At 68.2% G+C, this 57671-nt stretch carries 52 protein-coding genes and 1 pseudogene (1 of these 53 running past the window's edge); 32 read left to right on the top strand and 21 right to left on the bottom strand.

Annotation, left to right across the window (positions count from 1 at the left end; genetic code table 11):
- From H074_RS39020 to H074_RS00630, 3 genes and pseudogenes are all read right to left on the bottom strand, one after another.
- Nucleotides 1–101, bottom strand: a pseudogene (locus H074_RS39020) (MBL fold metallo-hydrolase); its annotated part reaches 94 nt to the left of the window's first position; the annotation flags it as partial.
- A 359-nt stretch (nucleotides 102–460) separates the two neighbouring features.
- Nucleotides 461–1426, bottom strand: a complete 966-nt coding sequence (locus H074_RS39015; RefSeq protein ID WP_007028073.1) for a DUF3800 domain-containing protein — start codon at nucleotides 1424–1426, stop codon at nucleotides 461–463.
- A gap of 871 nt (nucleotides 1427–2297) precedes the next feature.
- The gene (locus H074_RS00630; RefSeq protein WP_007028072.1) at nucleotides 2298–2975 is read right to left on the bottom strand and encodes an MBL fold metallo-hydrolase; all 678 of its coding nucleotides are present in this window, start codon (nucleotides 2973–2975) and stop codon (nucleotides 2298–2300) included.
- Nucleotides 2976–3083: 108 nt separating this feature from the next.
- Here H074_RS00630 and H074_RS00625 point away from each other — a divergent pair, with 108 nt between their 5' ends.
- Both H074_RS00625 and uvrA read left to right on the top strand, forming a co-directional pair.
- A complete protein-coding gene (locus tag H074_RS00625) occupies nucleotides 3084–4319 on the top strand; it encodes an acyltransferase family protein (RefSeq protein ID WP_007028071.1) in 1236 nt (411 codons plus the stop codon).
- Between the two features lie 77 nt (nucleotides 4320–4396).
- Nucleotides 4397–7252: an excinuclease ABC subunit UvrA gene (gene uvrA / locus H074_RS00620; protein ID WP_007028070.1), complete on the top strand. Its 2856-nt coding sequence runs from the start codon at nucleotides 4397–4399 to the stop codon at nucleotides 7250–7252.
- A 24-nt stretch (nucleotides 7253–7276) separates the two neighbouring features.
- Here the strand turns inward: uvrA and H074_RS00615 are convergent, their stop codons facing one another.
- A complete protein-coding gene (locus tag H074_RS00615) occupies nucleotides 7277–7915 on the bottom strand; it encodes a fibronectin type III domain-containing protein (RefSeq protein WP_039921106.1) in 639 nt (212 codons plus the stop codon).
- 260 nt (nucleotides 7916–8175) lie between these two features.
- Here H074_RS00615 and H074_RS00610 point away from each other — a divergent pair, with 260 nt between their 5' ends.
- The 3 genes from H074_RS00610 to H074_RS00600 are packed head-to-tail and all read left to right on the top strand — an operon-like array spanning nucleotide 8176 to nucleotide 9904.
- Nucleotides 8176–8727 (top strand): sigma-70 family RNA polymerase sigma factor, encoded by a 552-nt coding sequence (locus H074_RS00610; RefSeq protein ID WP_161630663.1) that lies wholly within the window; start codon nucleotides 8176–8178, stop codon nucleotides 8725–8727.
- Complete coding sequence (locus tag H074_RS00605) at nucleotides 8724–9434, top strand: anti-sigma factor family protein (protein WP_007028067.1); 711 nt, start codon at nucleotides 8724–8726, stop codon at nucleotides 9432–9434. The genes H074_RS00610 and H074_RS00605 overlap by 4 nt, the downstream gene beginning before the upstream one ends.
- Nucleotides 9431–9904 (top strand): SRPBCC family protein, encoded by a 474-nt coding sequence (locus H074_RS00600; RefSeq protein ID WP_007028066.1) that lies wholly within the window; start codon nucleotides 9431–9433, stop codon nucleotides 9902–9904. Before H074_RS00605 ends, H074_RS00600 begins: the two co-directional genes overlap by 4 nt.
- Before the next feature lie 188 nt (nucleotides 9905–10092).
- Here H074_RS00600 and H074_RS00595 read toward each other — a convergent pair whose 3' ends face one another.
- Nucleotides 10093–11502: an MFS transporter gene (locus H074_RS00595; RefSeq protein WP_007028065.1), complete on the bottom strand. Its 1410-nt coding sequence runs from the start codon at nucleotides 11500–11502 to the stop codon at nucleotides 10093–10095.
- Nucleotides 11503–11648: 146 nt separating this feature from the next.
- Here H074_RS00595 and H074_RS00590 point away from each other — a divergent pair, with 146 nt between their 5' ends.
- A complete protein-coding gene (locus H074_RS00590) occupies nucleotides 11649–12050 on the top strand; it encodes a winged helix-turn-helix transcriptional regulator (protein ID WP_007028064.1) in 402 nt (133 codons plus the stop codon).
- Here H074_RS00590 and H074_RS00585 read toward each other — a convergent pair.
- Nucleotides 12040–12621 (bottom strand): DUF6000 family protein, encoded by a 582-nt coding sequence (locus H074_RS00585; RefSeq protein ID WP_007028063.1) that lies wholly within the window; start codon nucleotides 12619–12621, stop codon nucleotides 12040–12042. The two genes, H074_RS00590 and H074_RS00585, sit on opposite strands and share 11 nt — an antisense overlap.
- Nucleotides 12622–12700: 79 nt before the next feature.
- Entirely contained in the window at nucleotides 12701–14023 is a 1323-nt protein-coding gene (locus H074_RS00580) for a C4-dicarboxylate transporter DctA (protein ID WP_007028062.1), read from the bottom strand.
- A 205-nt stretch (nucleotides 14024–14228) separates the two neighbouring features.
- On the opposite strand from H074_RS00580, the gene H074_RS00575 reads away from it, so the two are divergent.
- The 3 genes from H074_RS00575 to H074_RS00565 all read left to right on the top strand — a co-directional run bounded on the left by H074_RS00575 (nucleotide 14229) and on the right by H074_RS00565 (nucleotide 17312).
- A complete protein-coding gene (locus H074_RS00575) occupies nucleotides 14229–15842 on the top strand; it encodes an ATP-binding protein (RefSeq protein ID WP_007028061.1) in 1614 nt (537 codons plus the stop codon).
- The gene (locus H074_RS00570) at nucleotides 15839–16507 is read left to right on the top strand and encodes a response regulator (protein ID WP_007028060.1); all 669 of its coding nucleotides are present in this window, start codon (nucleotides 15839–15841) and stop codon (nucleotides 16505–16507) included. The genes H074_RS00575 and H074_RS00570 overlap by 4 nt, the downstream gene beginning before the upstream one ends.
- A gap of 256 nt (nucleotides 16508–16763) precedes the next feature.
- Nucleotides 16764–17312: a snapalysin family zinc-dependent metalloprotease gene (locus tag H074_RS00565; RefSeq protein ID WP_007028059.1), complete on the top strand. Its 549-nt coding sequence runs from the start codon at nucleotides 16764–16766 to the stop codon at nucleotides 17310–17312.
- Between the two features lie 106 nt (nucleotides 17313–17418).
- On the opposite strand, the gene H074_RS00560 is transcribed toward H074_RS00565, so the two are convergent.
- The 9 genes from H074_RS00560 to H074_RS00520 form a co-directional block, all read right to left on the bottom strand.
- A complete protein-coding gene (locus H074_RS00560) occupies nucleotides 17419–18000 on the bottom strand; it encodes a response regulator (RefSeq protein WP_007028058.1) in 582 nt (193 codons plus the stop codon).
- A 57-nt stretch (nucleotides 18001–18057) separates the two neighbouring features.
- The gene (locus tag H074_RS00555; protein WP_007028057.1) at nucleotides 18058–19470 is read right to left on the bottom strand and encodes a beta-N-acetylhexosaminidase; all 1413 of its coding nucleotides are present in this window, start codon (nucleotides 19468–19470) and stop codon (nucleotides 18058–18060) included.
- Between the two features lies 1 nt (nucleotide 19471).
- The gene (locus H074_RS00550) at nucleotides 19472–20338 is read right to left on the bottom strand and encodes a carbohydrate ABC transporter permease (RefSeq protein ID WP_007028056.1); all 867 of its coding nucleotides are present in this window, start codon (nucleotides 20336–20338) and stop codon (nucleotides 19472–19474) included.
- Nucleotides 20329–21288, bottom strand: a complete 960-nt coding sequence (locus tag H074_RS00545; RefSeq protein ID WP_007028055.1) for a carbohydrate ABC transporter permease — start codon at nucleotides 21286–21288, stop codon at nucleotides 20329–20331. The genes H074_RS00550 and H074_RS00545 overlap by 10 nt, the downstream gene beginning before the upstream one ends.
- Complete coding sequence (locus H074_RS00540) at nucleotides 21289–22572, bottom strand: extracellular solute-binding protein (RefSeq protein WP_007028054.1); 1284 nt, start codon at nucleotides 22570–22572, stop codon at nucleotides 21289–21291.
- A gap of 12 nt (nucleotides 22573–22584) precedes the next feature.
- Nucleotides 22585–23715, bottom strand: coding sequence for a lactonase family protein (locus H074_RS00535; RefSeq protein ID WP_007028053.1), 1131 nt, complete (start codon nucleotides 23713–23715; stop codon nucleotides 22585–22587).
- Nucleotides 23716–23741: 26 nt separating this feature from the next.
- A complete protein-coding gene (locus H074_RS00530) occupies nucleotides 23742–25130 on the bottom strand; it encodes a GntP family permease (protein WP_007028052.1) in 1389 nt (462 codons plus the stop codon).
- Nucleotides 25127–26722, bottom strand: a complete 1596-nt coding sequence (locus H074_RS00525; RefSeq protein WP_007028051.1) for an N-acyl-D-amino-acid deacylase family protein — start codon at nucleotides 26720–26722, stop codon at nucleotides 25127–25129. The genes H074_RS00530 and H074_RS00525 overlap by 4 nt, the downstream gene beginning before the upstream one ends.
- 208 nt (nucleotides 26723–26930) lie before the next feature.
- Nucleotides 26931–28235, bottom strand: a complete 1305-nt coding sequence (locus tag H074_RS00520) for an amino acid deaminase (protein WP_007028050.1) — start codon at nucleotides 28233–28235, stop codon at nucleotides 26931–26933.
- Nucleotides 28236–28504: 269 nt separating this feature from the next.
- On the opposite strand from H074_RS00520, the gene H074_RS00515 reads away from it, so the two are divergent.
- From H074_RS00515 to H074_RS00505, 3 genes are read left to right on the top strand one after another with little or no spacing between them, the layout of a single operon-like run.
- The gene (locus H074_RS00515; RefSeq protein ID WP_083920358.1) at nucleotides 28505–29482 is read left to right on the top strand and encodes a sugar kinase; all 978 of its coding nucleotides are present in this window, start codon (nucleotides 28505–28507) and stop codon (nucleotides 29480–29482) included.
- Complete coding sequence (locus tag H074_RS00510) at nucleotides 29479–30243, top strand: IclR family transcriptional regulator (protein WP_007028048.1); 765 nt, start codon at nucleotides 29479–29481, stop codon at nucleotides 30241–30243. The genes H074_RS00515 and H074_RS00510 overlap by 4 nt, the downstream gene beginning before the upstream one ends.
- Nucleotides 30240–30623 (top strand): RidA family protein, encoded by a 384-nt coding sequence (locus H074_RS00505; protein WP_007028047.1) that lies wholly within the window; start codon nucleotides 30240–30242, stop codon nucleotides 30621–30623. Before H074_RS00510 ends, H074_RS00505 begins: the two co-directional genes overlap by 4 nt.
- Nucleotides 30624–30679: 56 nt before the next feature.
- Here the strand turns inward: H074_RS00505 and H074_RS00500 are convergent, their stop codons facing one another.
- From H074_RS00500 to H074_RS00490, 3 genes are all read right to left on the bottom strand, one after another.
- Nucleotides 30680–31675 carry a 1-aminocyclopropane-1-carboxylate deaminase gene (locus H074_RS00500; protein WP_007028046.1) on the bottom strand — a complete coding sequence of 332 codons (996 nt, stop codon included), beginning with the start codon at nucleotides 31673–31675 and terminating at the stop codon, nucleotides 30680–30682.
- Nucleotides 31672–32310 carry a GntR family transcriptional regulator gene (locus H074_RS00495; RefSeq protein ID WP_007028045.1) on the bottom strand — a complete coding sequence of 213 codons (639 nt, stop codon included), beginning with the start codon at nucleotides 32308–32310 and terminating at the stop codon, nucleotides 31672–31674. The genes H074_RS00500 and H074_RS00495 overlap by 4 nt, the downstream gene beginning before the upstream one ends.
- 112 nt (nucleotides 32311–32422) lie before the next feature.
- Complete coding sequence (locus tag H074_RS00490) at nucleotides 32423–32782, bottom strand: DUF1844 domain-containing protein (RefSeq protein ID WP_005163289.1); 360 nt, start codon at nucleotides 32780–32782, stop codon at nucleotides 32423–32425.
- 267 nt (nucleotides 32783–33049) lie between these two features.
- Here H074_RS00490 and infC point away from each other — a divergent pair, with 267 nt between their 5' ends.
- The 8 genes from infC to H074_RS00450 all read left to right on the top strand — a co-directional run bounded on the left by infC (nucleotide 33050) and on the right by H074_RS00450 (nucleotide 43401).
- A complete protein-coding gene (infC, locus tag H074_RS00485; RefSeq protein WP_051071860.1) occupies nucleotides 33050–33625 on the top strand; it encodes a translation initiation factor IF-3 in 576 nt (191 codons plus the stop codon).
- A gap of 70 nt (nucleotides 33626–33695) precedes the next feature.
- Nucleotides 33696–33890 (top strand): 50S ribosomal protein L35, encoded by a 195-nt coding sequence (gene rpmI / locus H074_RS00480; protein WP_007028043.1) that lies wholly within the window; start codon nucleotides 33696–33698, stop codon nucleotides 33888–33890.
- Between the two features lie 62 nt (nucleotides 33891–33952).
- Nucleotides 33953–34330, top strand: a complete 378-nt coding sequence (gene rplT / locus H074_RS00475; protein ID WP_005163284.1) for a 50S ribosomal protein L20 — start codon at nucleotides 33953–33955, stop codon at nucleotides 34328–34330.
- Nucleotides 34327–35157 carry a TrmH family RNA methyltransferase gene (locus H074_RS00470; protein WP_083920357.1) on the top strand — a complete coding sequence of 277 codons (831 nt, stop codon included), beginning with the start codon at nucleotides 34327–34329 and terminating at the stop codon, nucleotides 35155–35157. The genes rplT and H074_RS00470 overlap by 4 nt, the downstream gene beginning before the upstream one ends.
- A 112-nt stretch (nucleotides 35158–35269) precedes the next feature.
- The gene (locus tag H074_RS00465; RefSeq protein ID WP_007028041.1) at nucleotides 35270–36028 is read left to right on the top strand and encodes a DUF6159 family protein; all 759 of its coding nucleotides are present in this window, start codon (nucleotides 35270–35272) and stop codon (nucleotides 36026–36028) included.
- A 274-nt stretch (nucleotides 36029–36302) separates the two neighbouring features.
- Complete coding sequence (pheS, locus tag H074_RS00460; protein ID WP_007028040.1) at nucleotides 36303–37367, top strand: phenylalanine--tRNA ligase subunit alpha; 1065 nt, start codon at nucleotides 36303–36305, stop codon at nucleotides 37365–37367.
- Nucleotides 37368–39926: a phenylalanine--tRNA ligase subunit beta gene (pheT, locus tag H074_RS00455; RefSeq protein ID WP_007028039.1), complete on the top strand. Its 2559-nt coding sequence runs from the start codon at nucleotides 37368–37370 to the stop codon at nucleotides 39924–39926. It abuts the gene before it with no gap.
- An 88-nt stretch (nucleotides 39927–40014) separates the two neighbouring features.
- Nucleotides 40015–43401, top strand: coding sequence for a tetratricopeptide repeat protein (locus tag H074_RS00450; RefSeq protein WP_007028038.1), 3387 nt, complete (start codon nucleotides 40015–40017; stop codon nucleotides 43399–43401).
- Here the strand turns inward: H074_RS00450 and H074_RS00445 are convergent.
- The gene (locus H074_RS00445) at nucleotides 43382–44074 is read right to left on the bottom strand and encodes a DNA alkylation repair protein (protein WP_007028037.1); all 693 of its coding nucleotides are present in this window, start codon (nucleotides 44072–44074) and stop codon (nucleotides 43382–43384) included. The genes H074_RS00450 and H074_RS00445 overlap by 20 nt on opposite strands.
- A gap of 196 nt (nucleotides 44075–44270) precedes the next feature.
- Here H074_RS00445 and H074_RS00440 point away from each other — a divergent pair, with 196 nt between their 5' ends.
- Nucleotides 44271–45857: an alpha/beta hydrolase gene (locus H074_RS00440; RefSeq protein ID WP_007028036.1), complete on the top strand. Its 1587-nt coding sequence runs from the start codon at nucleotides 44271–44273 to the stop codon at nucleotides 45855–45857.
- A 224-nt stretch (nucleotides 45858–46081) separates the two neighbouring features.
- Nucleotides 46082–46576: a hypothetical protein gene (locus H074_RS00435; protein ID WP_007028035.1), complete on the top strand. Its 495-nt coding sequence runs from the start codon at nucleotides 46082–46084 to the stop codon at nucleotides 46574–46576.
- Nucleotides 46577–46618: 42 nt separating this feature from the next.
- On the opposite strand, the gene H074_RS00430 is transcribed toward H074_RS00435, so the two are convergent.
- On the bottom strand, nucleotides 46619–47584 hold the full coding sequence (locus tag H074_RS00430) for a helix-turn-helix transcriptional regulator (RefSeq protein WP_007028034.1): 966 nt from the start codon (nucleotides 47582–47584) through the stop codon (nucleotides 46619–46621).
- A 90-nt stretch (nucleotides 47585–47674) separates the two neighbouring features.
- Between H074_RS00430 and argC the strand changes: the two genes are divergently transcribed.
- The 10 genes from argC to tyrS all read left to right on the top strand — a co-directional run bounded on the left by argC (nucleotide 47675) and on the right by tyrS (nucleotide 57295).
- Nucleotides 47675–48703, top strand: a complete 1029-nt coding sequence (gene argC, locus H074_RS00425; RefSeq protein ID WP_007028033.1) for an N-acetyl-gamma-glutamyl-phosphate reductase — start codon at nucleotides 47675–47677, stop codon at nucleotides 48701–48703.
- Nucleotides 48700–49860, top strand: a complete 1161-nt coding sequence (gene argJ, locus H074_RS00420) for a bifunctional glutamate N-acetyltransferase/amino-acid acetyltransferase ArgJ (protein ID WP_007028032.1) — start codon at nucleotides 48700–48702, stop codon at nucleotides 49858–49860. Before argC ends, argJ begins: the two co-directional genes overlap by 4 nt.
- A complete protein-coding gene (gene argB, locus H074_RS00415; RefSeq protein WP_007028031.1) occupies nucleotides 49857–50777 on the top strand; it encodes an acetylglutamate kinase in 921 nt (306 codons plus the stop codon). Before argJ ends, argB begins: the two co-directional genes overlap by 4 nt.
- On the top strand, nucleotides 50774–51967 hold the full coding sequence (locus H074_RS00410) for an acetylornithine transaminase (RefSeq protein ID WP_039921094.1): 1194 nt from the start codon (nucleotides 50774–50776) through the stop codon (nucleotides 51965–51967). The genes argB and H074_RS00410 overlap by 4 nt, the downstream gene beginning before the upstream one ends.
- A gap of 16 nt (nucleotides 51968–51983) precedes the next feature.
- The gene (gene argF, locus H074_RS00405; protein ID WP_007028029.1) at nucleotides 51984–52910 is read left to right on the top strand and encodes an ornithine carbamoyltransferase; all 927 of its coding nucleotides are present in this window, start codon (nucleotides 51984–51986) and stop codon (nucleotides 52908–52910) included.
- Nucleotides 52907–53428, top strand: a complete 522-nt coding sequence (locus tag H074_RS00400) for an arginine repressor (protein WP_007028028.1) — start codon at nucleotides 52907–52909, stop codon at nucleotides 53426–53428. The genes argF and H074_RS00400 overlap by 4 nt, the downstream gene beginning before the upstream one ends.
- Nucleotides 53418–53771: an adenine nucleotide alpha hydrolase family protein gene (locus H074_RS00395; RefSeq protein WP_007028027.1), complete on the top strand. Its 354-nt coding sequence runs from the start codon at nucleotides 53418–53420 to the stop codon at nucleotides 53769–53771. The genes H074_RS00400 and H074_RS00395 overlap by 11 nt, the downstream gene beginning before the upstream one ends.
- 28 nt (nucleotides 53772–53799) lie before the next feature.
- Nucleotides 53800–55215 (top strand): argininosuccinate lyase, encoded by a 1416-nt coding sequence (gene argH, locus H074_RS00390; protein WP_007028026.1) that lies wholly within the window; start codon nucleotides 53800–53802, stop codon nucleotides 55213–55215.
- Nucleotides 55216–55352: 137 nt separating this feature from the next.
- Complete coding sequence (locus H074_RS00385; RefSeq protein ID WP_007028025.1) at nucleotides 55353–55988, top strand: DNA-3-methyladenine glycosylase; 636 nt, start codon at nucleotides 55353–55355, stop codon at nucleotides 55986–55988.
- A gap of 32 nt (nucleotides 55989–56020) precedes the next feature.
- Nucleotides 56021–57295 (top strand): tyrosine--tRNA ligase, encoded by a 1275-nt coding sequence (tyrS, locus tag H074_RS00380; protein WP_007028024.1) that lies wholly within the window; start codon nucleotides 56021–56023, stop codon nucleotides 57293–57295.
- Nucleotides 57296–57671 lie beyond the last annotated feature (376 nt).

Raw genomic sequence — 57671 nt, 5'->3', positions numbered from 1 at the left:
GGCAGTTCCCCGAAGATCCGCGACTCGACGTCGTCCAGCAGCGACTTGAAGTCCTCCGGCGAGTTCGTTTTCCCGACCCCGCCTGGGAACAGTGTATCGCCTCAGCGGTGAACAAACTAGCCATCCGTAGCTCGCTGAGCTACGGATGGCTATCTTTGCCCCAGGAAGGTGTGATCCCCCAGTGCGAGTTCGTAACAACTCCCCTGCCGGCATGGACGCCGTCGAGCCGGCGAGATCTACCTCGCGACGGCGTCGAAGTGGCTGAGCTGCGGACGATACCGCGTCGGCAGTGTCTGACTACCGAGAAGCTGGCCCGACGGCATCGAGGGGTTGCCCGAGGTCGAGGCGGTTCAGATGGGACAAGAGGCCGACGACATCTTTGATGGTGGTCGAAGTGCTGTTCCTGCAGTGAGCGTTGGTTGTTGTAGGCTCGCATTGAGGCGTGCCGTGTCTGACGCTGCTACAGGTAGTCCAGTTCCTCCAACCTGCGGCGTAGGGATTGAGATGCCGGGTCCTCGTCGGTCGTCAGATCTTCGAAAGCTTCCGGCGGTGCCGCACTCCAAACGTCCTCTTGTTCCTCGGGCTCGTCTTCGTTCATCCATGGATCGAAGGAGTCTTCCCATGAGAAACGGGGCGTGTTGAGGCTGGTGCCCTCGGATTCGTCAGCCTTGACTGGAGGAGCTTCGCCCGGGAAACTGGTGGCAGGGCGGTCAGCGATAAGGGAGCCAGGGGCTCGCTTCTCGGGTTTTACCGAGATAGCTGGCCGCTCCTTATATCCCTCCCACGGGCGGAAGCACGTTTTTAGCAACGGATATACAGTCTCGTAGTGAGCGCACTCGCCCTTCACAAGCCGACGTTGAACGGTCCAGAGCGCGTAGTCGGCGACCTGTAGTCCCCATGAGCTTGCGCTGTCCCAGGTGCACAAGGTCAGATCCAGCCACGGAAACTGAGCGCACACCTCCTCGATAGCTTCCCGGACGGCTTTCTTCTTCTTCCCGGTACCCAGTGTTGCAGCGACGACGTACACCTTGTCCGTCCGGTTCAGCACATACTTAGCTTGGTAATGGAAATGCAGAAACCAAGCCAAACGGTAGAGGTAAGTATCGTTATCGACGATCTTGCGCCTTACGCCTGGGTAGGCCCTCTCTTTAAGGAGGAGAGTGACGTCGACACGCGGAGCATGCTTCTGAATCAGCTGGAACACTCGCTCGCGTGTTTTGTGGTGATCGTTTTTGGCATGTAGGCCACTGGGCAGGCGCACCCCCTCTGACTCCAGTGCAAACCGGAGCTGCATGCCTTCCCAGACCTGCCGTCCGTGGTCACCACGAAACGTTGCTTGGCCTAGGCCAAAGTAGGAGCTTGCAGCCGCCTTGCCCGACATGTCGAAATCGCCGGTCTCGTCTAGGTACAGGTAAACGTGGCCCACGAGTCACCCCTCAGTGCTTATCCGCTCGGCGTACCGTAGACACTAAAGTGTCACCGTCAGTTCTTGAATCCGGGGCAAGAGCCAGCTGGTGTGCTTGTGCCGACACAGCACAGCTTCGCTGCTTTAGGCCGCGTGGGTCGCACTCCCATGGAGGCGGTCGCTTTGTGCCAGTCACGCGTTGGGCAGACCCTCATGTCAATTGCCGGTCGTTCCGGTCCTGACTCAAATTCCGTGATGGTCGTGCCAGCGGACAGGCGGTCAGTGGGGTGGTCGATCATGCTGGTGAAGCGACGGTCTTGGCCTGAAGACGCTGCTTCCCGTCTCGCTCGGCTGGCCAACGACCAGGTTGTTCTGAGAGAAGTACAGGCCACTGTCGTTTGGTGAACGTGCCGTTGTCGGGCCCGGGTTGGCGTGCGGATGCTGTCCAGTTGCAGACGGGCGGGGATTCCGTCAATGCCTGAACGGCTGCCTCTTCAGCGCGCTCCCTCAGGACTCTTTCGCGGATCGCGGCCAGTCTGGCTTCAGCTTGGCCAATGGTTTGGTTCGTCGTACTGCAGCCGTCCAGACCGCCATGGTTGGCAAGTCCTATCAACACGATCACGAGGGAGGGTGCGTCACGTCGGCATTGAGGGACCTCGGTGGACTTGAGTGCCCATGAGTTGGCTTCGATACTCACGTCGTATGACATAGGCCAAGCTGTCGGCTTGAGGGAGGGACAGCGAGGCGAACTGTCCGGCTGTGTATCGCCAGGATGGCAAGCTGTGAAGTCATGTGGACCTCCAGCTTCCGGCCACGCTCCATTTTCGCTGCTCCAACAGCAAACGGGGGCCGCCTGCTAGGTAGGCGGCCCCCGTTCAAGAGCGTCGTCTGTTCACCAGCCGCGTTCACGCCACTCGGCCAGGTGCCCGCGCTGCTCGCCCAGCGTCGAGTCGTCGCCGTGGCCCGGGTAGAACCAAGTCTCGTCCGGCAGCTCACCGAAGATCCGCGACTCGACGTCGTCCAGAAGCGACTTGAAGTCCTCCGGCGAGTTAGTTTTCCCGACCCCGCCTGGGAACAGCGAGTCGCCGGTGAACAGGTGCGGGTGCCCGTTCGGGTCGCGGTACAGCAGCGCGATGGAGCCGGGGGTGTGGCCGCGAAGGTGGATCACCTCGAGGGTGACCTGTCCGACCTTGATCGTGTCGCCGTGTTCGACGAGGAAGTCCGGCGGGATCGGCAGCGGTTCGGCGTCCAGCGGGTGGGCGGCGGTGTTCGAACCGTTCGCGCCGGCGACGGCGCCGAGGGCCTGCCAGTGGTCCTGGTGCTGGTGGGTGGTCACGACGGTCTTCAGCGCGGGCCGGTCGGGGCCGTGGCCGATGAGGTCGGAGATCCGTTCCGGGTCGTTCGCGGCGTCGATCAGCAGCGCCTCGTTCTCGGCGCGGCAGACGAGCAGATACGCGTTGTTGTCCATCGGACCGACCGACAGCTTCGTGATGGTGAGCGCGTCCAGGGTGCGACGGGCGGCGTCGCCGCCGGGGTCGACATGCCCGGTGTAGGTCTCGACGATGTTCACACCGCACACGGTAGTCGTTCGCCTGCAATCGGTTCCACCCGCACAGGCGGCGCACAGGAGCAGGCCGTAGGCTGCGCGTCGCCCCGCCAGCCGAACCACAGGACGCTCGTGCCCGACCCTTCGCCGCCGACCGGAACGCGCAGTCCGCGCCGGATCAGCTGGGATCTGCTCCGTGTGGTCGCCGTCTTCGCGGTCATGCTCGGTCATGTCACCCATCAGGGGGCGCTTCTGCATCCGGAACTGGTGGGTTACCCCTTTCGGGTAACCGCTCAGTTCGGCGCGGCCATCCTTTTGGTGATTTCCGCCTTCTTCGTGTGCGCGAGCCTTCGCAAGGGGCGCCCCGGGCGGTGGCTGTGGAACCGGGTCGCGCGGCTGGTGCCCGCGTACCTGGTGGCGGTGGTCGTCACCTACGTCGTCGCCCGGTACGCGACGATCCGGTTCAGCGGCCTGCCGTTCCCGCCGGGCCTCTCCGGATTCCTGTTCGGTGTCCCGCAAGGCCCGCCGTCCGATCCGTCGCCCTGGTACATCCCCACCGGCGCCGATCTGCTCGGCAACCTGGGCATGGTCCAGGAATGGGGCTGGCGGTACGAGCTCTTCTACTATCTCGACGGCGCCTACTGGACGCTGCCGGTCCAGCTCATCGCCTTCACCGCCGCCGCCCTTCTGTGGCCGCGCCGGTGGCGCACCCACCGGCTCACGGTCGGGCTGCTCTGGGCGCTGATCCTGGTCCCGCTGTTCCTCCGGTTCGTCGTGTTCGACCCGGTTTCCACACCGAAGCTCGTGGAGACCTTCTACTACGGCCTCGGCCTGCACCGCGTGCACGTCTTCGCCATCGGGATCGCGATCTGGTTGTGGGCGAAACGACGGCTGGCGCACTGGCACCTCGCGCTGTTCGTGCTCGCCGCCTGCGCCGCGCAGGACCTGCAGGTCTTCCCGTTCCACCAGGCGCTGCCGAACGACCCCGAGCGCTGGCCGTCGGCCATCGGGTTCGCGATCATGCTGCTGCTGGTGTGCCTGGCCGCGCGCGGACCGGACTGGCGGTTCCCCGGGCTGTCCCGGATCGCCCCGGCTGTCACCTGGCTCGCGGGCATCTCGTATGGTCTTTATCTGGTGCACCAGGAACTCGGTTACATCCTGGCCCGTGCCCTTCTGAACGTCGGTGTCCCCGGCTGGCTGCGGCTCCTCATCGTGCTGGCCGCCGCCGTACTCGGGGGCTGGGCGATCACCGCGGGCGTGGAACGGCCGGTCCACCGGTGGCTCACCGCTCGCCGGGATCGACCCGGAAAGCCTGGAAAACCGCAGGTCGAAGACTCGGAACCAGTTTCTGTCGGTGGTGCCTCGTAGCATGGAAGCGGCCGCCCGTGCAGCTATCGACCGGGCCGGCGACCGCAGCTGAGAATGAAACCTGAAGGGATCCTGGCGTGGCTGATCGCCTCGTTGTTCGCGGCGCCCGCGAGCACAACCTCCGCGGTGTGGATCTCGACCTGCCCCGCGACAGCCTGATCGTGTTCACCGGTCTGTCCGGGTCCGGGAAGTCGAGCCTCGCCTTCGACACCATCTTCGCCGAAGGGCAGCGCCGCTACGTCGAGTCGCTGTCGGCGTACGCGCGCCAGTTCCTCGGCCAGATGGACAAGCCGGACGTCGACTTCATCGAGGGCCTTTCGCCCGCGGTGTCGATCGACCAGAAGTCCACCTCGCGCAACCCGCGTTCGACCGTCGGCACCATCACCGAGGTCTACGACTACCTGCGCCTGCTCTACGCCCGCGCCGGCAAGGCGCACTGCCCGCAGTGCGGAGAGGCGATCAGCAAGCAGACCCCGCAGCAGATCGTCGACCAGGTGCTCGCCATGGAGGAGGGCACCCGTTTCCAGGTGCTCGCGCCGGTCGTGCGCGGGCGCAAGGGGGAGTACCTCGACCTCTTCGAGAACCTGCAGCAGCAGGGCTACGCGCGTGTCGTGGTCGACGGGACGATCCACCCGCTCACCGACCCGCCGAAGCTGAAGAAGCAGGAAAAGCATCAGATCGCCGTCATCATCGACAGGCTCTCGGTGAAGACGAGCTCGCGGCAGCGGCTCACCGACTCGGTCGAGACGGCGCTCCGGCTGGCCGACGGCCTGATCGAACTGGAGTTCGTCGACCTGCCGGAGAACGACCCGCATCGGGTGCGCGGTTTCTCCGAGAACCTTGCCTGCCCCAACGGCCACCCGCTGGCGATCGAGGACCTCGAGCCGCGGTCGTTCTCCTTCAACGCGCCCTACGGAGCCTGCCCCGACTGCACCGGTATCGGCGTCCGCAAGGAGGTCGACCCGGAACTCGTGGTCCCGGACGACGAGATGTCCCTCGGCGAGGGCGCCATCGCGCCGTGGGCGGGCGGCCAGAGTGCGGACTACTTCATCCGCCTGCTCGAATCGCTGTCGGAGACCATCGGCTTCCGGATGGACACGCCGTGGCGCAAGCTGCCGGCGAAGGTGCAGAAGGCCGTCCTGCACGGCGTCGACGAGCAGGTCCACGTCCGCTACAAGAACCGCTACGGCCGTCAGCGTTCCTACTACGCGAGCTTCGAGGGCGTCATCCCGTTCCTCGAGCGGCGCCAGGAGCAGACGGAGTCCGAGTACATGCGTGAGCGGTACGAGGGCTACATGCGCGAGGTGCCGTGCCCGGCCTGCCAGGGAACGCGGCTCAAGCCGGAGATCCTCGCCGTCACCCTGGAACACAAGACGCAGGGCGACCGGTCGATCGCCGAGGTCTGCGCACTCTCGATCGCGGAGGCGTCGCAGTTCCTCGATGAGCTCGAGCTCGGCAAGCGCGAGCAGGTGATCGCCGGCGCGGTGCTGAAGGAGATCCAGGCGCGGCTGCGCTTCCTTCTCGACGTCGGGCTCAACTACCTCTCACTCGACCGCGCTTCCGGCACCCTTTCCGGTGGCGAGGCGCAGCGCATCCGGCTCGCCACGCAGATCGGTTCCGGTCTGGTCGGCGTGCTGTACGTGCTGGACGAGCCATCGATCGGGCTGCACCAGCGCGACAACCACCGGCTGATCGAGACGCTGGTCCGGCTGCGGGACCTCGGCAACACGCTGATCGTCGTCGAGCACGACGAGGACACCATCCGCTCCAGCGACTGGGTGGTCGACATCGGTCCCGGCGCCGGTGAGCACGGTGGCCACATCGTCCACAGTGGACCGTACAAGAAGATCCTGCGGAACAAGGATTCGATCACCGGCGCGTATCTGTCGGGCCGCACCAAGATCGAGGTCCCGGCGATCCGGCGCCCGATCGACAAGAAGCGTCAGCTGACGGTCGTCGGCGCGCGCGAGCACAACCTGCGCGGTCTCGACGTGTCGTTCCCGCTCGGCTGCCTCGTGTCGGTCACCGGTGTGTCGGGGTCCGGGAAGTCCACGCTGGTCAACGACATCCTCGCGACCGTGCTGGCGAACAAGCTCAACGGCGCGCGCCAGGTCCCCGGCCGTCACACCCGCGTGAACGGGCTCGGCAACGTCGACAAGCTGGTCCGCGTCGACCAGTCGCCGATCGGCCGCACCCCGCGGTCCAACCCGGCGACGTACACCGGTGTCTGGGACCACGTGCGCAAGCTGTTCGCCGCGACCACCGAGGCGAAGGTGCGCGGCTACCAGCAGGGCCGGTTCTCGTTCAACGTCAAGGGCGGCCGGTGCGAGGCCTGCGCCGGTGACGGCACGATCAAGATCGAGATGAACTTCCTGCCGGACGTCTACGTCCCGTGTGAGGTCTGCAAGGGCGACCGGTACAACCGGGAGACCCTCGAGGTGCACTACAAGGGCAAGACCGTCTCCGACGTGCTGAACATGCCGATCGAGGAGGCGGCCGAGTTCTTCGAGCCGATCAAGGCCATCCACCGGCACCTGGCCACCCTCGTCGACGTCGGCCTCGGCTACGTCCGGCTCGGGCAGCCCGCGCCGACGCTGTCGGGCGGTGAGGCGCAGCGCGTCAAGCTCGCCAGCGAACTGCAGAAGCGGTCCACCGGCAAGACGGTCTACATCCTCGACGAGCCGACCACCGGTCTGCACTTCGAGGACATCAGCAAGCTGATCGGCGTGATCAACGGGCTGGTGGACAAGGGCAACACGGTGATCGTCATCGAGCACAACCTCGACGTCATCAAGACCTCGGACTGGATCATCGACATGGGCCCCGAGGGCGGTTCCGGTGGTGGCACCGTGATCGCGGAGGGCACGCCGGAGCACGTCGCTTCGGTGGAGGAGAGTTACACCGGTGAGTTCTTGAAGACCGTTCTCGCTTAGGGCTCGTGAGTGGTAAGGACGGTTCTAACCGTCCTTACCACTCACGAGGTCCAGCACCGGCGAAGCGGGCCCGTAGTAGAAGGCGCGCAGCCGATACGAGGCGCCTTCTTCGCCCGGCATCGAAGCTAGCCCGGCCGAAGTCGTTCCCGGATCCGAGACCTCGATCGGCACGAACTCGGCGGTGCCCGGTTTCTTGATCTCCACCAGGAAGCCGTCTTCGTCGCTGGAGCGATCGGTCCAGCCGAACCGCACCATCTCCTCCGGCGCGGGCTCGGCCCGGAACGCCGCCGGAGCGGCCGATCGATCACCCGCTCGGAGCGGCACGGTGGGTCCGGCAGCGGCAGGAGTAGCGGGGCCGGAAACCGTGACCGGGTCGGACACGGCACCGTAGAACGGCCGGATCCGGTAGTAGAACCGCGTTTCCGGCATCAGATCCGGATGCCGGTAGGTCGTCTGCCGCGGCGGCACGAACTGCAGGATCGTGTACTCGCCGTGCGGATCGGTGGTGTACTCGACGACCCGTCCCGCCACGTCCGGGTCGTCGTCGGGCCAGCTCAGATCGACGTTCACCGGATCCGTCAGCGTCGCGGTGAACCGCGGCTCCTCGCCGCATCCCGACACGAAAGCGACCGCCAGCAGAACGGCCACGAGTTTCCTCGGCACGCCGAGACCCTCCCGGGAATCAGGCGGCGGCGGAATCCGGAGGCGTCAGCATACGAGCGCGCCCGGTGATCGACAAGGCCCCGGTTGAACCGCATCCCCGCGCCGTCCGTGTGGGGGGCAAGAGGAGGCGGCCATGGAGAACCGAGGAGAGGCCGGTGCCGATGCACAGTTCGATCGCGGCGCGCGCCGAACGATCCACTCTGTCCCTGCGGGTTGCAGTACTGTCCTCGCCGACCCAGAAGACCGTCGGGAGGACGCGAGTGGCGATCGGAGGCTGGCGGCCCAAAAAGGCCAAAGGCGAGGACTTGGTCCGGCACTTGTACGCCGAACACGGGCGAAGCCTGCTGGCGTACGCGACGAGGCTGACCGGGGACCGCGCGGCCGCGGAGGACGTCGTGCAGGAGACCTTGGTCCGGGCCTGGAAACACGCCGAAGACCTGGAGAACGACGCGAAGGGATCGGTGCGGGGCTGGCTGCTCACGGTCGCCCGGAACATCATCACCGACCGCGCACGGGCCAGGGCGGCGCGGCCACCCGAAGTGGCGGAGCCGGAGGAAGGCGTGCCCAACCCGGCGGTGGAGCGGGACCACGCGCAGAGCGTCGTGGACTCGATGGCCGTGCTCGGGGCGATGGACGGCCTGTCCGCGGAACATCGTGAGGTGCTGGTGGAGATCTACTACCGGGGCCGGACGGTGGCCGAAGCCGCGCAGTCCCTGGGCGTGGCCCCGGGTACCGTTAAGTCGAGATCTTATTACGCCTTACGGGCGCTCAGAGCCGTGATGTCCGGGCCAGGGAAGGAGGTAGCGCGATGAGTGCGGTGGGACACGACCAGGGTCAGCTCGCCGCCTACGTCCTCGGCGGGCTGACTCCGGCGGAAGCGGCCACGTTCGAGACACATCTGGCGAACTGCCCCACGTGCCGTCGTGAGGTGCGCGAGCTGTCGGAGCTGCGGTACCACCTCGACGAGGTGCCGCCGGAGGCGTTCCTCGAAGGACCTCCCGACGGGGGAGATCTGCTCCTGCAGCGCACGCTGCGTCAGGTTCGCGAAGAAGAAGGCACCCAGGAACGCGGGCCGCGGCGGCTCCTCGCCGTGGCCGGTGCTGCTGTTCTGGTCGTAGTGGCGCTGGGCGCGGGCGTGCTGGTCGGACGGCAGACGTCGCCCGAACCGTCGACGGTGGCACTGCCGGTGCCGACGGTGACCGCCCCCGTGCCCGGCACCCGCGATCTCGCGGCGACCGACCGGGACACGGGCGTACAGCTGGCCGTGCGGGTGGTTCCGGCCGCGGGCTGGGTGCGGCTGCACGCCAAGGCCACCGGCGTCCGCGAAGGCGAGAAGTGCGCGCTCGTCGTGGTGACCAAAAGCGGAGAACGGGTCAACGCCGGCAGCTGGCTCGTTTCGGAGAAGGGACAGCGCGAGGGCACCGGTGTCGACGGTTCCGCGTTGGTCGCCCCTGGCGACGTGGCCTCGGTCGACGTCGTGACGATGGACGGCCGGAACCTGGTGTCGGCGCGGGTATGACGGGTTCGCTCACGGGTCGCGGAGGCGGTTGGTACCGCTTCCGCGACACCTGGGTGCTTCCCGCCTCGCCCAAAGCGGTTTTCGACGCCGTCGTCGACCTGGCCGCGTATCCGCTGTGGTGGCGCGACGTCCGCTCGGTCAGTCAGGTCGACGAGGACACCGCCGAACTCGTCTGCCGGTCCAGGCTGCCGTACGCACTGACCGTACGGATGCACCGCGATCGGCAGGACGAGCGCGGCGGGCGGGTGCGGGTCCTGCTCAGCGGCGATCTGGAGGGGATACTGGCGGGGTTGCTGAGACCGGTGGGCAACTGCACCAGACTCGAGATCACGCAGGAGGTCGAGGCGCGGAAACCGTTGCTGCGCAAGCTCGATCGCGTCGCAAGGCCGGTGTTCCGGATCAACCACGCGCTCATGATGCGCCGGGGGCAAAACGGATTGCGGGGGTATCTGGGGGCTTCGGCGGGCTAGGCTCCCGCCATGCGTGTGACCGGACTGCCGCTGGTGGAGGATGGCCACCGGTACATCGGTTCCCTCGTCCTCGGTCCCGACGGGGAAACCGTTGCCACCTAAGCGAAACGGAACCTGCACAACAGCGAGGACGAGCTCGCCGAGACCGGTGCCGAGGTGCGCCTCGGCGACGAGATTTCCGGCTGGGCTTACGCGACGATCGCCTCCTGAGCTTTCCGGTCACGCAGGGCAACGGCCGCGACGAAGACAGCGAGAGCGAGCAGTCCGGCGCTCAACGCGTACGCGGTCCGGTAGCCGCTGGTGAGCGCTTCGGGCATCGCGGTGCCTTCGGCCAGTAGCGAGCCGGTGCGGGACGCGGCGGCGGTCGCGAGCACGGCGGTCCCGATCGCCGCGCCGATCTGCTGCGTCGTGTTGATCAGCCCCGAAGCGACCCCGGCGTCGGCGGGCGCGACGTCGGACATCGCCTGCCCCATCAGCGCCGGCATCGCCGCGCCGAACCCGATGCCCATCAGGACGAGTGCTGGCAGGACGTCCGTCGCGTAGTTTCCGTCCGCCTCGACGGTGGCGAGGAAGCCGAGCGCCAGTGCGACCGCCGAAAGTCCGGTGACGAGTACCGTTCGCGCCCCGAAGCGGTGGTTCAGCCGCTCGGCGAAGACCAGCGACATCACGGCGATCGAGAGCGGGGCGGGCAGGAAGGCGAACCCTGTGCTCAGCGCGTCGAGCCGGAGCACCCGCTGCAGGTAGAGCGCGGTGATGAACTGGAAGCCGAACAGCCCGGCGACCATCAGGACCATCACCGTGTTCGCCCCGGACACCGCCCGCAGGCGGAAGATCCGCAGCGGCAGCAACGGTTGACGTGCTTTCGCTTGCCGGAACACGAAACCGGCGAGCAGGAGCAGCGACACCGCGAGCAGCCCGAGGGTGCGGGTGTCGGCCCAGGTGTATTCCTCGGCCTTGACGATCGTGTAGACCAGCAGCATCAGCCCGCCGGTGACCAGTCCGGCACCGGTGACGTCGGTGCCGGCGCGCAGGCCGGGGCCTCGATCGTCCGCGAGCAGCCGGACGGCCAGCGCCAGCGCGATCGCGCCGATCGGCAGGTTCACGAAGAACGTCCAGTGCCAGTCGAGCAGTTGGGTGAGCGTTCCGCCCGCGATGAGCCCGATCGACGATCCGGCGGCCTGGGTGAAGCTGTAGACGCCGATGGCCTTCGCCCTTGCCCGCGGCTCCGGGTGGAGCGTGGTGATCATGCCGAGCACGACGGCCGACGCGAGCGCGCCGCCCGCGCCCTGCAGGAAGCGGAACACGATGAGCTGCGCCTGGTCCTGCGCGATTCCGCAGAGCAGCGAGGCGAGGGTGAACACGCCGAGCCCGGCCAGGAAGACCCGTTTCCGGCCGATCAGGTCGCCCAGCCTGCCGGACAGCAGGAGCAGCCCGGCGAACGCGATCAGGTAGGCGTTGACCACCCAGGCCAGGGTCGACGGCGTGAAGCCGAGGTCGTTCTGGATCGCGGGTAGCGCGACGGCGACGATCGAGCCGTCGAGGACGACCATCAGCGAGACTGCGCAGAGCACGGCCAGCGCGAGGGCACGGTGAGGCATGGTGAATCCAACCTGGACGCGAAGCGTCTCCGTTGAGGGCGGTGGCGGGGGCATGGATGGACTTCCCCCAGGTGATGCCTTGGTGCATCACTTGTAACAGCGCCCATCTTGTGTGACTCTGTTCCTCGCCGGAAGGAGGCACTTTCATGTCCCAGGGGAACACCGATGTGACCGCGCAGGCCAGGGTGGTCGATCCGGAGAAACTCGAGGTGTGCACCGTGCTCGAGGTGATCAACCGGATCAGCGGCAAGTGGGCGATCGGCATCCTGCTGGAGGCCACGCGCGGTCCGGTGCGGTTCACCGAACTGGAGCGGTCGGTGGAGGGGATCAGCAGGCGGATGCTCACGCTGACGTTGCGGAACCTCGAACGCGACGGTCTGCTCGTGCGCACCGTGTACCCGACAGTGCCGCCGAAGGTGGAGTACGAAGCCACGGCGATGGCGAAGGAGCTGTACGCGTCGCTGAGCGGCTTGCTGAGCTGGGCCGAGCGCCACCGCGACTCGATCGCCGCGTCCCGCGTCGTCTACGACGAGAAGGTCAGCGCCTGACGTCAGCCGTGTGCACGGCACGCTGGACGTGCGAGCACAGCAGGTCGAAGTACCTCTTCTGGAACGGCAGGTCCGTGCTGTTCTTCGCGGACCAGCGTTCCCAGAGGCCGCCCGGCCGCAGATAGCGTGACGTGTACGCGGTCGTGAGGTCGGCGTCGATGTGGTGCAGGGCCGCGAGCGCCCATTCCTGGTCGTAACGCAGGTCCGGCCGCGCGAGGTAATGGTCCAGATAGGACACGAGGATCTCGGCGTCGGCGATCGCGCCGAACCGGGCGAGCGCGAAACAGTAGCCCTGCCCGGCGAAGACCAGATCGCTTTCCAGGAACAGTTCCCGGAGGCGTCCGCGCCACGCGGTGCGGCGGTCGACGCCGATCAGCCATGCCGCGGTGATCCGCGGCCGCCAGTCCGCCGCGAGCAGTTCGTCGAGTTCGTCGTCGGTGATCGTCCGCGCGTCCTCGACGAGGTCACGCAGGAACGGCTCGCCGTCGGGGCCGCTCATCATCCCGGCGAAATTGCCGTGCAACAGCTTCGAGTACCGCGAGATCACGTAGCGGTCGATGGCGTCCGGCATGCCCGTGAGTTTCCCAGAAGACGAAGAACCGCGGTGCGAGGACGGGGGACCCTCGCACCGCGGTTCACTCTCGCCGTGGTTACGCGTTGACCACTGTCTTCTCCCGGTCGCCGTCACGGTCCTCATGGGGATCCGAGGCGTGATCGTCGATCAGGGTGGCTTCGTCGAACGGGGCCTGGCCGCTGAAGACCTGGTTGGCCCGTTCCCGGTCGAACTCCTTGGTCCAGGTGCCGACCAGGACGGTCGCGACGGCGTTGCCCGCGAAGTTGGTCAGTGCGCGGGCCTCGGACATGAACCGGTCGATGCCGAGGATGAAGCCGACGCCGTCGACCAGTTCCGGCCGGTGCGACTGGAGACCGCCGGCGAGAGTGGCGATTCCGGCGCCGCTCACGCCCGCCGCGCCCTTCGACGCGATGATCATGAACAGCAGCAAGGAGATCTGCTCGCCGACCGAAAGCGGCTGGTCCTGCGCGGTCGCGATGAACAGCGTCGCCATGGTCAGGTAGATGGCCGTGCCGTCGAGGTTGAACGAGTACCCGGTGGGCACGGTGATGCCGACGACCGGCTTGGAAACCCCGAGGTGCTCCATCTTCGCGATCAGGCGCGGCAAGGCCGACTCGGACGACGACGTCGACAGGATCAGCAGGAACTCGCGGCCGAGGTAGCGCAGCAGCGTGAAGATGTTGACCCGCGCGCCGATCCACAAGACCGAACCGAGCACACCGAACACGAAGACCAGGCAGGTCAGATAGAAGCCGATCATGATGACGGCGAGGCTGCGCAGCGCGCCCCAGCCGGTTTCCCCGACCACCGCGGCGATCGCGCCGAACGCGCCCACCGGGGCCGCCCACATGATCATCGCGAGGATCCGGAACACGAGCCGCTGGATGTGTTCGATGCCGCGGCGGATCGGCTCGCCCTTGGTGCCCAGCTTCTGCAAGGCGAAGCCGGCGAGCAGGGCGACCAGCAGCGTCTGCAGGACCTGGCCTTCGGTGAACGCGGAACCGAAGCTGGTCGGGATGATGCCGAGCAGGAAGTCGACGGAGCCTTCGCCGCCCTCGGCCTGTGTGTGCGCCTTCGCGGCGGCTGCCGGGTCGAGGTGCAAACCTTCGCCCGGGTGCAGGAGGTTGCCCACGACGAGGCCGATGGCGAGCGCGAACGTCGACATCATCAGGAAGTAGCCGAGCGACAGCAACCCGACCTTGCCGACCTTCGCGGCCTTCGCCACCGATCCGATACCGAGCACGATCGTGCAGAAGATGATGGGAGAGATCATCATCTTGATCAGGTTGACGAAACCCGTGCCGAGCGGCTTGAGCTCCTTCGCCAGACCCGGCGCGGCGAACCCGACGATGACGCCGAGGACGACCGCCGCGATCACGGCCAGGTACAGGTAGTGCATCTTGTCGCGGCGTCGGGGCGCCGCTTCCGGCGTTGTAGGCACCTTTGCCTCCAGCTCAGGGGTGTGTCCGTGGATTGCCGGTCACTATCACCCGGCCAGGTGAGCTGGGTCACGGTTGTGTTCATTGAGTTCGTGCGAGTGGTTTTCGGGGAATTCCGGCCGGGCGCGCTGAGCGGCCCCGGTACCGGTGTGCTGATATGAGCGGGTGCCCTCGACGACGCGGATCCGGACCAGGCGCGGCAGTCTCGCCCGCCAGCTGCTGATTCTCCAGCTCGTCGTGCTCTTCGTCCTTGTCGCGGCGGGGCTGGCCTTCGCCTACGTGGATTCGGTCAGGGCCACCGAAGACCGGGCGCGGGACAAGGTGACCGCGGTCGCCGAAGCGGTGGCGGACGCGCCCGGGGTATTGGCCGCACTGTCCACATCGGAGCCCAGCCGGACTCTTCAGCCGTTCGCGCAGAGTGTCCGCGCGGACACGGACGTGGACTTCGTGACCATCATGGACGAGAACGGCATCCGCTACACACACCCGAATCCGGAGCTGATCGGACAGCCGTTCATCGGCAACATCGGCGAGGCGCAACGCGGCGGCAAGGTCGTCGAGACCTACGCCGGTTCGCTCGGCCCGTCCGAACGCGTCGTGGTCCCGGTGCGCGGCGCCGCCGGGCAGGTCGTCGCGCTGGTGTCGGTCGGCATCACCGTCGAGGCGATCGACGCCGAACTGCGGGAACGCCTGTGGCCGCTGATCGGTGTCGCGGTGGCGGTGCTGGTGGTCGGCGGGATCGGCAGCTACCTGGTCAGCGCCCGGCTCCGTCGGCAGACCAGGGGGATCGCGCCCGAGGAACTGAGCAACCTGTTCGAGTACCACGAAGCCGTCCTGCATTCCGTGCGCGAGGGACTGCTGCTCGTCGGCGGCGACGGGCGGGTGGTGCTGTGCAACGACGGCGCCCGTGCGCTGCTGGGTGTCGCCGACGATCCGGTCGGCCGCGAACTGTCCTCCTTGGACGTTCCGGAAGACCTCGTCGAAGCGTTCACCTCGGGGGAGGAGCGCACCGACGAACTCCACCTCACCGAGGCCAGGGTGCTCGTCGTCAGCACGGCGCCGGTTCGCTCGCAGGGGAAGGCGATGGGCACCGTCGTGATCTTGCGTGACCACACGGAACTCCAGGCGCTGACCGGGGAACTGACCACGGTGCGCGGACTGGCCGAGGCGCTGCGGTCGCAGGCCCACGAGGCGGCGAACAGGCTCCACACGGTCGTTTCGCTGGTCGAGATCGGCCGCCCCGAACAGGCCGTCGAGTTCGCGACCGAAGAACTCGCGCTGGCACAGGAACTCACCGACCGAGTGGTCGGCGCGGTCGCCGAACCGGTGCTCGCGGCGTTGCTGCTGGGCAAGGCGGCGGAGGCGAGCGAACGCGGCGTCGAGTTCACGATCACGCCCGACACCGTCATGGAGGACTCGGACACCGGTGTCCCGCCGCGGGACCTGGTGACCATCCTCGGCAACCTGATCGACAACGGGATCGACGCGGCGGCGGGGAACGCCGGCGACGGCGGACGGCCCGGGGTCGAAGTCACCGTGCGGTCCGCCGCCGAGGGGCTGCTGTTGCGGGTCGCCGACACCGGCCCCGGCGTGGACGACGTCGAGGACGTCTTCCGGCGCGGATGGTCCACCAAACCCGAGGACGGGCACGGACTCGGCTTGGCACTGGTGGGTCAGGCGGTGCGACGGCACAGTGGGACGATCGACGTCGGCCGCGACGAGGGCGCGGTGTTCACCGTGCGTTTGCCGCCGAAACCGCCGAAGGAGTCCGTGCGATGATCAAGGTGCTGGTCGTCGAGGACGAACCGGTGGCCGCCGACGCGCATCGGGTGTACGTCGAGCGGATGCCCGGCTTCACCGTGTCCGGCGTCGTCCATTCCGGCGGCGACGCGTTGCGGTTCTGCGAACGCGAACCGGTCGACCTGGTGCTGCTGGACTTCTATCTCCCGGACACGCACGGCCTCGCCGTCTGCCGGTCGCTGCGCGCGGCGGGGCTCCCGATCGACGTCATCGCGGTGACCTCGGCGCGTGACCTGGCCCTGGTCAAGGCCGCCGTGTCGGTCGGCGTGGTGCAGTACCTGCTGAAACCGTTCACTTTCGCTTCCCTGCGCGAGAAATTGGAGCGCTACGCCGAGTTCCACGGGGCTTCGGGCGAAGTCTCCGGGCAGGCCGAGATCGATCGCGCGCTCGGCACATTGCGCACCACCGAGCGGCAGGCGCTGCCGAAGGGAATGAGCGGGCAGACTCTGGAGGCGATCACCGAAGTCCTCGCCTCGTCCGCGGACGGCCTGTCCGCCGGGGCGGCCGCGACCGCGATCGGCGCCTCCCGCGTCACCGCACGCCGCTACCTCGAATACCTCGCGGACAACGGCCTCGCCCAACGCGAACCCCGCTACGGCCAGGTCGGCCGCCCCGAGGTCTGGTACAAACCGAAAACCGTATAACGATCTATACCGCAGCGCGATGGCTACCTGGAACATCGTGAAGATCGGCGCTTGCCGAACTCGAGGCGCGGCGACTTCGGGCAAGCTCGTGCCACAGCCTTGAGCGCGGCATAGTCGTATGCGGACATGCGCATGTCAATAGGTCGAAAGTGTTGGTAAATCACCAGCTGTCTGACACGACGAAAGTCGGTGCCGGGTCGCGGTCAAGGCTCCTAAATTCACGAACCATTCCGTTGTCCTCACAAGGAGTGGGTCCATGGCAAGGAAGTTCTTCGTCTCCGCGTCCGTGAGCTTGGCGCTGCTGGCCGTCCCGGTCACCGCGGGCCAGGCCACGGCGGCGGTCCAGCCTGCTCAGAAGGCCGCGGCGGTGACCACGGTCTACTACGACGCCTCGAGCGCGCCCAGCTTCCGGGCCGCCATCCAGGCGGGCGTGGCGAACTGGAACAACTCGGTGTCCAACGTGAAGCTGCAGGAGAGCTCGTCGGGCGCCACCCTGCGCTACACCGAAGGCAACGACCCCTCGGGTTCGTACGCCGAGACCGACGGCCACGGCCGCGGCACCATCTTCATCGACTACACGCAGGCGCAGCAGTACAACCAGACGCGGATCGCCGCGCACGAGACCGGCCACGCGCTCGGCCTGCCGGACAACTACCAGGGTCCGTGCTCCGAACTGATGTCCGGTGGCGGCCCCGGCCCGTCCTGCACCAACGCGACGCCGAACGCCCAGGAGATCTCGCGGGTGAACTCGCTGTGGGCCAACGGGCTCGTCGCGGCGGGCGCCATCCAGCGCATCTACAACTGACGCTCTAGGTACGTGAAGGCCCCCTTTATTGCGCTAGACGCAGTGAAGGGGGCCTTCACGTACTTCAGGCGACCTGAGCGGCGGAACGTGGTGGGGCTGCCGGTGCTCATTCGAGGGTGCGGTCCCCTGACCACTCGATGGTCAGGGGAGCCGACGTGTCGCCGGTGAGCTGCCGCAGCTGGGTCATGGCCCGGTCCAACTGCTCCGCCAGACGCGGGATCGTGCTCGATGGGAGATAAGCCTCGGCGCCGGCGTCGAGCAGGCGGCGCACCGGGCCCTCGTATTTGACCCCGAGTTCGGCGTCTTCGATCTCCGTGATCACGATCCGGGCCTTCGGGTACAGAGCCCGGAAGTTCCCGATCAGCTGCGGGCTGGCCGGCGGCACCAGCAGGACGTCGACGGTCGGGGGCGCCGAGTGCAGGTCCAGGACGATGTAGCCGGGGCCGAGCCGCTCGGACAACGAGTCACGCGCCGACGCCGACAACTTCATGGCGGTGGCCACGACCGTGACGTCTTCGGAGTCCGTCGAAGAGACCTGTTCTTCTTGAACAGTGCCGGAAATCGTCCCGATCGTCTCGCCGTTCCGGGTGATGAGCACGTGTTCGCCGGGGCGGAGGGTGTCGATGAGCGCTACGAGTTCTTCAGGAAGCTGGGTGGCGTCGACCCACCGCTCGGACTGATCACTCATAAGGACATGATGGCCCCCTTCCTCACATCAGGTGCGAGGAAGGGGGCCATCATGGATCTACTTCTGCCGCGGCCGTCCGGGAACACCGGGCCGCGTCTGCCAGGGGTGCGGCCCGTCGAGCGGCCGGTACTCGACGCCCAGCGCGTCCAGCCGGAGCAGGTGGTGGTCCCGCAAACGCGGCAGGAACTCCGCGTAATCGCGTCCCTCGGGGTCGCTCCACGCCACCTCGGCGAAAGCGCACAGCCGCGGGAAGACGACGTAGTCCACCCGCCGCACGGTGTCGAGGTGCTCCGACCACACCTGCGCCTGCGCGCCGAGAATCGTCTTCCCCTCGGGGAAATCGGCGGGCACCGGCTCGTAGCCGTAGAAGCTCTCCAACGTGCTCAGGTAGCCGACGGGGATCGGTTCGTCGGGGTGATCGGACTGCCGGTGGTCCAGATACACGTGGTCCTCAGGGCACATGACGACGTCATGCCCAGCGGCCGCCGCGCGAGCACCCGCCGCCTCGCTCTGCCACGAGCCGATGACCATCGGCGGCAGGTCACCCGCTTCGAGCACCTCGTCCCAGCCGAGCGGACGACGTCCTCGTTCGATCAGGTGCTGGGCGATCTCGCGGACGAACCAGCCGTGTTCCTCGGTCGCGCCGGGAACCTCGTCACCGCCGAGCGCGATGACCTCCGACGGGAAGATGTCCAGCACGTGGTCGAAAATGCGCTTGAAGAAATCCACAGTGGACTTCTCCGTGTTCAACAGCGACGTGCTGATGCCCCAGCTCGTCCATACTTCCCACGGTTCGGCGGTTTCCGGGCCGAGCTCGGGGTACGCGGCGATCGCGGCCCGCGCGTGGCCGGGGATGTCGACCTCCGGGACGACCGTCACCGAACGCGCGGCGGCGTACGCGACGATCTCACGGAGATCGTCGGCCGAGTAGAACCCGCCGTGCGGTCGTCCGTCGCGTTCCGGCCCGTCGTGCCGGCCGACCATGGACGACTTCCGCCAGCCGCCGACCTCGGTCAGCTTGGGGAACTCGGGGATCTCGATCCGCCAGCCCTGGTCGTCGGTCAGATGGAGATTGAGCACGTTGAGCTTGTGCGCGGCGATCAGGTCGATGAACCGCAGTACCTCGGCCTTGGTCCGGAAATGCCTCGCCACGTCCAGTAGACAGCCGCGCCAGCCGAACCGCGGGTGGTCGGTCACCACGCCGCACGGGATCGTCTGCTGTCCACTGTGGATGGACGTCGCCCGGAACGCGTCCGGCCCGATGAGCTGCCGGAGTGTCTGGCGGCCGTAGAACTCGCCGGCCGCGTCGGCCGCGTGCAGGGTCACGCCGGACGGATCGATCTCCAGCCGGTAGCCCTCGGCGGGCAGCCCGGCGTCGATGCGTACGTCCACTTCGGACGGTACGGGACACTGCCCCGGCAGCGGTTCCACCGATACGGGACGGGGGAGCAGAGTTTCGAAACCAGGCATGTCAGCCCTTCACCGCGCCGCCCATGACGGACACGAGTCGTCGTTGCACGAGGATGAAGAACACCAGCACCGGGATGGTCATCAGGGTCGAGCCAGCCATCACCGCGCCCCAGTCGGTGTCCTCCGGTTTGAAGAACACCAGGATCGCCAGCGGGAGCGTCTGATTCTCGGTGTTGGAGATGATGAACGTCTTCGCGAACAGGAAGTCGTTCCAGGCGTGGATGAACGCCAGCACGCTGATCGCCACCAGCCCGGGCGCCACCAGCGGGAAGAGGATCTGCCAGGTGAACCGCAGGCGGCTCGCCCCGTCGATCTTCGACGCCTCTTCCAGTTCCTGCGGCACCGCGGCGACGAAGCCGCGCAGCATCCAGATCGCGAACGGCAGACTGAAGGCCAGGTGCACCAGGATCAGCGAGCCGAGGTGGTTGGTGCCGAACGCCGGCGCGACGTCGCCGACCGACCGCATCAGGAAGAACAACGGGATGGTCAGCGCCTCGACCGGCACCATCTGCGCCACCAGCACCATCACCAGCAGCACGGTCTTGCCCTTGAAGTTGAACCGGGTCAGCGCGACCGCGGAAAGGAACGAGAGCAGCAGCGACAACGCCACCACCACGACGGCCACGATCACGCTGTTCAGGAAGAACATCGCGAAGCCCTCGCCGCCGAGCACCCGTTCGAAGTGCTCCAGGGTCGGTGTCAGCGTCCAGGGGCGGGGGTTCTCCGCCTGGATCTGCCCGGTGGGCTTGAACGCCGAAAGCACCATCCAGTACACCGGGAACGCGACCATCCCCGCGATCACCACGCAGACGATCTCGGCGATCAGCCTGCCGGGCTTCTGAACTCGACGGCCTGCGGTCACACCCATCCGGCGCTCCGGCGTTGCGACCGGACGTACAACCCGGTGATGGACAGCAGCAGCAAGGTCATCACGACTCCGAGCGCCGCGCCGAGACCGTATTCCTGTCCGGCGAAGGCCTGTTGATAGGCGAAGACGTTGAGCACGAGGTTGCGCCCGGCCACGCCGCCGCCGTTGGTCATCACGTAGATCTGGGTGAAGATCTTGAAATCCCAGATGATCGACTGGATCGTGGCGATGGTCAGCAGCGGCCGCACCATCGGCAGCGTGATCGACCACGTGGTGCGCCAGGTCGACGCGCCGTCGAGGTACGCGGCCTCGATGACCTCTTCCGGCACGCCCTTGAGCCCCGCGTACATCGTCACCATGACGAACGGGAACGAACACCAGATGACCTCGGCGGCCACCAGACCGAACGTGCTGTAGGTGTCGAAGGTCCAGGAGTGATTCGCCATCCCGGTGAACCCGAGACCCGAGAGCACCTCGTTCACCAGGCCGAAGTCGGCGTCGAACAGGAACAGCCAGACGTACGAGCCCGCCATGGCCGGCGTCGCCCACGCGGCGAGCGCGGCCAGGAACAGCGGGACCCGTGCCCACGCGCGGACCCGGGTCGCCAGCACGGCCAGCCCCGTCCCGAGCGCGAGACTGCCGACGACGCACACCGCGGTGAAGCCGAGGGTCTTGGCCAGCACCTCCCAGAATTGGAGGTTCTCCAGCAGTTCGACGTAGTTCCCGAAGCCGAGGAACACCAGCGGCGCGTTGCCGACCGCCTGCGGCTGACCGTAGTCGTAGAAAGAGATCAGGACGAGCTGGTAGATCGGGTACACCAGCATCGCGAGCAGCAGGATGCCACCGGGCGCCAGGTAGAGCAGGGCGGCCCGCCCGTCCCGGCGACGGCGGGGCGACCGCCGTGCCGGGACGGCCGGAGCCGTGGTGCGGGGAATGTCTTTCGTGACCACTTAGCCGAACGCCTTGTTCATCTCGGCGGCCGCGGCGGTCAGCGCGGCCGCGGGGTCCTTGCCGCCGGTCGCGATCTGCTGGATCGCGGTGGGCAGCACGTTCTGCGCGTCGATCTTCGACCACGCCGCGGTGGCGGGGACGAACTTCGTGCCCGCGGTGAGCGTGTCGACGAACGGCTTGACCGACGGGTCGCTCGCGGCGAGCTTCTGCTGGACGCTGCCGAGGGTGGGCAGGTTGCCCATGGCGACGTACATCTTCTCCTGGTACTTGGCGCCACCGAGCAGCTGGGTGAACTCGACCGCGAGGCTCTTGCGCTTGGTCGCGTTGAACACGCCGAGCAGGTTGCCGCCCGCGAACGCCGGGGCGATCTTGCCCACCTCGGTGCCCGGGATCGGCATGATCGCGTACTTGCCCTTCACCTGGCCGGCTTCGACGGCCTTGCGGTTGAAGTCACCGCCGATCGACATACCGGCCTTGCCGCCCGCGAACGCCGTGATGCTCTGCGTCCCGGTGAGGTTGGCACACTGTTCTGGCGGGCAGATGTCCGCCTTCAGCAGGTTCGCGTACGCCGTCACGCCTGCCTTGGCCTGTTCGGAGTCCACAGAGGACTTCCACTTGCCGCCGTCCTGCTTCGCGATCTCGCCGCCGTGCGCCCACAGGAACGGCAGCATCGCGTAGGTGTACTTGCCACCGACGGAGATGCCGTACAGCTCCGGCTTCTTCGCGCGGATCGTCCTCGCGGTCTCGGTCAGTTCCGCCAGCGTCGTCGGCGGCTTGAGGCCGAGTTCGGCGAAGAGGTCCGTCCGGTAGTACAACGCGCGGATGCCGGTGAACCACGGAAGGCCGTAGGTCTTGCCGCCGGACTTCGCGGTCTCCAGGACCGCGGGCAGGATGTCGGCCCCTTCCTTCCACGACGAGAGATCGCCGGTGAGGTCGGCCAGCGCACCCGTGGCGGCGTAGCTGGAGACGTCGGTGTTGCCGAACTCGGCGACGTCCGGCGCGCTGGCCGGATCGTTGAAGGCGCCGGAAAACTTGTCGGCGCGGCCTTCCACCGGGATCCACTGGACGTCGACCTCGACGCCGGAGTGCGCCGCCTTGAACTCGGCGATGGCCTCCTTGACGGCGGCCTCCTTGGGCGCGCGGTTGGCCTCGTCGAACAGCCAGACCCGGACCGTGCCGGACTTCTCGTCACCGCCGCTCGCGGCGGGGGTGTTCTGGGCGGGCGCGCAGCCCGCGACGAGGCCGACCGCCGCGAGGCCCGCGATGAGGACGCGAGTTCTCATGGGATTTGCTCCTTATGCGAAGAAGACGGAATTGACCTGGGGGAGCGCCAGCTTTCCGGCGACGGCCCCAGGGAGGCCGGTGCCGGGATCGCGCGGCAGCCAGCTGAGCGTGCCGGACTTGTCGCTCGAGACGTAGAACCAGCGCTCGGTCGGGTCGAGTGTGATGTGCCGCGGGTAGACGCCGCCGACGGGCGCGTTGTTCAGCAATTTCAAGGACTTCCCGTCCTCGCCGACGCCGAACGACGCGATCGTGTCGGAACCGCGCACGGACGCGTAGACGAACCTGCCGTCCTTGGACGTGGTGATCTCGCCCGGGTACTGCGCGCCGGGCGTGCCCGCCGGGACGGCCGGGACCACCTGTCCGGCGGCGAGCTTCCCGGTGGCCGGGTCCCACGCCGCGACGGTCACCTCGGCACGCAACTCGCCGAGGATGTACGCGTACCTGCCGTTCGGGTGGAACGTCAGATGCCTGGGCCCGGCGCCCGACGGGAGCTTCAGCTGCTGGTTCAGCTTGAGTTTCCCGGTCGCGGTGTCGAGTTTGTAGACGTAGACCGAGTCCGCGCCGAGGTCGACCGAGAGCACCCACTTGCCGGTGGGATCGTTGACCACCTGGTGCGCGTGCGCGTCCCGTTCGGCGCCCTTGTGCTGGGCCAGATCGACGACGTCGCCGAGTTTCCCGCCCGCGAGGATCGGGAGGACGACGACGCTGCCGCTGCTGTAGTTCGCGGCCAGCACGTACTTCTGGCTCGAGTGGACGCTCAGATGCGTCGGGTGCTGACCCTTCGCCGACTTCTTGTTGAGCAGCTTGGGTTTCGTCGGATCGGCCAGGCTGAACGCGGAGATCTGGCCGTTCTCGTCCTCATTGGTCACGTAGAGCGTCTTGCGGTCGGCGCTGATGTCGAACCAGGAAGCGTTGCTGACTCCCGGAATCGTCCGGTCGACGACCACGGCGTTCGTGGTCGCGTCCCGGTGAGCGACATCGAGTCCGTGCCCGGAACTGGTGTAGCTGCTGACGTAGATGGCTCCGGTTCCCTTCGGTCCGCAGGTCTGTTCGGAGGCGTTCGCGAGGTGGGAACCGAGAACGGTGGTGAGTCCAGCCGCTCCGACGGCGCCGAGGAAGGTGCGTCGATCGAGTCCGGTCATCGTGATCTCTCCCAGTCGTCGGTGGTTTAAACCACTGCCATGAGCAATGCTGCCACGCCGAAACCGGAAACGGAAAGGACGGTTTCCAATACGGTCCAGGTTTTCAGGGTCTGCGGCACGGTCATGTTGAAGTACCGCGAGATGATCCAGAAACCGCCGTCGTTCACGTGGGAGGCGATGATCGATCCGGCCGAAATCGCGACGACCAGCAGCGCGAGCTGCATTTGCGAGTAGCCGAGAGTCGCCACCGTCGGCGCGACGATGCCACTCGTGGTGACGATCGCGACGGTGGCCGAACCCTGTGCGATGCGCATGCCGCAACTGATCACGTACGCCGCCAGGATGACCGGGAGACCGGCGTTGTCCAGCGATCCCGCGACGGCCTTGCCGATCCCCGTGGCGGCCAGCACGGCGCCGAAGAACGCGCCCGCGCCGACCACGAGCAGAATCATCGCGACGGGGCGCAGCGATTTCGCCGAAAGCTCGCTCAAGTCCTTGCCCGTCAAGCTCCGGCGAAGGCCCAGTAGCCACGACGCCAGCAGCACCGAGATCGTCAGCGCGACCGCGGGGGTACCGATGAACGCGGCGACACCGGCGAGCGCGGAGTTCTTGGGCAGCCAGATGCTGCCGAAGGTCCCGGCGAGGATCAGCACCAAGGGGACGGCGATGATCGACACCACGAGGCCCAGTGATGGCGGGTTCGTCTCCTTTTCGCCTGCTTCTTCCGCGATCAGGAACTCCGCGGGGACCGGTACGTCGACGCGTTTGCCGATCCAGGTCGAATACAGCACACCGCCGATGAGGAACGCGGGGATGCCGCAGACCAGGCCCATCAGGATGATCCAGCCGAGTTCCACGTGCAGCAGACCGGCAGCGGCCACCGGACCGGGATGCGGCGGGAGGAACGCGTGCGTGATGGAAAGACCGGCGAGCAACGGCAACGCGTACAGCACGAGCGAACGGCCGCCCTGTTTGGCGGCGACGTAGACCAGCGGCGCCAGCACGAAGATGCCGATGTCGAAGAAGACCGGGATACCGAAGACGAAGCCCGCGAGGCCCATCGCCAGCGGGGCCCGCTTCTCGCCGATGGCCCGCAGCAGCGCGCTGGTGAGCACCTTCGCCCCACCCGAACGCTCCAAAATGGACCCGAGGATGGTGCCGAGCCCGATGATCGCGGCGATATGGCCGAGGATGCCGCCGAATCCCTTTTCCAGCAGGGAGTCCGACGCCTTCTGCGCGGAGCCGACGATCTGGACCACCGGCAGGCCCGCGGCCAGCGCGGTCAGCAGGCCGACCACGATCAGCGCGATGAAGGGCTCGAGCTTGACCTTGATGATGAGCAGCAGCAAGATCGCGATCGAGACGGCGGCGAGGGTCAGGAGACCTCCCGTCGAATGTTGGAGCCAGTCGATCATCGGGCACTCCCGGGGTTCCGCAGTGAATGGCCGGCGAGGGCGCCGGTCGGTTGACCATCGTCGATGGCGGCGACACCGTTGACGAAGACATAGGGGATACCGGCGGCCTGCTGCCGCGGCTCGTCGAACGTGGCGGTGTCGGCGACGGTTTCCGGGTCGAACAGCACGAGGTCCGCCGCGTAGCCGGCGCGGACGAGACCCCGGTCGGTCAGCCGCAGGCGTTCCGCCGCGCGGCCGGTGAGGTGGGCGACGCATTCGGCGAGCTCGAGGACGCCGAGTTCGCGGACGTAGCGCGCGAGGTAACGCGGGAACGTGCCCCAGGCGCGGGGATGCGGCCGTGCGCCGACGAGCAGGCCGTCGCTGCCGCCGGTGTGCGTGCGGTGCCGCATGATCGCCTGGACGTTCTCCTCGTGCCCGACGTGCATCAGGCAGGACGTGCCGAGCTTTTCCGAGATCAGGACGTCGAAATACAGCTCGGCCGCCGGTTTTCCGGCAAGCCGCGCCGAAGCGGCGACGGAATGCCCGACGAGGTGGGAGTTCTCGTCCCGGCGGACACCGTTGATCTCGATGGCCTCCCAGTCGATCGGCACCCCGTGCGCGCCATCGGATCCGGTCTCCTCGATCTCTGCGCGGATCCGCTCGCGGGTGTCCACATCGGACAGCCGGGCCAGCGTGGCGTCGAGGCCGCCTTCGGTGGACCAGCTCGGCAGCAACGCGGAAAGGTACGTGGCGCCGGGCAGGTAGGGATAGGTGTCCAGCGTGATGTCGCAGCCGTCGTCGAGCGCCCGGTCGAGCAGCTCCAGCAGATTCGATGCCTTGCCCTTGTTCACCGAGAAGTTCATCGTGGCGTGCGCGAGGTGCAGCGGGCAGCCCGAACGGCGGGAGACGTCGACCATCTCGCCGAACGCCTCGAGCGCGCCCTTGCCGTAGCTGCGGTGGTGCGGGCTGTAGAAGCCGCCGTTCTCCCCGACGACCTCGCACAGCTCGACGAGTTCTTCGGTGGTGGCGTACATGCCCGGCGTGTAGGTGAGCCCGGACGACATGCCCATCGCGCCCTCGGCCAGCCCGGTCGCGATGAGTTCCTTCATCGCGTTCATCTCGGCTTCGGTCGCGGGCCGGTCTTCCCAGCCGACGGTGAGCATGCGGACGGTGCCCTGCGGCACCAGGTAGGCCGCGTTGACCGCGATCCCGGCGTCGAGCCGGTCGAGGTACTCGCCGACGGAACGCCAGTTCCAGTCGAATCCGGCCGGATCGTCGTTCCACCCGGCGAGCTGCTGGCGCAGCGCCGCGAGGACGTCGTCGTTCACGGGCGCGTAGGAGAGCCCGTCCTGCCCGAGCACCTCGGTCGTGACGCCCTGGGAGAGCTTCGCGAGGTGGTCCGGATTGGCGAGCAGCTGGAGGTCGGAATGGGAATGCATGTCGATGAACCCGGGCGCGAGCACGAGTCCTTCGGCGTCGATGGTGCGGCGGCCCGCGAGCGAGCCGGGTTCGGCGACACTGGTGATACGGCCGTCGGAGATGCCCACGTCGTGCCTGGTGAGCGGATCTCCGGTGCCGTCGGCGACCAGTGCCGAGCGGACGACGATGTCCATGGTGATTCTTCCTCTGCGGCGGTGGAGGACGGATCAGGGTGTGTTGGCGGAGCTGAAGATCGATCTGTACAGGTGACCGAACGTGTGAACCCGCCCCGGCCGAAGGCCCCGCTATCGCGGTGGCAGGGCGCCGTATCCGCATCCGTGATGTGGATGATCAGGCAGCGCCCTGCCGACGTCGATCGCGGTCGCGGGTTCACCAGGGAACTCAGAAATGGGTGCGGACGAAATCGAGCACGGTCTCGCCGTCGGGGCCGACGACCGGGATCAGGGGCCACTTGTCGAAGACGGTGCAGGGATGGGACAGCCCGAGGGCGATCCAGTCCCCGACCTCGACCGGTGACGACGCGGGCAGGGTGAGAAAGGCGTGCTGGTCGTTCATCTTCTGGATGGAATGACCTTCGAGCGCGGACGCCTGCCCGTCGCCCTTGCGGATGAGGCGCGGCTCGGGCATGCCTTCGTCGAACGAGGCGTCCCGTTTGCCGATGGTGAGCAGCGCGAGTTCGTCCGTCGGCTTCGACGTGACCTGTGCCCAGGCGCGCAGCGCGGAACGGAACGAGGCGACCCCGTCGATGCGCGGCTGCTCGCCGAGCGGGGAGATCACGCGGTAGAAGCCGTCGTCGTGGGTGACGTAAGCGCCGCTGCGCAGGATCGGCAGGACGTCCAGGCCGCCCCAGTCCTTGGTGAGTTCGTCGGCGACGCGATCGAAGTACGCGCTGCCACCGCCGGTCACGATGATCTGGCCGGCCTCGTCGAGCAGGCCCTTGGCGTCGAAGGCGAAGACGAGTTCGCGCAGACCGTCCACATAGGAGCTGATCAGCTGGAGCGACTTTTCGTCCGTGTGGTGGGAAAGCGCGCCTTCGTAGCCGCCGGATCCGCGCATGCGGAGAGCCGGGCTCGCGTGCGCGGCCTCGGCGACGGCGAGCGCGGTCCCGGTGTCGCGGACACCGGTGCGGCCGCCTTCGGCGCCGAGTTCGACGAGCACGTCCACCTTGCGGCGGGCGCCGCTCAGGGCTTCGGTCATCAGCTCGACACCGCGGACCGAGTCGACCCAGCAGACGAACTCGAAGTCGTCGTCGGCGTCGAGTTCGGCGGCGAGCCACTTCAGGCCCGAGGGGTCGAGCAGCTGGTTCGCCAGCAGGATCCGGGAGACCCCGAACGCCCGGTAGATCCGCAGGTGTCCGGCGTTCGCGCAGGTGATGCCCCACGAGCCGTGCTTCAGCTGCCGCTCGAACAGCTGCGGCGCCATCGTCGTCTTGCCGTGCGGGGCCAGCGCGACACCACGCGTGGCGCACCAGTCCGCCATCGTGCGGAGGTTGTGTTCTACGGCCTCTTCGTCGAGAACGACGAACGGGCCGAGGAAGCCGTCTTCGAACAGCTTCGCGCCGCGGGCGGCGGCTTCGCCGATCGTGAGACCCGACAGCGAAGGCGCGACCGAGCGGAAGCGCCAGTCGACGCGCTCCTCCCGGACGGCCGCGACCGCGGCGGAATCGATGGTGCCGGCTTCGAACATGAGGTTCACCTCGGTTGCGTATGTTGCAACGGACGTTGCGCATATTGCGTGGGATAGGTGTAGCATCCGGTCCGCTGGAGGTCAACGGCGTGACGATGAGGAGACGCGGAAGTGACAGGTGAGCCTCGGCCGCCCGGGAATCTTTTGATCTTTTGGGGTCGCGCCCTTTTGGCCGGAGGCCCCGCCATCGCGATGGCAGGGCGCTTTACGGTCGTGAAGCGAAATGAATCCTTGACGTACGCCCTGGCAGCGGGATGGCGGTCGGCGCGATGAAGAGCACTGACGTTATTTGCATCGGGGAGTCGATGGCCTTGTTCGTACCGGCCGAAACAGGGCCGCCCGACGAGGTGCGTAAGTGGGTGCGAAGCATCGGCGGAGCCGAATCGAACGTTGCCTGCCATCTCCCCGCGCTGGGGTTCACCAGCGCCTGGGTGAGTGCCGTCGGCGACGATCCGTTCGGCCGCGCGCTGGTGCGCGAGATCGGTGAAGCGGGGGTGGACGTCAGCGCGGTCGTGGTCGATCCGACGCGTCCGACCGGGCTCTACATCAAGGAAAGCGGAGCGGACGGCAGCCCCGTGCGCTACTACCGCAAGGGTTCGGCCGCTTCCGGAATGGACGCCGGATTGCTGGGGAAGCTCGATCTCGACGGGGCGCGCGTAATCCACCTGTCCGGGATCACGCCCGCGCTGTCGGACGGCTGTCTCGACCTGGTGCGGGCACTGATGGAACGACCGCGCGGCGACACACTGGTGTCGTTCGACGTGAACTTCCGGCCCGCGCTGTGGGCCGGGCGCGACCCGTCGGTGCTGGCCGGGCTGGCCGCCCGCGCCGACATCGTGCTGGCGGGCGAGGACGAGGCCGAGCGAGTGTGGGGGACCGGTGACCCGGAACGGCTGCGCGTCGCGGTGCCAGGGCCGAAGACGCTGGTCGTCAAGCACGGTGCACGCGGGGTGACGTTGATCGACGGCGACAGGGCACCACTGTTCTCGCCGGCGCTCCAGGTCGACGTCGTGGAGCCGGTCGGCGCCGGTGACGCGTTCGCGGCCGGATTCCTCGCCGCCACCCTGCGCGGCGACGACCCCGCGACCCGGCTGCGACGCGGTCATCTGCAGGCCGCGGCCACCCTGCTGACCCACGACGACGTGGGCACACCGCTGCCCGAATCCGTCGTCGAAGCGCTCCTCGGGGCGGATGAGGCAGCATGGGCGGCGGCCAAGCTGACGGACAAGGGATTGGTGGGCGGATGAGCCAGAGCCTGGACAGGGCGCTCACGCTGCTGGGCGGGCTCGCCCGCGAGCCGAAGACGCTGGATCAGCTCGCCGAGGAGATCGGCGTGCACAAGTCGACCGTCCTGCGCCTGCTGCGCACCCTGGAGACGCATCACTTCGTCCGCAGGGAAGGGCAGCGGCACTACCGGCTGGGCAGTGCGCTCTTCGACCTCGCCCAGCAGGCGCTGGAGGACCGCGACGTCCGCCGCACCGCGCAATCCGCGCTCGCCGGGCTCAACGCGCGCACCGGGCACACCGTGCACCTCGCGTCCTATGAGGACGGAGAGGTCGTCTACATCGACAAGTTCGAGGGCAGGCACTCGGTGCGGATGTACTCCCGCATCGGGAAACGCGCCCCGTTGCACTGCACCGCCGTCGGCAAGGTGCTCGTCGCGGCGATGACGCCGGAGAAGCAGGCGGACGTGGTCTCGAGGATCGACTTCTTCGTCCGCACCCCGAACACGATCACCACACCCGAGGCCTACCAGAAAGAACTCGCGCTCGTCGCCGACCGCGGCTACGCGGTGGACAACGCCGAACACGAGGACTTCATCCACTGCATCGCCGCGCCGGTCCGCGGCCCGGGCGGCGTCGTGCTGGCCGCCGCGTCGATGTCGGTGCCGAAGGTGCTGCTGGACTACGACGGCCTGATGGGGCTCGTGCCCGAACTCGTCGCCGCCGCCGAAGAAGCTTCCGTCCACAGTGGATGGACGGGGAACCGAAAGGGGAAGTTGGAATGAGCAAGACCGCGATCAGCACGGAGAACGCGCCGAAGCCGGTGGCCGCGTTCTCGCAGGCGGTCCGCAAGGGCAACATCCTGCAGGTGGCCGGCCAGGTCGCCTTCGACCCGGCCACCGGCGCCATCGTCGGCGAGACCGTCGGCGAGCAGACCGAGCAGACCTTCAAGAACATCGAAGCGGTGCTCGAGGCCGCCGGTTCGAGCCTGGCCGACGCGCTGATGGTGCGTGTCTACCTGACCGACGTCGACCACTTCGGCGCGTTCAACGAGGTCTACAACAAGCTGATCGGCGAGGCGCCGCACCCGGCCCGCACCACCGTGTACGTCGGCCTGCCCGCCGGGCTGCTGGTGGAGATCGACGTCCTGGCCGTGACGGACTAGTCGCGCGCCTCGTGAGTGGTAAGGACGGTTCTAACGGTCCTTACCACTCACGAGGGCTAGAGCACGCTCGTGTACCCGTTCAGCGCGGGCTGCCCGCCCAGGTGCGCGAAGAGCACGTTCGAGTCCCGCGCGACCTCACCGCGCGAAACGAGGTCGATCAGCCCCGCCATGGACTTGCCCTCGTACACCGGATCGGTGAGCACTCCCTCCAGCCGCGCCAGCGTCCGGATCGCGTCCAGAGTGGACTCGTCCGGGATGCCGTATATCCCGGCGTGGTAGCGCTCGTCCAGTTCGACCTCGCCGATCTCCCCGGCGCCGATCAGTTCCGCGGTCGCGCGGGCGATGCGGGTGATCTGGTCACGCGTCTCCGCCGGTTTCGCCGACCCGTCGACGCCGAGGATCCGTCGCGGCTTCCCGGAAAGCGCGGCCCCGGCGACCATCCCGGCCTGCGTGCTGCCGGTGACCGAGCAGACGACCACCGTGTCGAAGAAGACGCCGAGTTCGGCCTCCTGCGCTTCGAGTTCGACGATCCAGTTCGCGAAACCGAGCCCGCCGAGGCGGTGGTCCGAACCGCCCGCCGGGATCGCGTACGGCTTCCCGCCGCCGGCTTCGATCTCCTTGACCGCGTTCTCCCAGCTCTCCTTGAAGCCGACGCCGAACCCGGCCTCGACCATCCGGATGTCCGCGCCGAGGATGCGCGAGAGCTGGATGTTGCCTACCTTGTCGTACAGCGGGTCGTTCCAGTCGACCCAGCTCTCCTGCACCAGCACGGCCTTGAGGCCGGCCCGCGCGGCGGCCGCGGCGACCTGGCGGGTGTGGTTCGACTGCACGCCGCCGATCGAGATCAGCGTGTCCGCGCCCGAGGCCAGCGCGTCGGCGACCAGGTATTCGAGCTTCCGGGTCTTGTTGCCGCCGAACGCGATCCCGGAGTTGACGTCCTCGCGTTTCGCCCAGACCTTCGCGCCGCCGAGATGGGCGGTGAGCCGCTCGAGCGGGTGGACGGGGGAGGGGCCGAACAGCAGCGGGTAGCGGGGGAAATCGGCGAGGGTCATGGCGTCTCCAGGAGGGCTTCGAGTTCGGTCCAGATCGTGGCGGTGATCGCGCAGGCCGCGTCGACGTCGCCGGCTTCGATGGCGTCGGCCAGCTCCGCGTGGCGCTGGACCGATCGGTGGGCGGGCAGGGAGCCGAAGCGGGCGTATTCGAGACGTCGCAGCAGCGGCGTGTAGCGGGCCAGCGTCGCGGTGATCGCCCGGTTGCGCGCGGCGGCCACCGGGACGTCGTGGAGTTCGTCGTCGGCGGCGATCGCGGCCGCGATGTCCCCGGCGGCGATCGCGTCGGCGAACCGGGTGTTGGCCGCGCGCATCGCGGCGACCTCCACCGGTCCCATTCGCGGCGCGCCCGCCCGGACAGCGAACTCGTGCAGCGTGCGGACCAGCTGCAGGGCGTCACGGACGTCGTCGGGAACGAACCCCGCCACGCGCGTGTAGCTCTGCGGCTTCGACTCGACGAGGCCGTCCTCGCTGAGCCGCAGCAGTGCCTGGCGCACCGGCGCCCTCGACAGGCCCAGCTGATCGGCGAGGTCGCCGTCGCGCAAGTTCGTCCCCGGCGGCAACGTCCCGTCGATGATCGCCCGCCGGATGCTCTCGTAGGCCTCGTCCCTGAGGAGGGACCTCGGCACCTTCGCCAACCCACTCACATCTGAAATGTTAGTTGACGGAGAGGTGGAAGTACATGAAGGCCCCCTTCCTGTACCTAGGCGCAAGGAAGGGGGCCTTCATGTACTTCGGAGGAAACGAGGCCTAGTAGACGGGCCCCGTGTACTTCTCGCCCGGCCCCTGGCCGGGAGCGTCCGGCACGGCCGAAGCCTCGCGGAACGCTTTCTGCAGAGACTGCAGGCCGTCACGCAACGGGCCCGCGTGCAGGCCGAGGTACTCAGCCGAGGCGGTGACCAGCCCGGCGAGGGCGGTGATCAGGCGGCGGGCCTCGTCGAGGTCGCGGTGCGGTGAGCTGGCCGGGTCCTCGTCCGCGAGGCCGAGGCGTTCGGCGCCGGCGGAGAGCAGCATGACGGCCGCCCTGCTGATCACCTCGACGCTCGGGATGTCCTCCAGGTCGCGGACGTCCGGGGAATACGGGGGTTGCTGAACGGGTTCATCTGACACGTCTGGTACCCTTCCACGAGCGACCAGCCCCCGAGTGATCGGGGGCGGCAAGTGGAGCCCCGCTCCCACCCGTGTCACCGCCGTAGCATCAGGTGTCCGGGTCCGGTCTCGCCGAGACGATTTCGGGCGTCGAGGCGGTGTGTTCGATTCTGGAGATCGAACACGATCGGAAGAGTGGGCCCCGCGTACCGCACGGTACCGGGGCCTTAGGTATGTGGGCACCAGGTCGAAACGGTAGAAGAATTTACCTCGGACCAAGGAGGCCCCATCAGCTCCGAGACACGCATCAACGACCGAATCCGGGTACCGGAGGTCCGCCTCGTCGGGCCGGCCGGTGAACAGGTCGGCATCGTCCGGATCGAAGATGCGCTGCGGCTGGCACAGGAGAACGATCTCGATCTGGTCGAGGTCGCTCCGCAGGCACGCCCGCCCGTATGCAAGCTCATGGACTTCGGCAAGTTCAAGTACGAGAGCGCGCAGAAGGCCCGCGAGTCCCGCCGCAACCAGCAGCTCACAGTCATCAAAGAGCAGAAGCTTCGGCCGAAGATCGATCAGCACGACTACGAGACCAAGAAGGGTCACGTGTCGCGCTTCCTGGCGGCAGGCAACAAGGTCAAGGTCACGATCATGTTCCGCGGTCGCGAGCAGTCCCGGCCGGAACTCGGTTTCCGCCTGCTGCAGAAGCTCGCCGACGAGGTGACCGAACTCGGGTTCGTCGAGTCGTCGCCGAAGCAGGACGGTCGCAACATGATCATGGTGTTGGCCCCGCACAAGAACGTGAAGCCGCAGAAGGCCGCGAAGGCAGCCAAGGACGAGTCGTCCGAGCCGCCCGCCGACGCGTAGCGCCGACCAGCACATGTCAGCGGCACACCGGGGAAAGCCGGTGTGCCGCCGCACGAAAGAGGACAACGTAATGCCGAAGATGAAGACGCACAGCGGGACGTCCAAGCGTGTCCGCGTCACGGGTTCGGGCAAGCTGCGCCGCCAGAAGGCCGGCCGTCGCCACCTGATGGAGAAGAAGTCCAACAGGCTCACCCGCCGCCTCGAAGGCACGACCGAGATCGCCAAGAACGACGTCGGCCGCGTCAAGCGCCTTCTCGGCCGCTGACACCCCCGCACTTGTAAACCCCGGGCGCGCCCGCCGCGCCCCCAGATCGACAGGATGGACCAGTGGCACGCGTCAAGAGGGCGGTCAACGCCCAGAAGAAGCGTCGCGCGACTCTCGAGCTCGCCAGCGGCTACCGCGGCCAGCGTTCGCGGCTGTACCGCAAGGCGAAGGAGCAGACGCTTCACTCGCTGAACTACGCCTACCGGGACCGTCGTGCCCGCAAGGGTGACTTCCGCCAGCTGTGGATCACCCGTATCAACGCCGCGGCCCGCGCCAACGGCGTGACCTACAACCGGTTCATCCAGGGCCTCAAGGCCGCGGGTGTCGAGGTCGACCGCAAGATCCTCGCGGACCTCGCGGTCAACGACGCCGCCGCGTTCACCGCGCTGGCCGAGCTGGCCAAGGCGAACGTGAACACCGAAGAGAAGAAGTCGGCCTGACCGGCCACAGCGCTCTTCCACAACCCGGGGCGGCTCCGTTCACCGAACGGACGCCCCGGGTTGTTGCTGCGCGCAAGCTCACCCGCCGGTCCGAGCGCGAGAAGACCGGCCGGTTCCTCGCCGAGGGCGCGAACGCGGTCGAAGCCGCGCTCGAAGACGGCGGCACGGTGTACGAACTGTTCGTGACCGAGCGCGCCGCCGCGCAGCACGAGCGCCTGCTCGTCGCCGCGCGTGAGGCGGGCGTCCCCGTCTCGCCGATCACCGACCGCGCCGCCGACGGGCTGTCCGAGACCGTGACACCGCAAGGCATCGTCGCGGTCTGCGCACTCGTCGACCGTCCACAGGAGACGGTCCTGAAGCCGGGCGCGAAGCTCGTCGTCGTCCTCGTCGACGTCGCAGACCCCGGCAACGCGGGCACCGTGATCCGGGTCGCGGACGCCGCCGGCGCCGACGCGGTCGTCCTCGCCGGGGACAGCGTCGACCCGCACAACGGCAAATGCGTCCGCGCGGCCGCCGGCAGCCTGTTCCACCCCGCCATCACCCGGATCCGGGACGTCGACGCGGCCTTGAAGGCCTGCTCCGCCGCCGGACTCCGCACCATCGGCGCACACGGCTACGCCGACACCGAACTCGATCAGGTGGCTTTCGACGAGCCCACCGCGTGGGTGTTCGGCAACGAGGCGCACGGATTGCGCCACGACGTCCTGGAGACGGTCGACCTCGCGGTCAAGATTCCGATGTACGGCCGGGCGGAGAGCCTGAACCTCGCGACGGCCGCGGCGATCTGCGTGTACACCAACGCGATGGCGTCCCGTACCGCTCGCTAAGCTGCGGTTTCACCAATTCCGTTGATTCACTGGGGGAATCATGGGGCGTATCGCCCGTTCCTTTGCCTTGTTCGGTGCTTCTTGGCGAGTTCTGCGCTCCCGCAAGGAACTCATGCTCTTCCCGGTGCTCGCCGCCGTCGCCGGCCTGCTGGTCGCCGCGGTGTTCCTCGGCTCCGGGTACTGGATCTCCCACACCGAGATCGCCGACCACTCCCGGCTGGCGCCCGGTTCCTACGTGATGCTCGGGCTGTTCTACCTCGCGGCCGCGTTCGTCACCGTGTTCTTCAACGCCGCCCTCATCTCGCAGGCCGACGTCGCGCTGCGCGGTGACGACCCCCGCGTGGCCGCCGGGCTGGCCGAGGCCGGACGTCGCTGGCTGCCCCTGCTGGGCTGGTCGGCGGTGACGGCGACGGTCACCTTGATCCTCCGGGAGATCGAGCAGCGGTTCGGGTTCATCGGCCTCATCGTCGGCAGACTGGCCGGAGCCGCCTGGAACCTGATCACGTACCTGGTCCTGCCGGTGATGATGATCGAGGACGCCGGCGTCCGGCGTGGGGCCAAGCGTTCGGCCGAGCTGCTCAAGCGGACCTGGGGCGAGCAAGCGGCCGGACGGCTCGGTATCGGGCTGGTCGGGTTCCTGCTGGCGCTGGCCGGGTTCGTCGTCTTCATGGGCGCGGGTTTCCTGCTCGGCGGCACCATCACGATCTTCGTCGCCATCGGGATTTCACTCGTGTGGGGGTTTTTGGTCTCCATCCTCTGCACGACGCTGTCCGGGATCTACCAGACCGCGTTGTACCGCTACGCCGCCGACGGAATCGTCCCGGAGGAGTTCGGCAAGGTGGACTTCGAGGGCGCTTTCGCCGGGCGCTGAGCCGGAAATCGATGGCCTCGGTGCCCGTGGCCACGTAGAGTCGCGGGCAGCACGCCGTTCGCACACGACACCAAGGGAGCTCTCATGGAACGCAGTGTTCGTTCCAGCACCTTGTTTACGGCGTAGAGCGCGTTTTTCGCCCTCCCGAGTGACGGTGCGGCCACCCCGAGGGTGATCGGGGGCCGCCGTTCGCTGTCCCATAGAATTCAGCAGCTGCTAAACCCATGTGTGCGCTCGCGTGCACCGGACCAGTCCCAGCGGACGCCGAGGAGTTATGTCCGAAGCCAACGACAAGCAGGACCCCCAGGCGGGAGCGCTCGCGCCGGAAACGCTGACGGCCGCCGTCAAGCAGGCCGAGACGGATTTCGCGGCCGCGGCGGATCTCGACGCGCTGGCCGCGGTCAAGCCCGCCCACCTCGGCGACCAGTCCCCGCTGCTGCTCGCCCGCCGCGAGATCGGTGCCCTGCCGAAGCAGGAGAAGGCCGAGGCCGGCAAGCGGGTCAACGAAGCACGCCAGGGCATCCAGTCCGCGTTCGACGCCCGCCGTGCCGTATTGCAGGCGGAGCGTGACGAGAGGGTGCTCCGCGAGGAGGCCGTCGACGTCACGCTGCCGTGGGACCGCGTGCCCCGCGGTGCCCGGCACCCGATCGCGACCCTTTCGGAGCGGATCGCCGACGCGTTCGTCGCGATGGGCTACGAGGTCGCCGACGGCCCGGAGCTCGAAGCCGAGTGGTTCAACTTCGACGCGCTGAACTTCGGCAAGGACCACCCCGCGCGCCAGCTGCAGGACACGTTCTACCTCGGTGAGGAGGACTCCGGTCTGGTGCTGCGGACGCACACGTCGCCGGTGCAGGCCCGCACGCTGCTGCACCGCGACCTGCCCGTGTACGTCGTCTGCCCCGGCCGCACCTACCGGACCGACGAGCTCGACGCCACGCACACCCCGGTGTTCTCGCAGGTCGAAGGGCTCGCGGTGGACAAGGGCCTGACGATGGCGCACCTCAAGGGCACTCTCGACGCCTTCGCCCGCGCGATGTTCGGCGGAACCTCGAAGACCCGTCTGCGCCCGCACTTCTTCCCGTTCACCGAGCCGTCGGCCGAGGTCGACGTCTGGTTCGAGGAGAAGAAGGGCGGACCGGGCTGGGTCGAATGGGGCGGCTGCGGCATGGTCAACCCCAACGTCCTGCGTGCCTGCGGCGTCGACCCCGAGGTCTACTCGGGCTTCGCCTTCGGCATGGGTATCGAGCGCACCCTGCAGTTCCGCAACGGAATCCCGGACATGCGCGACATGGTGGAGGGCGACATCCGGTTCACCCTGCCCTTCGGAATGGAGGCCTGAGTGAAGGTCCCAGCCAGCTGGCTGACCGAACACCTCGACGTCGACGAAGATGTCACGGCCCAGGATCTGGCCGACGCCTTCGTGCGCATCGGCATCGAGGTCGACGACGTCCGGAAGCTCGAACCGGTCACCGGCCCGCTCGTGGTCGGCCGCGTCGCCGAGATCGAGGAGCTCACCGAGTTCAAGAAGCCGGTCCGGTTCTGCCGGGTCGACGTCGGCGAGTCCGAGGACGCCGACAAGCCGGACGAGAACCTCGAAGCCGACGACGACGAAGGTCCCTTCGAGGACGACGGCCCCACGGGGATCAAGACCCGCGGGATCATCTGCGGTGCCACGAACTTCGCCGAGGGCGACCTGGTCGTCGTCGCGCTGCCCGGCACCGTGCTGCCCGGTGGTTTCGAGATCGGTTCGCGCAAGACCTACGGCCGGCTCAGCGACGGCATGATCTGCTCCGCGCGCGAACTCGGCATCGGTGACGACCACTCCGGCATCCTGGTGCTGCCGCCGAGCGCGGCCAGCCCCGGTGAGGACGCGAACAAGCTGCTCGGCCTCGACGACACCGTCCTCGAGGTGACGCCGACCCCGGACCGCGGGTACACCCTGTCGGTCCGCGGCCTGGCCCGCGAGCTGTCCAACGCGCTCGACGTCCCGTTCGGTGACCCGGCGTCCATCGAGGTCCCCGAGGCCGAGAGTGACGTCTGGCCGGTGCGCATCGAGGACACCGAGGGCTGCAAGCGGTTCGTGCTGCGCCGGGTCAAGAACCTCGACGCCACCGCGCCGACCCCGTGGTGGATGCGCCGCCGTCTGATGCTGGCGGGGATCCGGTCGATCTCCCTCGCGGTCGACGTGACCAACTACGTCATGCTCGAACTCGGGCATCCGCTGCACGCGTTCGCGACCGGTTCGGTCAAGGGCGATCTGGTGGTGCGCAAGGCGAAGCCGGGCGAGAAGCTGGTCACTTTGGACGATGTCGAGCGCACGCTCGACGCGGACGACGTGGTGATCGCCGACGACAGCGGGGTCATCTCGCTGGCGGGCACGATGGGTGGCGCGTCGACCGAGATCACGCCGGAGAGCACCGACGTGCTGCTCGAGGCGGCGCACTGGGATCCGTCGTCGATCAGCCGGACGGCCCGCCGTCACAAGCTGTTCTCCGAGGCGGCCAAGCGGTTCGAGCGCTACACCGACCCGCAGCTGTGCGCGGTGGCCGTCGAATTCGCCGCGCGCCTGCTGCGTCAGTACGGCGAGGGCTCGATCCTGCCCGGCCGCACCGACGAGGGCGGCGTCGAGCCGAACCAGCCGGTGACCATGCCGATCAGCCTGCCCGACCAGGTGGCCGGTGTGCGTTACGAGCGCGGTGTCACGGTCAAACGGCTCTCGCAGATCGGCTGCAAGGTCAACGTGGGCACGTCCGAGGACGGCACCGCCCTGGTGACCGCGGTCCCGCCGAGCTGGCGCGGTGACCTGGTGCAGCCCGCCGACCTCGTCGAGGAGGTGCTCCGGCTGGAGGGCTACGACAGCATCCCGTCGGTGCTCCCCGACGCCCCGGCTGGCCGGGGCCTCACCGACGCGCAGCGCCGCCGTCGCTCGGTCGCGCGTGCGCTGGCGGAGAACGGCTACGTCGAGGTGCTGCCCTTCCCGTTCGTCTCGGACTCGGTCTGGGACGCGTTCGGGCTGCCCGAGGACGACGTCCGCCGCGGCACCGTGCGGGTCCGCAACCCGCTGGAGGCGGACAAGGACCGGATGGCGAGCACCCTGCTGCCGGGGCTGCTGGAGATCCTGCAGCGCAACATTTCCCGCGGCTTCAAGGATGTCTCGCTGTTCCACATCGGACAGGTCGTGCTGCCCGGGCCGAACCCGATCCCGATGCCTTCGCTCGGGGTGGACCGGCGCCCGACCGACGAGGAGCTCGCGGTGCTGGAGGCGGCCGTCCCGCCGCAGCCGCTGCACGTCGCCGTCGTGCTCGCTGGCCAGCGTGCCCGAGCGGGCTGGTGGGGCGAGGGCGAGCAGGCGAACTGGGCCGACGCGGTGCAGGCCGCCCGGCTGGTGGCGCAGGCCGCCGGTGTCGAGCTGACCACGGCCGCGGCGGATCAGCCGCCGTGGCACCCCGGCCGCTGCGCGCAGTTGCGGGTGGGCCAGTGGCCCGTCGGCTATGCCGGTGAGCTGCACCCGAAGGTCGTCGAGGCGCTCGGGCTGCCGCCGCGCACCGTCGCGATGGAACTCGACCTGGACGCGATCCCGATCCCGGACGGCCGTCCGGCGCCGCGGATCTCGGCGTACCCGCCGGTGCTGCTCGACGTCGCCCTCGTCGCCGAGGCGGGAGTGCCGTCGGCCGACCTGGCCGAGGCGCTGCGCGAAGGCGCCGGCGAACTGCTCGAGGACATCACGCTGTTCGACTCCTATCAGGGTGAGCAGCTGGGCGAGGGCAAGCGTTCGGTGGCGTACAAGCTGCGGTTCCGCGCCGCGGACCGCACGCTGACCGTCGACGAGGCCACCAAGGCCCGTGACGCCGCGGTCGCGGTCGCCGGCGAACGTTTCGGCGCGAGCCTGCGGGCCTGACCCGAAGTCCCGCGAAGGCCCCCTTCCCTCCGGCTGAGTCCAGGGAAGGGGGCCTTCACGCGCTTCCGGTGTGGCAAAGTGAGGACTTGTGTCACGTCCAGACGGTCGGTCCAGCATCCAAGCCATCGCCCGTGCCCGGCTGAGCGACGGTTTCGTCGGCAGGGTCGGGGAACGCGAGGACTTCCGGGGCAACCTGGGGCTGTCCGGGGAGGACCGGCGCCGCCGGTACCTGTTCTCGGTGCACGGGCTCGCCGGGGTCGGCAAATCCTTCCTCCTGGACCAGCTTCGCGGTATCGCCGAGGAAACCCGCGCCGCCGTCGGGTTCGCGGACGACCGGCAGCAGGATCTGCCCGCCACACTGGTCAAACTGGCGAAGGATCTCGCTCGCAGCGGGCACGAGATGCGCCGGTTCGAGAAACGCCACGAGTCCTACCTCAAAGCGAGGGAACGGCTCCACAGCGATCCGCAGGCTCCGGCGGCCGGCCGTGCGCTCGTGACGAAGACCGTGGTCAAGGCCGGGCTGGGCGTCGCGAAGACCCTTCCCGGCGGAAGCATCGCCGCCGACGCGATCGACGCGGACGCGACGGCGAAACAGCTGGAGCAGCTCCAGGTCTATCTCGCGGCGAAGTTCAAGCGGAAGGCCGATGTCCAGCTGCTCCTGGAACCGGCGGAGGAGCTCACCAAACCGTTCGTCGAGGATCTCTGGCGCATTCCGGAGACCCGGCAGATCGCGCTGTTCTTCGACACCTTCGAGCGCACCGCGCCGGTGCTGGAGACGTGGCTGCTCGACCTGTTCGCCGGACTGTACGGCGATCTGCCGCAGAACCTGGTGCTCACCGTGGCCGGCCAGTTCCCGCTGGACGAGGCGAAATGGAACCGGCACGCGCCGCTGGTGCGCGAGATCGAACTCCGGCCGTTCACCGAACCGGAGGCACGTCGCCTGCTCGCCGAGCACGGGATCACCGACGAGCAGGTCATCGAGATCGTGCTGCGGCTGACCGACGGCCTGCCCGTCCTGGTCGCGATGCTGGCCAGGGGCAACCCCGCCGAAGCCGACGCCGTGACCGATCCCAGCGATGACGCGGTCAAGCGGTTCCTGCACTGGGTTCCCGAAAAGGCCAGGAAGGACATCGCCGCCACGGCGTCGCTGCCCCGCTTCCTGGACGAGGACGTCATCGGCGTGCTGACCGGGAAGGAGACCGCGGGGGAGATCTTCCGCTGGTTGCGGGAATTGCCGTTCGTCGGGCGCCGCGAGCTTCCGGTGCGTTATCACCCGGTGGTCCGCGGCCCGATGGTGCGACTGGAACGCGGGCGTTCGCCCGCCGAATTCGCCGAACGCCACCTCAGGCTCAGCGAGTACTACGAAGGCCGGTGCGCCGAACTCGGTTTCAGCCGCCACCGCGATGCCTGGACCGACGAGCGCTGGCAGCGAAGGAAACTCGAGCAGACCTATCACCGCTTGTGCGGCGCCCCGGCCGAAGCACTGCCGGACGCGCTGCTCGGCGCGGCGGAGATGGTCACCACCGGTACCGCTTCCGCACGCGCTTGGGCGCGCATGATGGAGCAGGCGGGTGTCGACGCGGACGCGCCCGCGGTCCTGGGCTGGGGACAGCGACTGGCCGGCGCGGTCGGCGACGGCGACGGCCCGCGTGAGATCCAGGTGCTCGACCTGCTCGCCGGCGCGGGCGAACTCGACGCGGCCCGGCTTTCGACGGTGCTCCGGCGGCGTGCGTGGGCCTACGAGGGCCAGGATGACATCGAAGCGGCGAAACGGGACTACGACCGGGCTCTCGATCTGAACCCCGCCGACCCGTACGTCTGGAGCGATCGGGGCAATCTGTTCCGCGACGAAGGCGACTGGGAACGGGCTCTTTCGGATCTGAACCGGGCGATCGAACTCGACCCCGGCTACGCCTACTCGTGGCGCGGGCGTGGTTCCGCCCGGGCCGAGCTCGGCGATCTCGACGGCGCGATGGCCGATCTCGACGAGGCCGTCCGCCTTCAGCCCGACCACAAGTGGGCCTACTCCATCCGGAGCGAGGTGCACTTCAAACGCGGCGACGTCCGGAAGGCGATCGACGAGATCGACGTCGCGATCCGGCTCGATCCCGACTATGCCTGGGCCGTCCACTACCGGGCGACGCTGTTCGCCGAGCTGGGAGACGACGACGAGGCACTCGCCGGTCACCGCGCGGCCGCCGCCCTCCGCCCCAAGGACGTCTACTACCTGACCGAGCTCGCGTTGTTCCTCGAGCGGACCGGAGACGAGGACGCCGCGTCGGCGACCTTCGACGCGATCGTCGCGGGGGACCCCGGAAGCGCCAGGGCCCACGCGATCCGGGCCGCGTTCCACCAGCGCGGTGAGCGGCACCGGCTCGCCATCGACGGCCTCACCTCCGCGCTCCGGATCGACCCGGACTACGAATGGGCGTACTACATGCGTGGCCGGGCGCATGACGAGCTGGAAGATCGCGCGGCGGCGCTCGCCGACTACGAGCGGGCGGCCGAACTGTCCCCCGAGGACGCCGAGAACCACCTACGGCGCGGGATGATGCTCAGCCGCTTGAAGAGGAACCACGAAGCGGTGGAGTCCTTGAGCCGCTCGATCGAACTCGAACCTGGCAGCGAATGGGCGCACACCTGGCGCGCGATGACCCACCAGCGCTCCGGCGGTCTTCCGGCGGCCCTCGCCGACATCGACGTCGCCGTCGCGGCGAACCCGGAGATGGCCTTCTTCCACACCACCCGGGGTGACATCCTCAGAGGCCTCGACCGCCACGACGAAGCCCGGGCCGCGCTGGACGAGGGGGTCCGGCTGGGGCAGGACGGCGGATACGCCTTGTACCGGCGCGCCCGCCATCGCCTCCTTTTCGGTGATCTGGAGGGTGCGTTGTCCGACGCGGACAGCGCGCTGGAAGCCGGGCACGACGAGAGTGGCCGCGCCCTGCGTGCGGACATCCGCTGCCGGGCGGGCGAGTACGGGGAAGCCATCCGGGAGTTGCGCGAACTGGTCGCCTCGGATCCCGAGGACACCGAATACCGCGAGAGCCTCGGGGAGGCCCTGCTGTTCGCGGGGGAGACCGACGAGGCGGAGGCGCTCCTGGCCCCGCTTGCACCGGAATTCGGCTGGGCGCACAACCTCCTCACGCTCGTCTGGCTGAAGACCGGGAAAACGGAGGAAGCCCACCGAGCGCTGAACGAAGGCCTCGACAAGGCCACCGCCCGGATCGTGACCGGCGCCTTCGACTGGGACGACCAGCTCCAACCGCTCTTCTATCTCCTCGTCCTCGGACGTGAGGACGAAATGACCCGTGACCTCAAGGCCCTGCTCGAGAAGGGGCCGCCACAGGAGACGCGCTTGGAGCTGCTTCGCGATCTCAAGGAGCTACGAGTGCTGTTGCCCGAACTCGGCGGAGTGATCGAGGATCTCATCGCCCTCATCCCGAGGCCGGTGCTCAACCTCCCAGGTGCTTGAGCGCCTCCTTCCTGGACAGAGTGGACAGTGCCGGATGCGCGGCGACGAACGCGCGCACCCAGTCCGGCTCGGTCTTCGCGTACTCGCGCAGGGCCCAGCCGATTCCCTTGCGCAGGAAGAAGTCCTTGTCGTCGATGTTCGCCTCGACGGCGCGGGTGAGCAGGTCGGTGTCCGTTCCGCCCTTGGCGCCGATCTGGCAGATGACCGAAGTGCGGCGACGCCACCTGTCCTCGTCGTAGGCCCAGGTCGACATCTGCGTGGTCACCGTCTCCGGTTCCGCACGCAGGATCGGCCCGACCCGGCGGATGGCGACTTCGTCCACGTAGTCCCACCAGGCGCCTGTCACGATCATCTCCTCGTACAGGCCGAGCAGATCGGCGTCTTGCCGGCGGGCGTAGGCACGGTGTCCGGAAAGGGCGATCGCCGCATAGCGCTCTTCCCGGAATTCCGCTTCCCGCCACAACGTGAGTACTGCCGTCGAAAAGCTCACACGATCGGGTAGCTGATGCTCGGCGAAGACCTGCTTCAGCAAGGCCGCCCGAGCCGGGGACGCCACACCGAGGAACGGCATCTCCGACTTCATGTACGCCCGCATCGACGGAGCCTTTTCCGGATCGGCCAGTCCGGCCAAACCGTTGCGAACCGCCGAAACCAGGCTTTTCACCTCGTCCACGAGTTCTCCCTTCCCCAGTGGGCGCCGCGAGCGTACGACAGGGGACCGACAAGACGGATATGCCCGGATCGGACCCCGTTCCCCGCCCGGATACCGACTAAAGAGGGATGGCGGTCAACGTGTCGGTCAGCGAGATTGAAGCCGGTTCTCGGTAGCTTCGGCCCGACCGGGTCGAACGCGGACGAAAAGGAACACAGTGAAGAAATTCGTTGCCGCCCTGGCGGTCGCGGGGATCGGCGTCGGCACCATGGCGCTCGCTCCCTCCGCCACGGCCGCCTCGGCGTCGGACTTCGATCCGAAGCCCATCTCCTGGGGAGCCTGTACGCGCCCGAGCCTGGTCAAGGCCGGTGCGGAATGCGGTTTCCTCGAGGTCCCGTTGGACTACGCGAAGCCCGGCGGGGAGAAGATCTCGATCGCCGTCTCGCGCGTGAAGCACAAGTCCGCCCAGTCGCAGGGCGTCATGCTGGTCAACCCGGGTGGCCCCGGCGGCTCCGGCCTCGGCCTGTCGACCCTCGGCCGGGCCGTCCCCAAGAAGGCGGGTGAAGAGTACGACTGGATCGGCTTCGACCCGCGCGGCGTGGGAGAGAGCAAGCCGTCGTTGACCTGCGACGGGAACTACGCCTCCTACAACCGCCCGCAATATGTGCCGACCACGCGCGCCATCGAGACGGCGTGGCGTGAGAAGGCGAGGGGCTACGCGAAGGCGTGCGCCAAGAACGGCGCGATCCTCGAGCACATCAAGACCATCGATGTGGCGAAGGACGTCGACAGCCTGCGCAAGGCGCTGGGCGAGAAGCAGATCAACTACTACGGCTTCTCCTACGGCACCTACCTCGGGCAGGTCTACAGCACGCTGTTCCCGCAGAACGTGCGGCGGATGGTGTTCGACGGCACCGTCGACCCCCGCGACGTCTGGTACAAGGCGAACCTGAACCAGGACATCGCCTTCGACAAGAACATCAAGACCTACTTCGGCTGGCTCGCGAAGTACGACGACGTCTACCACCTCGGCAAGACCGCGTCCGAGGTCGAAAAGCTGTGGTACGCCGAGCAGAAGAAGCTGTACGACAAGCCCGCGGGCGGGGTCATCGGCGGCTCCGAGTGGACGGACATCTTCCTGCAGGCCGGCTACTACGTCTTCGGCTGGGAAGACATGGCGAACGCGTTCGCGGGCTGGGTGCACAAGGGTGACTGGCAGACCTTGAAGGGCCTGTACGACGACTCCAACCCGCCGGGTCAGGACAACGGCTACGCGGTGTACGCGGCCGTGCAGTGCACCGACGTGGCGTGGCCGCAGAGCTGGCCCCGCTGGAAGTTCGACAACTGGGTCACGCACTTCCGGGCGCCGTTCGAAACCTGGGGCAACGCCTGGTTCAACGCGCCGTGCCTCGACTGGCCGGCCAAGCCGGGCAAGCCGGTGGAGATCGACGGGAGCAAGGTCCCCGGCATCCTGCTGGTCAACGAGGAGAACGACGCCGCGACGCCGTACCCCGGCAGCCTCGAGGTCCGCAAGCGCTACCCGAACTCCAGCCTGATCAGCGCTCCGGGCGGCACGACGCACTCGGGTTCGCTGTCCGGTGTGTCGTGTGTGGACGACAAGATCGCGGATTACCTGCTGACCGGCAAGCTGCCCGTGCGCAAGCCGGGCAATGGTTCGGACGTGCAGTGCACGCCGGTCCCGCCGCCCGTTCCCGCCGGTGCTTCCGCGGCCGCCAAGTCCGACGTGCCGTCTTCGGTCGCCGAAGTGAAGAAGGAGGCGCTGGCTCAGGCGTTGCCTTTCTGAGCCTGGTCGCTTTCGGGAGTTTTCGATGCCCCGGTCCGTTTTCCGGACCGGGGCATTTCCCTTTGGGGGGCCCGCAATTAGTCACCTACTTGCGCCCGAAACGCGCCATGACCGGCACCCTCTCGTCCCCGAAAGCGGTGAAAGTACCGGTCATCCACCGTCTCGGGCCGGATTCCCCTCGCCGTGCCGGGGAATTGTCGGCGCCGCCCGTTAGCGTCCCCGGCATGACCATCGTCGAAGAGCACCGGACCGAGATCCGCGTGCAGGACACCGTTTATCGCATCGAGGTCGCCGCCCGTGAGGGTGGCGGCGCGGCCGGGGAAGACCGCTGGGTGACCGTCATGGTCGGCGGAGCCGGACCGCAGGAGGAGCCTGTCGCCGAAGGCAGGCTCGATATCGACGCCGAAGCCGTACCGGCCTTGGCGACCGTCCTTTCCGACACTCTGCTGGCGTTCGCCGGGCGGGGGAACGGCCGGAACGGCCGCCGAAGATCGGCGGATCGCCCCGCGCATCAGGGCCTGCCGTGGTCCGAGGAGCTGGACGCCGAACTGGAAAGCCGTTGGCTGGCCGGGGAAAGCGTCGAGGAGATCGCGCGGCGGTTCGAGCGGACGCCAGGTGGGATCCGGGCCCGGCTGCCCAGGGTCGGTTGCGACCCGGAACGCCGGGGCGCGTACCTCCCGATCCCGCCGAGTCAGCGAGAGGCAGGTGAACTCGGCTGAACCCGGGTGGCCGCGAGGGCGCGCAGGCCCTCGCGGCCGCCGTCAGTCCACTGTGGACTTCACGCCACGTTCGGCCCGTGCCGCCATCTCCCGGAGGTGGCCGATCAGTTCCGGCGGTTCGTGCACGGTGAATTCGCAGCCGAGCCCGAGGATCCGGAACGCGAGCCAGTCCAGGGTGTCCGTGCCCGCATGGAAAACGCAGGTCTCGTCGTCGATCGGTTCCAGTTCGCCCGAACCCTCGCCGATCGCGGGGGCGACCTGGCTGATCGGCGCGTGCAAGGTCACGCGTGCGCTGTAGGTGGGAAGGAGGCTGTACATCTTGTCGGTGACGTAGGCCGCCACGTCCTCCGCGGGTGGCTGTCTCGGGGACGTCCGGCCGCCGGTCGCCCGCGGTTCCGAGATCCGGTCCGCGCGGAAGATCCGCCAGTCGTCCCGGTCGAGGTCGTACCCGAGCAGGTACCAGCGGCGTCCGGCGGAGACGAGCCGGTGCGGTTCGACGTGCCGCCGGGATTCGGTCCCATCGCCGGTGCGATAGGTGAACCGGGTCCGCTCGGTGTTGGCGATCGCGCCCGCGAAGACGGTGAGGTGTTCCGGGTCCACCGCGGGGCCGGTGCCGGTGAGCGGCACGGTCGCGGCGCCCAGCGCGCCGACGCGATAACGCAGCCGCGAGGGCAGTACCTGCTCGAGTTTGGCCAGCGCCCGCACCGAAGACTCCTCGATACCCGAGATCGCCTGCCCGGCGGCGCCACGGAGACCGACCGCGATCGCGACGGCCTCCTCGTCGTCGAGCAGCAGCGGCGGCATCGCCGTGCCGGCGCCCAGCCGGTAGCCGCCGTCGGAGCCTCGCGACGCCTCGACGGGGTAACCGAGCTCACGCAGCCGGTCGATGTCGCGCCGGATGGTCCGCGGACTGACCTTCAGCCGTTCGGCGAGCTCGCTGCCTGGCCACTCACGCGGGGTTTGCAGGAGCGACAGCAGGCTCAGCAGTCGGGCTGGGGTGTCGGCCATGCGGTCAAGGATGCCCTCACAGGGGCCCGTATCGGGTGAGCCACACGACTTTGTTTGGTTGAACTTGCATGGGAGTGCATAATCATGCGTATGACGGTGAAGATCGCGGTGGCCGGAGCCAGCGGGTACGCGGGCGGCGAACTCCTGCGCCTGCTGCTGACCCATCCCGAAATCCAGATCGGCGCGCTGACCGCGGCCAGCTCCGCGGGGACGCCGCTCATCCAGCACCAGCCGCACCTCGCGCCATTGGCGGACCGTGTCCTGCTGGAGACGACCCCGGACACCCTGGCCGGGCACGACGTCGTCTTCCTCGCCCTGCCGCACGGCCACTCCGGCGCCATCGCCGCGCAGCTGGGCCCGGACGTCCTGGTGGTCGACCTCGGCGCCGACCACCGCCTCTCGGACGCGGCCGACTGGCAGCGCTGGTACGGCGGCGACCACGCCGGGCAGTGGCCGTACGGGCTCCCCGAGCTCCCAGGCGCCCGCGAACGCCTCGCCGGGACCAAGCGCATCGCGGTCCCCGGCTGCTTCCCGACCGGCGGTTCGATCGCCCTCGCCCCGGCTCTCGCCGCGGGCCTGGTCGAACCGGAGGTCAACGTCGTCGCCGTGACCGGGACCTCCGGTGCGGGCAAGAGCCTGAAGCCGAACCTCCTCGGTTCGGAGGTGATGGGTTCGGCCACCGCGTACGGCGTAGGAGGTGCCCACCGGCACACCCCCGAATTCGCGCAGAACCTCTCGGCGGTCTCGGGTGAGCGGGTCAAGGTCTCGTTCACCCCCGTGCTGGCCCCGATGCCGCGCGGGATCCTCACCACCGCGAGCGCCGCGCTCAAAGCGGACCTCGACGCCGACGGCGCCCGCGAGGTCTATGAAAAGGCGTACGCCACCGAGCCGTTCGTCCAGCTGCTGCCCGCGGGCCAGTGGCCGTCGTCGGCCTCGGTCGTCGGCTCGAACAACGTCCAGCTGCAGGTCACCGTCGACGCCGATACCCGGCGCCTGATCGTGGTCGCGGCCATCGACAACCTGACCAAGGGCACCGCGGGAGGCGCCGTCCAGTCGATGAACATCGCGCTCGGCCTCCCCGAAACCACCGGACTACAGATCGTAGGAGTCGCTCCGTGACCGTCACCCAGCCGAAGGGATTCCGTGCCGCGGGCGTCGCAGCCGGGATCAAGGCCGAGGGCAAGCTCGACCTCACACTCGTCGTCAACGACGGGCCACTGCAGGTCGCGGCCGGCGTGTTCACGCGCAACGTGATCAAGGCCGCGCCCGTCCTGTGGTCGCAAGAGGTGCTCAAGCAACAGCGCCTGAAGGCCGTCGTCCTCAACTCCGGCGGCGCCAACGCCGCCACCGGCCCCGGCGGTTTCCAGGACACCCACAAGACCGCCGAGAAGGTCGCCGAACTCCTCGAAGCCGGTGCGATCGAGGTCGCGGTCTGCTCGACCGGCCTGATCGGTGAGCGGCTGCCGATGGACGCGCTGCTCGCCGGCGTGGACACCGCCTTCGCGCGACTCGGCACCGGCGCCGAAACCGACCTCGACGCCGCCACCGCGGTCATGACCACCGACAGCAAGCCGAAGCAGGCGGCCGCGAAGCACCACAGCGGCTGGAGTGTCGGCGGATTCGCCAAGGGTGCGGGCATGCTCGCCCCGAACCTCGCGACGATGCTGTCGGTCCTCACCACCGACGCGGTCGTCACGCCCGAAGTGCTGGACAGGGCCCTGCGCGCCGCCACCGGCGTGACCTTCGACAGGCTCGACGTCGACGGCGGTACTTCCACCAATGACACGGTGCTCGTCCTCGCGTCCGGTGCCAGCGGTGTCGAACCGACCGAGGCCGAACTGACCGAACTCCTCACCACCGTCAGCCTCGACCTCGTGCTGCAACTGCGCGCGGACTCCGAAGGCGCGACGAAGTACGTCGACGTCACGGTCACCGGCGCGGCGAGCGAGGCCGACGCCATCGCCGTCGGCCGGACGATCGCCGAGGACAACCTGGTCAAGACCGCCCTGTTCGGTTCCGACCCGAACTGGGGCCGCATCGCCATGGCGCTGGGCCGCGTGCCCGCGGAGATCGATCCGGAGAAGGTCGCCATCGCGATCAACGGCGTCACCCTGTTCGCCAAGGGCACCCCCGCGGCGGACCGCTCCGAGGCGGATCTCTCGGGTCGTGACATCCAGATCGTCGTCGACCTCGGTCTCGGCGAAGGCGGGGCGACGATCTACACGACCGACCTCTCGCACGCCTACGTCGAAGAGAACAGCGCGTACTCGTCATGAGCCCTTCCGAATCCACCGTTCCCGCGGACGAGAGGCTCGCGACGGCCGCGGAGAAGGCCGCGATCCTCATCGAGGCCCTGCCGTGGCTGCAGCGTTTCCACGGCGCCACCGTCGTGGTCAAGTACGGCGGCAACGCCATGATCGACGAGGGCCTCAAGCAGGCCTTCGCCGAGGACATGGTCTTCCTGCGCATGGCCGGGCTGCGCCCGGTGGTGGTGCACGGCGGCGGCCCGCAGATCACCGCGATGCTCAACCGGCTCGGTGTCGAAGGTGAGTTCAAGGGCGGCCTGCGCGTCACCACGCCCGAGACCATGGACATCGTCCGCATGGTGCTGACCGGCCAGGTCAGCCGGGAACTGGTCGGCCTGATCAACGCGCACGGCCCGTACGCGGTCGGTATCTCCGGCGAGGACGCGCGACTGTTCACCGCGGAGCGCAAACAGGCCACTGTGGACGGTGTGCCGGTCGACATCGGGCTCGTCGGCGAGGTTTCCGAGGTCAACCCGGACGCGGTGCTCGACATCGTCAACGCGGGCCGGATCCCGGTGGTGTCCACCGTGGCCCCGGACGTCGACGGCGTCGTGCACAACATCAACGCCGACACCGCCGCAGGTGCGCTGGCCGCCGCGCTCGGCGCGGAGAAGCTCGTCGTGCTCACCGACGTCGAAGGGCTTTACGCCAACTGGCCGGACCGCGGTTCGCTGGTCGACCGGATCCGCGTGGACCGCCTCGAAACCCTGCTTCCCGGCCTCGCCAGCGGCATGATCCCGAAGATGGAGGCCTGCGTACGCGCCATCCGCGGCGGCGTCCGCCGTGCCCACGTGATCGACGGCCGCATCGCCCATTCGGTGCTGCTGGAGGTCTTCACCTCCCGCGGGATCGGTACCATGGTCTTCCCCGAAACGGAGCTCCCGTGACCACGTACAAGTCCAATGTAGACGGCCAGGAGCACTGGAAGTCATCCCTCATGGACAACTACGGCACCCCGGCGCTGACCCTGGTCCGCGGTGAGGGGGCGAAGGTCTGGGACGCCGACGGCAAACCGTATGTCGACCTGCTGGGCGGGATCGCGGTCAACGCGCTCGGTCACGCCCACCCCGCCGTGGTCGCCGCGGTCACCGAACAGGTCGCGAAACTCGGGCACACCTCGAATCTCTACGTGAACCCGGTCGCCGTCGAACTGGCCGAAACCCTCCTGGACGTCGCCGGCCTTTCCGGCAACGCGAAGGTGTTGTTCGTCAACTCCGGCGCGGAAGCCAACGAAGCCGCGTTGAAGATCAGCAGGCTCACCGGGCGGACCAAGATCGTCGCCTGCGAGGGCGCCTTCCACGGCCGCACCATGGGCGCGCTGACCCTGACCGGTCAGCCGTCGAAGCGGGACCCCTTCGCGCCGCTGGTCCCGGGCGTCACCCACGTTCCCTACGGCGACATCGACGCGCTTCGCGCCGCGGTGGACACCGAAACGGCGGCGGTGTTCCTCGAGCCGATCCTCGGGGAGGCCGGTGTCGTCCCGGCGCCGGACGGTTACCTCCAGGCCGCGCGGGAGATCACCAAGGCGACCGGGACCCTGCTGGTCCTCGACGAGGTGCAGACCGGCATCGGCCGCACCGGCGCGTGGTTCGCCTTCCAGCACACCGGCATCGTCCCGGACGTCATCACCTTGGCCAAGGGACTCGGCGGCGGGCTGCCGATCGGCGCGGTCATCGGCGTCGGCGAGGCGGGGGAGCTGGTGAAGCCGGGGCAGCACGGGACCACTTTCGGCGGCAACCCGATCTGCTGCGCCGCCGGGCTCGCCGTGCTCAAGACCATCGCCGAGGACAACCTGAACGACCACGTCTCCGCACTGGGCAAGGACATCGCCTCCCGTGTGGAGGAGCTCGGCCACCCGCTGGTGTCCGGGGTCCGCGGCGCCGGGCTGCTGCTCGGCATCGCCTTGCGCGAACCGGTCTCGGCGATGGTCGCCAAGGCCGCGCAGGACGCGGGATACCTGGTCAATCCGATCGCCCCGGACACCATCCGGCTGGCACCGCCGCTGATCCTGAGCGCCGAAGAGGCCGCGGGATTCCTCGAAGCCCTTCCCGGGGCGCTCGATTCCACCACCACCTAGGACAGAGACGAAACGCATGCTCCGCAACTTTCTCCGTGACGACGATCTCAGCCCTGCTGAACAGGCCGAGATCCTGGACCTCGCCGACCAGCTGAAAGCCGAGCCGCTGAGCTCCCGCGCGCTGGAGGGCAAGTCCGTCGCGGCTATCTTCGAGAAGAACTCCACCCGGACCCGGTTCTCCTTCGAGGTGGGCATCGCCCAGCTCGGCGGCAACCCGGTCATCGTCGACGGACGTTCCATGCAGCTCGGCCGCGAAGAGACCATCGAGGACACTTCGCGGGTGCTTTCGCGGTATCTGGACGCGATCGTCTGGCGGACCTTCGCCCAGAAGCGCATCGACGCGATGGCGTCGGCGGCGAGCATCCCGGTGATCAACGCGCTCACCGACGAGTTCCACCCGTGCCAGGTGCTCACCGACCTGATGACCATCCGCGAGCGCAAGGGCAAGCTCGCCGGGCTCACCCTGGTGTACCTCGGCGACGGCGCCAACAACATGGCGCATTCGCTGCTGCTGGGCGGGACGACGGCCGGGATGCACGTGCGCGTCGTCTCGCCGGAGGGCTTCCAGCCGGATCAGCAGGTCATGCTCGACGCCAAGCACCGTTCGAGGGAGACCGGCGGCAGCACCACGGTCTTCACCGATCCGTACGCCGCCGTCGAAGGCGCGGACGTCGTCGTCACCGACACCTGGACCTCCATGGGCCAGGAGAACGACGGTCTCGACCGGGTCGGCCCGTTCCGTGAGCTGCAGGTCAACACCTCGCTGATGCGCCGCGCCGCGGACGAGGCGATCGTGCTGCACTGCCTGCCGGCGCACCGCGGCTGGGAGATCACCGACGAGGTCATCGACGGACCGGCGAGCGCGGTCTGGGACGAGGCCGAAAACCGGCTGCACGCGCAGAAGGCGCTGCTGGTGTGGCTGCTGGACGAGAAGCGACGATGACCGGCAGCAGGGTCACCCGGCAGGCCCGGATCACCGAACTCGTGTCCTCGATGGCCATCCGCAGCCAGACGGAGCTCGCGAAGCTCCTGGCGGCGGAAGGCATCGACGTCACGCAGGCGACATTGTCACGCGATCTCGACGAACTGGGCGCGGTGAAGCTCCGGGGTGCCGATTCCGGTGCGCCGGTGTACGTCATCCCGGAGGACGGCAGCCCGGTACGCGGGGTGCAGGGCGGTACGTCCCGGCTTTCGCGGTTGCTCGCCGAACTGCTCGTTTCGGCGGATTCGTCGGGAAACCTGACGGTGCTGCGCACCCCGCCGGGCGCGGCGCAGTTCCTGGCCAGCGCGATCGACAGGGCGGCGCTGGAGGAGGTCGTCGGCTCGATCGCGGGCGACGACACGGTCGCGGTGATCGCGAGGGAACCGTTGTCCGGCAAGGACCTGGCCGAGCGTTTCATGGCGCTGGCCCGACGTTCGTCCACAGGGGACGGCGGTGAGGAGACCGAAGGTGACGCCTGACGGGTTCACGTTCCCGGATGACCCGGAGAAGCTGGTCATCACCTTCGACGAAGGTGTGCCGGTGGCCATCGACGGGGAGACCGTGACGCTGCTGGAAGCCTTCCAGCAGCTGAACCGCCGTGTCGGCGCCTTCGGGCTCAAAGGACGCGAGATCTACGAGGGGCCCGGCGCGCTCGCGCTGGTCACCGCGCACGAGGAATTGCGAAAGGTCAGTACCGGGCGGGTGTCCGGCGAGGTCCGGCTGGTCCTGCACCGCGGGAACGCGGTCGTGAACTCCGCGCGAGACGAGCGCGCGCTGTACGACTTCACCACAGGCGCTACCTTCGACCGGTCAGTCGCCTGAAGACAACCAAGGAAATTCGAGGAGTGTTGTGAGCGGGAATGAGCAGCCGGTGCAGCTGTGGGGCGGCCGGTTCGCCAGCGGGCCGGCGGAGGCGATGGCGGCGCTGAGCGCGTCGACCCATTTCGACTGGCGGCTGGCGCCGTACGACATCGCCGGGTCGCGGGCCCACGCGCTAGTGCTGCGGAAGGCGGGGCTGCTCACCGAAGACGAGCTGACCGGCATGCTCGCCGCGCTGGACACCCTCGCGCAGGACGTCGCCTCGGGCGCGTTCACCCCGACAGTCGCCGACGAGGATGTCCACACCGCGCTCGAACGCGGTCTGCTGGAGCGGGCGGGCACCGAACTCGGCGGCAAACTGCGGGCGGGCCGTTCGCGCAACGACCAGGTCGCGACGCTGTTCCGGATGTGGCTGCGGGACGCCGCGCGCCGCGTGGTCGCGGGCACCCTCGGCGTCGTGGACGCGCTGGTTTCACAGGCGAAGCGGCACCCGGACGCGATCCTCCCGGGCCGCACCCACCTGCAGCACGCCCAGCCCGTCCTGCTGGCGCATCACCTGCTCGCACACGGCCAGTCGCTGCTGCGCGACGTCACCCGGTTGCGTGACTGGGACGCTCGCACCGCCGAGTCGCCCTATGGCTCCGGTGCGCTGGCGGGGTCCTCGCTCGGTCTCGACCCGGAGGCCGTCGCCGAGGAACTGGGCTTCGACACCAGCGTCGAGAACTCGATCGATGGCACCGCCTCGCGGGACTTCGTCGCCGAGTTCGCCTTCGACGTCGCGATGCTCGCGGTCAACCTGTCCAGGATCGCCGAAGAGGTGATCATCTGGAACACCGCCGAATTCGGCTACGTCACCCTCGACGACGCCTGGGCGACCGGCAGTTCGATCATGCCGCAGAAGAAGAACCCCGACGTCGCCGAGCTGACCCGTGGCAAGGCCGGGCGGCTCATCGGCAACCTGACCGGTCTGCTCGCCACGCTCAAGGCGCAGCCGCTCGCGTACAACCGTGATCTGCAGGAGGACAAGGAGCCGGTCTTCGACTCCGTCGAGCAGCTGGAACTGCTGTTCCCGGCGATCGCGGGCATGCTCGAGACGCTGACCTTCCACACCGACCGGCTCGCCGAACTGGCGCCCGCGGGGTTCACCCTCGCCACGGACATCGCCGAATGGCTGGTGCGCCAGGGGGTTCCGTTCCGTGTCGCGCACGAAGCGGCAGGGGAGAGCGTCCGCGTCGCCGAGGCCCGCGGTGTCGGCCTGGACGAACTGACCGACGAAGAGTTCGAGAAGATCAACCCCGCGCTGACGCCGGCCGTGCGCGAGGTCCTGACCGTCGAGGGCTCGGTGAGTTCGCGCGACGCCCGTGGCGGTACCGCCCCGGAGCGGGTCGCCGAACAGCGAGACCGGCTGGTCGCGCGGGTCGCCGAACACCGCGCCTGGCTGAGCTAGAAGTACATGAAGGCCCCCTGCCCTGCGCCTATCGCAAGGAAGGGGGCCTTCACGCGCTTCAGGGAGGTGGCGCCGAGGTTCGAGGCCGCCGGTTAAGGTCGGCCCAGGGAGAACGCGAGGTAAGGGGAGGGCGGAACGTGGCGACCGGCAGACAGTTCACCCGGCGCGAGCTGGCGCTGGATCCGGTGGAGCTGTCCACCCTTCTGCTCGGCGCGGTCATCGAAGCGACCGGTCCCGACGGCACGGTCACCGTCCGCCTCGTGGAGGTCGAGGCCTATCGAGGGCTCGACGACCCCGCGTCGCACTGTTATCGCGGCAAGACCCCGCGCAACGCGGTCATGTGGGGGCCCGCGGGCCATCTGTACGTGTACTTCGTCTACGGCATGCACTTCTGCGCGAACGTCGTCGGCACCGAAGACGGGCAACCGGGCGCCGTGCTGTTGCGTGCCGGGGAGGTGGTGTCCGGTGCGGACATCGCCAGGGCGCGCAGGCCGTCCGCGCGCGGCAACGGCGAACTCGCCAAAGGCCCGGCCATCCTCACCTCGGTGCTCGGCATCGACCGGGCGGAGAACGGCGTCGACCTGACCGACCCCGCGTCACCCGTCCGGCTGTTCACCGGCGAACGCGTTCCCGAAGCGGACATCCGTACCGGGCCGCGCGTCGGCGTCGCGATGGCGATGGACACGCCGTGGCGCTTCTGGATCGACGGATCGCCCGCGGTCTCCACCTACCGCCGGGGTGGCAAGCGGCGGGCGGCCGCCCCCGGCCGATAGTCGGTTGACCTGGTGCGGGAGGATCTACAGGCGTGAGCGAGCACATCCTTGACGAGCTGACCTGGCGCGGCCTGATCGCGCAATCCACCGACATCGACGCATTGCGGCGAGACCTCGACCAAGGACCCCTCACGCTCTATTGCGGATTCGACCCGACCGCGCCCAGCCTGCACGCCGGCAACCTGGTCCCGCTGCTGATGCTCTCGCGCTTCCAGCGCGCCGGACACCGGCCGATCGTGCTGGCCGGCGTCGCCACCGGGATGATCGGCGACCCGCGTGACACCGGCGAACGCACTTTGAACACGGTGGACACCGTCTCCGAGTGGGCGGACCGGATCCGCGGTCAGCTGGAGCGGTTCGTCGACTTCGACGACTCGCCGACCGGCGCGGTCATCGAGAACAACCTGAATTGGACCGCGAAGCAGAGCGTGGTCGAGTTCCTGCGCGACGTCGGCAAGCACTTCCCGGTCAACATGATGCTGAACCGGGAGACGGTGAAGCGGCGTCTCGAAGCCGACGGCATGTCCTACACCGAGTTCAGCTACCTGCTGCTGCAGTCGCAGGACTACCTGCACCTGTACCGCGAGTACGGCTGCAAGCTGCAGATCGGTGGCTCGGACCAGTGGGGCAACCTCGTCGGCGGCGTCGATCTGATCCGCCGGACCGACGGCGGGCACACGCACGCGCTGACCGCGCCGCTGGTCACCGACGCCGAAGGACGCAAGTTCGGGAAGTCGACCGGCGGCGGCAGCGTCTGGCTCGACCCGGAGATGACCTCGCCGTACGCGTGGTTCCAGTACTTCGTGAACGTCGCCGACGTCGACGTCATCCGCTACCTGAAGATGTTCTCCTTCCTCGGGCAGGAGGAGATCGCGGCGCTGGCCGAGGACACCGAACAGCGCCCTCACCTGCGGTCCGCGCAGCGGAAGCTGGCGGAGGACTTCACGACCCTGGTGCACGGTGAAGAGGCGACCCGCCAGGTCATCGCCGCGAGCCAGGCGTTGTTCGGCAGGGGAGAGCTGCGTGAGCTCGACTCGGCGACCCTCGACGCCGCCATGGCCGAGGTGCCCAACGGCAAGGTCGACCCGAACGGCGAGTCGACCATCGTCGACCTGCTGATCGCCGCCGGACTCGTCGACAGCAAGGGTGCCGCGCGCCGCACCGTCAAGGAAGGCGGCGCGTACGTCAACAACACGAAGATCGCCGACGAGGAGTGGAAGCCGTCCGCGGACGACGCCCTGCACGGCCGCTGGCTCGTGGTCCGCAAGGGCAAGCGCAACGTCGCCGGCGTGCGCGTCGGGGGCTGATCGCGGTCCCGGCCCGAAACAGGGCCCCTGACCTGCGGAAACGCAGTTAAGGTACCCCCCTGTTTCGGGCCCTTTCGGGGCGTGTAAAGTTCTCCAAGTCGCCAGGGAAACCGGGCGGCCGACCGGGACACGAACCAAGCTCTCGCCTCAGGCGATTGAGTGGGTGTCCCACCAAAAACTGCTAGGAATGACTGCTTCGGATAAGGCCGCGTGATTGTGGTGCGATTCGGGGTGTGTTGCTTGAGAACTCAACAGTGTGCTAGTGAACTAAGCCAGTAGAGCTTATGTATTGTAACCTCGTAAGAGGTTCCTTTGAGAGCATTAAACATGCCTCGATCAAATTTGACATTGTTGGAGAGTTTGATCCTGGCTCAGG

This window comes from Amycolatopsis decaplanina DSM 44594, from assembly GCF_000342005.1.
In the GTDB taxonomy this organism is placed as follows: Bacteria; Actinomycetota; Actinomycetes; order Mycobacteriales; family Pseudonocardiaceae; genus Amycolatopsis; species Amycolatopsis decaplanina.
The sequence above is the reverse complement of the archived record's forward strand: the minus strand, read 5'-3'. Positions and strand labels throughout refer to the sequence as shown.

Bases quoted from the DNA above. Each gene is read 5' to 3' on its own strand.
- argC (WP_007028033.1), top strand. From the start codon at position 47,675: ATGACGGTGAAGATCGCGGTGGCCGGAGCCAGCGGGTACGCGGGCGGC.
- H074_RS00515 (WP_083920358.1), top strand. From the start codon at position 28,505: ATGAAGAGCACTGACGTTATTTGCATCGGGGAGTCGATGGCCTTGTTC.
- H074_RS00530 (WP_007028052.1), bottom strand. From the start codon at position 25,130: ATGATCGACTGGCTCCAACATTCGACGGGAGGTCTCCTGACCCTCGCC.
- H074_RS00500 (WP_007028046.1), bottom strand. From the start codon at position 31,675: ATGACCCTCGCCGATTTCCCCCGCTACCCGCTGCTGTTCGGCCCCTCC.
- H074_RS00435 (WP_007028035.1), top strand. From the start codon at position 46,082: ATGACCATCGTCGAAGAGCACCGGACCGAGATCCGCGTGCAGGACACC.
- H074_RS00605 (WP_007028067.1), top strand. From the start codon at position 8,724: ATGAGTGCGGTGGGACACGACCAGGGTCAGCTCGCCGCCTACGTCCTC.
- rpmI (WP_007028043.1), top strand. From the start codon at position 33,696: ATGCCGAAGATGAAGACGCACAGCGGGACGTCCAAGCGTGTCCGCGTC.
- H074_RS00430 (WP_007028034.1), bottom strand. From the start codon at position 47,584: ATGGCCGACACCCCAGCCCGACTGCTGAGCCTGCTGTCGCTCCTGCAA.
- argF (WP_007028029.1), top strand. From the start codon at position 51,984: ATGCTCCGCAACTTTCTCCGTGACGACGATCTCAGCCCTGCTGAACAG.
- H074_RS00525 (WP_007028051.1), bottom strand. From the start codon at position 26,722: ATGGACATCGTCGTCCGCTCGGCACTGGTCGCCGACGGCACCGGAGAT.
- H074_RS00570 (WP_007028060.1), top strand. From the start codon at position 15,839: ATGATCAAGGTGCTGGTCGTCGAGGACGAACCGGTGGCCGCCGACGCG.
- H074_RS00400 (WP_007028028.1), top strand. From the start codon at position 52,907: ATGACCGGCAGCAGGGTCACCCGGCAGGCCCGGATCACCGAACTCGTG.
- H074_RS00555 (WP_007028057.1), bottom strand. From the start codon at position 19,470: ATGCCTGGTTTCGAAACTCTGCTCCCCCGTCCCGTATCGGTGGAACCG.
- H074_RS00560 (WP_007028058.1), bottom strand. From the start codon at position 18,000: ATGAGTGATCAGTCCGAGCGGTGGGTCGACGCCACCCAGCTTCCTGAA.
- H074_RS00465 (WP_007028041.1), top strand. From the start codon at position 35,270: ATGCTCTTCCCGGTGCTCGCCGCCGTCGCCGGCCTGCTGGTCGCCGCG.
- H074_RS00520 (WP_007028050.1), bottom strand. From the start codon at position 28,235: ATGTTCGAAGCCGGCACCATCGATTCCGCCGCGGTCGCGGCCGTCCGG.
- H074_RS00505 (WP_007028047.1), top strand. From the start codon at position 30,240: ATGAGCAAGACCGCGATCAGCACGGAGAACGCGCCGAAGCCGGTGGCC.
- H074_RS00550 (WP_007028056.1), bottom strand. From the start codon at position 20,338: ATGGGTGTGACCGCAGGCCGTCGAGTTCAGAAGCCCGGCAGGCTGATC.
- H074_RS00590 (WP_007028064.1), top strand. From the start codon at position 11,649: ATGTCCCAGGGGAACACCGATGTGACCGCGCAGGCCAGGGTGGTCGAT.
- H074_RS00510 (WP_007028048.1), top strand. From the start codon at position 29,479: ATGAGCCAGAGCCTGGACAGGGCGCTCACGCTGCTGGGCGGGCTCGCC.
- H074_RS00595 (WP_007028065.1), bottom strand. From the start codon at position 11,502: ATGCCTCACCGTGCCCTCGCGCTGGCCGTGCTCTGCGCAGTCTCGCTG.
- argB (WP_007028031.1), top strand. From the start codon at position 49,857: ATGAGCCCTTCCGAATCCACCGTTCCCGCGGACGAGAGGCTCGCGACG.
- H074_RS00600 (WP_007028066.1), top strand. From the start codon at position 9,431: ATGACGGGTTCGCTCACGGGTCGCGGAGGCGGTTGGTACCGCTTCCGC.
- H074_RS00540 (WP_007028054.1), bottom strand. From the start codon at position 22,572: ATGAGAACTCGCGTCCTCATCGCGGGCCTCGCGGCGGTCGGCCTCGTC.
- pheS (WP_007028040.1), top strand. From the start codon at position 36,303: ATGTCCGAAGCCAACGACAAGCAGGACCCCCAGGCGGGAGCGCTCGCG.
- H074_RS00535 (WP_007028053.1), bottom strand. From the start codon at position 23,715: ATGACCGGACTCGATCGACGCACCTTCCTCGGCGCCGTCGGAGCGGCT.
- H074_RS00565 (WP_007028059.1), top strand. From the start codon at position 16,764: ATGGCAAGGAAGTTCTTCGTCTCCGCGTCCGTGAGCTTGGCGCTGCTG.
- H074_RS00580 (WP_007028062.1), bottom strand. From the start codon at position 14,023: ATGCACTACCTGTACCTGGCCGTGATCGCGGCGGTCGTCCTCGGCGTC.
- H074_RS00585 (WP_007028063.1), bottom strand. From the start codon at position 12,621: ATGCCGGACGCCATCGACCGCTACGTGATCTCGCGGTACTCGAAGCTG.